The organism is uncultured Rhodospira sp., from assembly GCF_937138205.1.
Classification (GTDB): Bacteria; Pseudomonadota; Alphaproteobacteria; order Rhodospirillales; family Rhodospirillaceae; genus Rhodospira.
Map to the genome: position 1 here is coordinate 1 of NZ_CAKZOT010000059.1, position 57671 is coordinate 57671.

47 protein-coding genes (1 of these 47 running past the window's edge) are annotated in these 57671 nt (G+C 68.4%); 29 read left to right on the forward strand and 18 right to left on the reverse strand.

Features of this window, described 5'->3' with window-relative positions:
- Positions 1–72: 72 nt before the first annotated feature.
- A complete protein-coding gene (locus Q0309_RS08290) occupies positions 73–1923 on the forward strand; it encodes an ATP-binding cassette domain-containing protein (protein WP_299439439.1) in 1851 nt (616 codons plus the stop codon).
- A gap of 121 nt (positions 1924–2044) precedes the next feature.
- Here the strand turns inward: Q0309_RS08290 and Q0309_RS08295 are convergent, their stop codons facing one another.
- Complete coding sequence (locus Q0309_RS08295; protein WP_299439441.1) at positions 2045–3757, reverse strand: dynamin family protein; 1713 nt, start codon at positions 3755–3757, stop codon at positions 2045–2047.
- 337 nt (positions 3758–4094) lie between these two features.
- Here Q0309_RS08295 and Q0309_RS08300 point away from each other — a divergent pair, with 337 nt between their 5' ends.
- Both Q0309_RS08300 and Q0309_RS08305 read left to right on the forward strand, forming a co-directional pair.
- A complete protein-coding gene (locus Q0309_RS08300; RefSeq protein ID WP_299439443.1) occupies positions 4095–5471 on the forward strand; it encodes a sensor domain-containing diguanylate cyclase in 1377 nt (458 codons plus the stop codon).
- A gap of 77 nt (positions 5472–5548) precedes the next feature.
- The gene (locus Q0309_RS08305; protein WP_299439445.1) at positions 5549–6229 is read left to right on the forward strand and encodes an N-acetyltransferase; all 681 of its coding nucleotides are present in this window, start codon (positions 5549–5551) and stop codon (positions 6227–6229) included.
- Positions 6230–6249: 20 nt separating this feature from the next.
- On the opposite strand, the gene Q0309_RS08310 is transcribed toward Q0309_RS08305, so the two are convergent.
- On the reverse strand, positions 6250–6459 hold the full coding sequence (locus Q0309_RS08310; protein ID WP_299439448.1) for a DUF465 domain-containing protein: 210 nt from the start codon (positions 6457–6459) through the stop codon (positions 6250–6252).
- Positions 6460–6782: 323 nt separating this feature from the next.
- Between Q0309_RS08310 and Q0309_RS08315 the strand changes: the two genes are divergently transcribed.
- From Q0309_RS08315 to Q0309_RS08350, 8 genes are all read left to right on the forward strand, one after another.
- Complete coding sequence (locus Q0309_RS08315) at positions 6783–7877, forward strand: ATP-dependent 6-phosphofructokinase (protein ID WP_299439450.1); 1095 nt, start codon at positions 6783–6785, stop codon at positions 7875–7877.
- 28 nt (positions 7878–7905) lie between these two features.
- Complete coding sequence (crcB, locus tag Q0309_RS08320; protein WP_366940579.1) at positions 7906–8289, forward strand: fluoride efflux transporter CrcB; 384 nt, start codon at positions 7906–7908, stop codon at positions 8287–8289.
- Between the two features lies 1 nt (position 8290).
- Entirely contained in the window at positions 8291–9295 is a 1005-nt protein-coding gene (locus Q0309_RS08325; RefSeq protein WP_299439454.1) for an RluA family pseudouridine synthase, read from the forward strand.
- Positions 9292–9723 carry a DUF2059 domain-containing protein gene (locus tag Q0309_RS08330; protein ID WP_299439456.1) on the forward strand — a complete coding sequence of 144 codons (432 nt, stop codon included), beginning with the start codon at positions 9292–9294 and terminating at the stop codon, positions 9721–9723. The genes Q0309_RS08325 and Q0309_RS08330 overlap by 4 nt, the downstream gene beginning before the upstream one ends.
- Entirely contained in the window at positions 9720–10424 is a 705-nt protein-coding gene (locus Q0309_RS08335; protein WP_366940580.1) for an HAD-IA family hydrolase, read from the forward strand. The genes Q0309_RS08330 and Q0309_RS08335 overlap by 4 nt, the downstream gene beginning before the upstream one ends.
- A 129-nt stretch (positions 10425–10553) precedes the next feature.
- Complete coding sequence (locus tag Q0309_RS08340; RefSeq protein WP_299439457.1) at positions 10554–13088, forward strand: AsmA family protein; 2535 nt, start codon at positions 10554–10556, stop codon at positions 13086–13088.
- Between the two features lie 289 nt (positions 13089–13377).
- On the forward strand, positions 13378–14121 hold the full coding sequence (locus tag Q0309_RS08345) for an ATP12 family chaperone protein (RefSeq protein ID WP_299439459.1): 744 nt from the start codon (positions 13378–13380) through the stop codon (positions 14119–14121).
- A 176-nt stretch (positions 14122–14297) separates the two neighbouring features.
- Positions 14298–14468 carry a hypothetical protein gene (locus Q0309_RS08350; RefSeq protein WP_299439461.1) on the forward strand — a complete coding sequence of 57 codons (171 nt, stop codon included), beginning with the start codon at positions 14298–14300 and terminating at the stop codon, positions 14466–14468.
- Between the two features lie 311 nt (positions 14469–14779).
- On the opposite strand, the gene Q0309_RS08355 is transcribed toward Q0309_RS08350, so the two are convergent.
- From Q0309_RS08355 to proS, 3 genes are all read right to left on the reverse strand, one after another.
- Positions 14780–15475 (reverse strand): ABC transporter ATP-binding protein, encoded by a 696-nt coding sequence (locus tag Q0309_RS08355; protein WP_299439463.1) that lies wholly within the window; start codon positions 15473–15475, stop codon positions 14780–14782.
- Positions 15468–16715 (reverse strand): lipoprotein-releasing ABC transporter permease subunit, encoded by a 1248-nt coding sequence (locus Q0309_RS08360; RefSeq protein ID WP_299439465.1) that lies wholly within the window; start codon positions 16713–16715, stop codon positions 15468–15470. Before Q0309_RS08360 ends, Q0309_RS08355 begins: the two co-directional genes overlap by 8 nt.
- A 182-nt stretch (positions 16716–16897) precedes the next feature.
- The gene (gene proS / locus Q0309_RS08365) at positions 16898–18202 is read right to left on the reverse strand and encodes a proline--tRNA ligase (RefSeq protein WP_299439467.1); all 1305 of its coding nucleotides are present in this window, start codon (positions 18200–18202) and stop codon (positions 16898–16900) included.
- Positions 18203–18678: 476 nt separating this feature from the next.
- On the opposite strand from proS, the gene Q0309_RS08370 reads away from it, so the two are divergent.
- The 4 genes from Q0309_RS08370 (at position 18679) to Q0309_RS08385 (ending at position 22296) form a co-directional block, all read left to right on the forward strand.
- Complete coding sequence (locus tag Q0309_RS08370) at positions 18679–19131, forward strand: cache domain-containing protein (RefSeq protein ID WP_299439469.1); 453 nt, start codon at positions 18679–18681, stop codon at positions 19129–19131.
- A gap of 320 nt (positions 19132–19451) precedes the next feature.
- A complete protein-coding gene (locus Q0309_RS08375) occupies positions 19452–19907 on the forward strand; it encodes a cache domain-containing protein (RefSeq protein WP_299439471.1) in 456 nt (151 codons plus the stop codon).
- A gap of 166 nt (positions 19908–20073) precedes the next feature.
- The gene (locus Q0309_RS08380; RefSeq protein ID WP_299439473.1) at positions 20074–20529 is read left to right on the forward strand and encodes a cache domain-containing protein; all 456 of its coding nucleotides are present in this window, start codon (positions 20074–20076) and stop codon (positions 20527–20529) included.
- A gap of 147 nt (positions 20530–20676) precedes the next feature.
- Entirely contained in the window at positions 20677–22296 is a 1620-nt protein-coding gene (locus Q0309_RS08385) for a methyl-accepting chemotaxis protein (RefSeq protein ID WP_299439475.1), read from the forward strand.
- A 49-nt stretch (positions 22297–22345) separates the two neighbouring features.
- Here the strand turns inward: Q0309_RS08385 and Q0309_RS08390 are convergent, their stop codons facing one another.
- Positions 22346–22849 (reverse strand): hypothetical protein, encoded by a 504-nt coding sequence (locus Q0309_RS08390; RefSeq protein ID WP_299439477.1) that lies wholly within the window; start codon positions 22847–22849, stop codon positions 22346–22348.
- Positions 22850–23491: 642 nt separating this feature from the next.
- Entirely contained in the window at positions 23492–24742 is a 1251-nt protein-coding gene (locus Q0309_RS08395) for a HAMP domain-containing sensor histidine kinase (protein WP_299439479.1), read from the reverse strand.
- Between the two features lie 246 nt (positions 24743–24988).
- Between Q0309_RS08395 and Q0309_RS08400 the strand changes: the two genes are divergently transcribed.
- A complete protein-coding gene (locus tag Q0309_RS08400; protein ID WP_299439481.1) occupies positions 24989–25669 on the forward strand; it encodes a transglutaminase-like cysteine peptidase in 681 nt (226 codons plus the stop codon).
- 21 nt (positions 25670–25690) lie between these two features.
- Here the strand turns inward: Q0309_RS08400 and Q0309_RS08405 are convergent, their stop codons facing one another.
- The 3 genes from Q0309_RS08405 to glmM all read right to left on the reverse strand — a co-directional run bounded on the left by Q0309_RS08405 (position 25691) and on the right by glmM (position 29293).
- Entirely contained in the window at positions 25691–27229 is a 1539-nt protein-coding gene (locus Q0309_RS08405; protein ID WP_299439483.1) for a bifunctional aminoglycoside phosphotransferase/ATP-binding protein, read from the reverse strand.
- A gap of 96 nt (positions 27230–27325) precedes the next feature.
- Complete coding sequence (locus Q0309_RS08410) at positions 27326–27739, reverse strand: hypothetical protein (RefSeq protein ID WP_299439485.1); 414 nt, start codon at positions 27737–27739, stop codon at positions 27326–27328.
- Between the two features lie 180 nt (positions 27740–27919).
- On the reverse strand, positions 27920–29293 hold the full coding sequence (gene glmM / locus Q0309_RS08415) for a phosphoglucosamine mutase (RefSeq protein WP_299439488.1): 1374 nt from the start codon (positions 29291–29293) through the stop codon (positions 27920–27922).
- 193 nt (positions 29294–29486) lie between these two features.
- On the opposite strand from glmM, the gene carB reads away from it, so the two are divergent.
- Both carB and greA read left to right on the forward strand, forming a co-directional pair.
- Positions 29487–32732, forward strand: coding sequence for a carbamoyl-phosphate synthase large subunit (gene carB, locus Q0309_RS08420; protein ID WP_299439490.1), 3246 nt, complete (start codon positions 29487–29489; stop codon positions 32730–32732).
- A gap of 133 nt (positions 32733–32865) precedes the next feature.
- A complete protein-coding gene (gene greA, locus Q0309_RS08425) occupies positions 32866–33339 on the forward strand; it encodes a transcription elongation factor GreA (RefSeq protein ID WP_299439492.1) in 474 nt (157 codons plus the stop codon).
- 234 nt (positions 33340–33573) lie between these two features.
- On the opposite strand, the gene Q0309_RS08430 is transcribed toward greA, so the two are convergent.
- Entirely contained in the window at positions 33574–33993 is a 420-nt protein-coding gene (locus Q0309_RS08430; protein ID WP_299439493.1) for a hypothetical protein, read from the reverse strand.
- A 410-nt stretch (positions 33994–34403) separates the two neighbouring features.
- Between Q0309_RS08430 and Q0309_RS08435 the strand changes: the two genes are divergently transcribed.
- The gene (locus Q0309_RS08435; RefSeq protein ID WP_299439495.1) at positions 34404–35606 is read left to right on the forward strand and encodes a pyridoxal phosphate-dependent aminotransferase; all 1203 of its coding nucleotides are present in this window, start codon (positions 34404–34406) and stop codon (positions 35604–35606) included.
- A 162-nt stretch (positions 35607–35768) separates the two neighbouring features.
- On the opposite strand, the gene Q0309_RS08440 is transcribed toward Q0309_RS08435, so the two are convergent.
- The 4 genes from Q0309_RS08440 to Q0309_RS08455 form a co-directional block, all read right to left on the reverse strand.
- Complete coding sequence (locus tag Q0309_RS08440; protein WP_299439497.1) at positions 35769–36008, reverse strand: AbrB/MazE/SpoVT family DNA-binding domain-containing protein; 240 nt, start codon at positions 36006–36008, stop codon at positions 35769–35771.
- A gap of 73 nt (positions 36009–36081) precedes the next feature.
- On the reverse strand, positions 36082–36738 hold the full coding sequence (locus tag Q0309_RS08445) for an HNH endonuclease family protein (protein ID WP_299439499.1): 657 nt from the start codon (positions 36736–36738) through the stop codon (positions 36082–36084).
- 47 nt (positions 36739–36785) lie between these two features.
- On the reverse strand, positions 36786–37901 hold the full coding sequence (locus Q0309_RS08450; RefSeq protein ID WP_299439501.1) for a BMP family ABC transporter substrate-binding protein: 1116 nt from the start codon (positions 37899–37901) through the stop codon (positions 36786–36788).
- Between the two features lie 88 nt (positions 37902–37989).
- On the reverse strand, positions 37990–38241 hold the full coding sequence (locus tag Q0309_RS08455; RefSeq protein WP_299439503.1) for an AbrB/MazE/SpoVT family DNA-binding domain-containing protein: 252 nt from the start codon (positions 38239–38241) through the stop codon (positions 37990–37992).
- 101 nt (positions 38242–38342) lie between these two features.
- Here Q0309_RS08455 and Q0309_RS08460 point away from each other — a divergent pair, with 101 nt between their 5' ends.
- The 3 genes from Q0309_RS08460 (at position 38343) to Q0309_RS08470 (ending at position 43596) form a co-directional block, all read left to right on the forward strand.
- Positions 38343–39629: a DNA repair exonuclease gene (locus Q0309_RS08460; protein ID WP_299439505.1), complete on the forward strand. Its 1287-nt coding sequence runs from the start codon at positions 38343–38345 to the stop codon at positions 39627–39629.
- On the forward strand, positions 39626–43126 hold the full coding sequence (locus Q0309_RS08465; RefSeq protein WP_299439507.1) for an AAA family ATPase: 3501 nt from the start codon (positions 39626–39628) through the stop codon (positions 43124–43126). The genes Q0309_RS08460 and Q0309_RS08465 overlap by 4 nt, the downstream gene beginning before the upstream one ends.
- A gap of 62 nt (positions 43127–43188) precedes the next feature.
- Complete coding sequence (locus tag Q0309_RS08470; RefSeq protein WP_299439509.1) at positions 43189–43596, forward strand: hypothetical protein; 408 nt, start codon at positions 43189–43191, stop codon at positions 43594–43596.
- Positions 43597–43618: 22 nt separating this feature from the next.
- Here Q0309_RS08470 and Q0309_RS08475 read toward each other — a convergent pair whose 3' ends face one another.
- Both Q0309_RS08475 and Q0309_RS08480 read right to left on the reverse strand, forming a co-directional pair.
- Positions 43619–44761 (reverse strand): GlxA family transcriptional regulator, encoded by a 1143-nt coding sequence (locus Q0309_RS08475; protein ID WP_299439511.1) that lies wholly within the window; start codon positions 44759–44761, stop codon positions 43619–43621.
- A 133-nt stretch (positions 44762–44894) separates the two neighbouring features.
- Positions 44895–45896 (reverse strand): GlxA family transcriptional regulator, encoded by a 1002-nt coding sequence (locus tag Q0309_RS08480; RefSeq protein WP_299439513.1) that lies wholly within the window; start codon positions 45894–45896, stop codon positions 44895–44897.
- Between the two features lie 261 nt (positions 45897–46157).
- Between Q0309_RS08480 and Q0309_RS08485 the strand changes: the two genes are divergently transcribed.
- From Q0309_RS08485 to Q0309_RS08515, 7 genes are all read left to right on the forward strand, one after another.
- On the forward strand, positions 46158–47411 hold the full coding sequence (locus tag Q0309_RS08485; protein ID WP_299439515.1) for a sarcosine oxidase subunit beta family protein: 1254 nt from the start codon (positions 46158–46160) through the stop codon (positions 47409–47411).
- Positions 47412–47436: 25 nt separating this feature from the next.
- Positions 47437–47718: a sarcosine oxidase subunit delta gene (locus Q0309_RS08490; RefSeq protein WP_299439517.1), complete on the forward strand. Its 282-nt coding sequence runs from the start codon at positions 47437–47439 to the stop codon at positions 47716–47718.
- Positions 47715–50771, forward strand: a complete 3057-nt coding sequence (locus Q0309_RS08495) for a sarcosine oxidase subunit alpha family protein (protein ID WP_299439519.1) — start codon at positions 47715–47717, stop codon at positions 50769–50771. Before Q0309_RS08490 ends, Q0309_RS08495 begins: the two co-directional genes overlap by 4 nt.
- A complete protein-coding gene (locus tag Q0309_RS08500) occupies positions 50755–51387 on the forward strand; it encodes a sarcosine oxidase subunit gamma (protein WP_299439521.1) in 633 nt (210 codons plus the stop codon). Before Q0309_RS08495 ends, Q0309_RS08500 begins: the two co-directional genes overlap by 17 nt.
- A gap of 38 nt (positions 51388–51425) precedes the next feature.
- Positions 51426–53873, forward strand: coding sequence for an FAD-dependent oxidoreductase (locus Q0309_RS08505; RefSeq protein ID WP_299439523.1), 2448 nt, complete (start codon positions 51426–51428; stop codon positions 53871–53873).
- A gap of 273 nt (positions 53874–54146) precedes the next feature.
- Positions 54147–55523 carry a glycine cleavage T C-terminal barrel domain-containing protein gene (locus Q0309_RS08510; protein ID WP_299439525.1) on the forward strand — a complete coding sequence of 459 codons (1377 nt, stop codon included), beginning with the start codon at positions 54147–54149 and terminating at the stop codon, positions 55521–55523.
- 96 nt (positions 55524–55619) lie between these two features.
- Positions 55620–56519, forward strand: a complete 900-nt coding sequence (locus tag Q0309_RS08515; protein ID WP_299439527.1) for a methylenetetrahydrofolate reductase — start codon at positions 55620–55622, stop codon at positions 56517–56519.
- A gap of 82 nt (positions 56520–56601) precedes the next feature.
- Here the strand turns inward: Q0309_RS08515 and fliI are convergent, their stop codons facing one another.
- On the reverse strand, positions 56602–57671 hold the 3' portion of the coding sequence (gene fliI / locus Q0309_RS08520; protein ID WP_299439529.1) for a flagellar protein export ATPase FliI. It continues 283 nt past the right edge of the window; only the last 1070 of its 1353 coding nucleotides appear in the window; its start codon lies beyond the right edge, outside the window — the gene reads right to left on this strand; the stop codon is at positions 56602–56604.

Here is a 57671-nt window from a genome sequence, read left to right on the forward strand (position 1 = left end):
CGTGCCGGGTTGACGGATCACGACGGGCTTGGCCTGTTGCCTCTCCACGCGTGTCTCGGGAGATCGCCGTCCATGGCGCCGCCGCCGCTTCTGACCCTGCAAGACATCACCCTCGGCTTCGGGGGACCGCCCCTGTTCGATGGCTTGTCCCTGACCATCGGCCGGGACGAACGCCTGTGTCTGGTGGGCCGCAACGGCTCCGGCAAGTCGACCCTGCTGAAGGTGATCGCCGGGCTGGTGGAACCGGACGCCGGCACGCGGGCGCTGCAACCCGATGTGGCGGTGGCCTATTTGCCGCAGGAACCGGACCTGAGCGGGTTCGCCTCGGCGCTGGACTGTGTGACGGCGGCGTTGCCGCCGGCCCACGCAGGCGAGGCGCACCGGGCGGAAATCCTGCTGGACGCGTTGCGTCTGCCCTATGACCGGGCGCCGGCGACCCTGTCGGGCGGCGAGACGCGGCGGCTGGCGCTGGCGCGGGCGCTGGTCGGGGAGCCGGACATCCTGCTGCTGGACGAGCCGACCAACCACCTCGACCTGCCGACCATCGCCTGGCTGGAGGACGCCGTGGCGGCGTTCCGGGGGGCGGTGGTGACCATCAGCCACGACCGCGCCTTCCTGCGGCGCCTGACCCACGCCACGCTGTGGCTCGACCGGGGCCGGCTGCGCCGACTGGAGGAGGGCTTCGCCGCCTTCGACGCCTGGGCCGACACCATCGTCGCCCAGGAAGAGGCCGAGTGGGCCAAGCAGGACAAGCTGATCGCCCAGGAGACCGTGTGGTCGCGCCAGGGCATTTCGGCGCGGCGCAAGCGCAACCAGGGCCGTCTGCGCCGCCTGTATGCGCTGCGCGAGGAGCGTGCGCAGCGACTCCAGCGCGCCGGCGGCGTCAAGCTGGAGGCGGAGGCGGGCGAGACCTCGGGCAAGCTGGTGATCGAGGCCGAGGGCATCGCCAAGGGGTTCGAGGGCCGGGCGGTGGTCAAGCCGTTCTCGATCCGCATTCTGCGCGGCGACCGCGTGGGCATCGTCGGCCCCAACGGTGCCGGCAAGACCACACTGCTCCGGCTGCTGACCGGCGCGCTGGAGCCGGATACGGGGCATGTGCGGTTGGGCACGAACCTCACGCCGACGACTCTCGACCAGCATCGGTCCCTGCTCGACGGCGACAAGACCGTGTGGGACCTGCTGGCCGACACCGGCGCCGACCGCATCAACGTGCGCGGGGAGTCCCGCCACGTGGTGAGCTATCTGCGCGACTTCCTGTTCGACGACCGGCAGGCGCGCAGTCCGTTGAACAGCCTGTCCGGCGGCGAGCGCAACCGGCTGGTGCTGGCCAAGGCGCTGGCCAAGCCGACCAACCTGCTGATCCTGGACGAGCCGACCAACGACCTGGACATGGAGACGCTCGACCTGCTGGAGGAGATGCTGGCCGACTTCGACGGCACCCTCCTGCTGGTCAGCCACGACCGCGATTTCCTGGATCGCGTGGTGACGTCGACGATCGTGCTGCCGGGGGACGGTCGGGCGGTGGAGTACGCCGGCGGCTTCTCCGACGCGCTGGCCCAGGCGGGCGGCGCGATGGCGGCGTTGTTTCCGGGGATGCTGGGGGCGGCGCCGGCGGCGGGCGGGAACACGGGGCCGCCAAAGCCCAAGGCGACGCCGACGCCCTCCGAGAAGCCGAAACCGCGCTCGGCCAAACTCTCCTACAAGCAGCAACGCGCCCTGGAGCAGTTGCCGGGCCGGATCGACTCCTTGCACGCCGAGGTCGCCCGTCTGGAAAACGACCTGGCCGATTCGGGGCTGTTCAGCCGCGACCCGGACGGGTTCCAGGCCCGCACCGACCGTCTGGAGGCCGCGCGGGCCGAGCTGTCGGCGGCCGAGGATGAGTACCTGGACCTGGAGATCCTGCGGGAAAGCCTGGAAGGGTAGGGCCGCTTTCTGTCTCTCTCTCACCGCCCCGATCGTCCGACTCCTCCCCCATTTATGGGGGAGGTGGGGGAGGGGGTTCAGGCGGAAAACAGCGGCCTTGGATGTGTCTGACTCAGATCGCTCACCGCCCCAGGAAGCGGCGGCGGCGCGACGGCGCGGCGTCGTTAGCCGACGCCGACTCGCCGTCGGCGAGGGCGGGCGCCGGTGTCTCGGCCGGGCGCGCGGCGAACGCCGAGGTGCCGGGCGGCACGTCGGTGTCCGGCGTGGCGGGCCGGGAGGCCGTCAGGACCTCGCCCGGTGTGATGCGCTGGCCCGATGGGTTGGTGTAGGCATCGTTCAAGCGCTGCACCAGTTCCATGCCGGTCTCACGCAGGCGGTCCAGGCGGCGCATGGTGCCGCCGCCGCTGCCGACCGGATGGCGCCGGTAGACCCGTGTCCAGAGCCCGGTGTTGCGGCGGAAGGCGTCGCGCACGCGGAGGTTCATGGTGCCGGCGGTTTCCGGCACCGTCGGCGTGATGCGCGCGGCCATGCTCGCCCGGGCCATCTGGTGCCCGACCTGGAACACCGCCCAAAGGCCGACGGCGGCGGCGATGATCCGGGCTGCGACCGCGCCGGCATCCTGACCCGTCCCGTTCAGCGTCGCGCCGAGCCATGCCAGCGCGCCCTCGAACCAACCCGGAGCGTTCGGGGCGGTTTCGGCGGCGGCGTCCGCCGGCGTGCCGGTCACCCAACTCAGCGCCCCGGCCGGCCCGCCCTGGACCAGGAGAACGATGCCGGCACCGAACGCCGCCAGGACCAACGCGCCCCAGGCGATATCCACGGCCAGAACCCGCTTGCGCCAGCGCGACAGGTGGCGGGCCAGTTCGGGCAGGACCTCGCCGTCCAGTTCGTTGATGACCGTTTCCAGCATCGCCACCACCCGGTACGAGCGGCCGACGCCGACCTCGGCAATGCGGCCGTGGATTTCGCGCAGGTCGTGGTCCCGCTTGGCTTCGTAGCGGGCCTTGAGAGCCGGATTGTCGATCTCCACGGCGGCGTCGGGGTTGTAGATGGCGTAGAAGCGTCCGGTGACCAGGCCGGCCTGGGCGATGGCGCGCTGCCAGGCGCCGACCACATCGGCGGCGTTGTCTTCCCGCGCTGTCGTGTCGATCTGGTTGAGGATATAGAGAAACTTGGTCGGATCGGCGCGCCGCACCGTCTTCGACACTAGGTGCTGCAGCGTGTCCTGCATGGCCCCCGGCTCCGGGTGGCGGGCGTCGAAGAAGATCAGCACCAAGTCCGACAAGTCGATGATGTGGTCGGTGATGCGCAGGGTGGAGCGGCGCTGGTCGTCGGAGTCGAACCCGGGGCTGTCGATCATGATCACGCCCCACGAGCGCGGACTGGAGACCGTTTTCAGTTGCAGGTAGGCGTCGATCCGCTTGCCCTCGCCGGGGGCCACCTTCTCGATCTCGTCGCTCATGCGGAAGAACGGAAAGCGCGGGTCAGCGTTTAGTGCCGTGCCCGGCAGGGTGCGCGGCTGCGCCGACTTGCCGTGGCAGATGACGGTGAACTTGTCGTCGACGGCTTGGTTCCCGGTGTTCTGAAGAGGCACGCCGAGATAGCTGTTGATGAACGAGGATTTCCCGGCGGAGAAGGTGCCGAGCACGCTGATCATCGGCCACCAGGCGATGCGCGTGGCCAGGGAGTCCGATCGGTCCAGCAATCCCATCCGGTACAACATGTGGTCGACACGCCGGAACAGGGGCAGCAGCTCGACGAGGTCCGGCTGTTCCTTGCGCAAGTGCGCGTCCAGGGTCTTGAGGCGTTGGCGCAGGGATGTCCGAGGTCTCATGGGCGTCATTCGCGCTGTTTGGTCGCCGGGTGGCGGAGTGTGGAGGGGGGAGTGTAGGGTCCGGCCGCGCGCCTGTCCAACACCGTGGCCGCCAATGGCCGCATGGCCGCAAAGGTTTCAGGTATCCGAAGACTTGCGTCTCTCGCGGCACTTGCGCATTCTGGTCCCGGTCCTCACCCCGCGACTGGCGGGCCGTGGGACGAATTCTGGGGGGCAGGCGGAAGGGGCATCCATGGGATCGGCGCCTTTTGTAGGGCAACGTGGTCAGGGGGGAGAGTCGGCCGGCCGCTGGACGGTCGAGGCCGAGCCGAATGAGACCGTGGAGACGCCGGACACGATGAGTCGCGAGGATACCGCGACCACCGAACCGTGGACGGTTCTCGTGGTTGGCCGTGACGCCGACGTTCATGTGGCCTTGGACCGCATTTTCGAGGGCGCCACCTACGCCGGCCGGCCCATCCGGATTCTGCACGGCCACTCGGTTCTCGAAGCCGAATCCGTGCTGCGCGCCGAATCCGACATTTCCGTGATCCTGCTGGACACGGAGATGGAGACCGAGGACACCGGCCTGCGGCTGGTCCGCACCATCCGCGAGGCCTTGTGCATCCTGGATACCCGGATCGTTCTGCGCACCGGAGCCCCCGGCGACGCGCCCGACGCGGACATCGTCCTGCGCTACGATATCAATGACTACCGTGCGCGCACGGAGTTGACGGAGGCCCGCCTGTTCAGCGCCGTCGTGGCCGCCTTGCGGTCCTACGATCGCTTGCGGACGATCGCCAATCAGCGTGACGAACTCGGCCGCATGAACCTGACGCTGGAACAGCGGATCGCCGAGCGGACGCAAGAGTTGCTGGACAGCGAGACACGCTTGCGGTCCATCCTGGACACCTCGGTGATGCCGATCTTCATCACCGCCGTTGCCACGGGGCAGGTGCTCTACGCGAACAGGAGCGCCAACCATCTCCTGGGCCTGGTCGAAACGCGGCGCGACCACGGGATCTGGCATCGGCCGGCGGATCGCCGCCGGATCCTTGATGGCGTGGCCCGCCACACGCAGGTGCATGACATCGAGGCCCAGATGATCGCCGTCGACGGTCATCGCTTCTGGGCGCTGATCGCGGCCATCGGTACGACGTTCGATGGCGAGCCGTGCGTGCTGACGTCGTTCAGCGACATCTCCAGCCGCAAGGCCATGGAGGAGGAACTCAAGCAACTGGCGGCGACGGACGCGCTTACCGGCATCGGCAACCGGCGCCAGCTCATGGAGTTGGGCGACCGGGAGATGCGCCGGGCGCGTCGGTACAGCAATTCCCTGTCGATCATGCTGCTCGACATCGACCACTTCAAGCGGATCAACGACGAGCACGGCCATGCGATCGGCGACGTCACGCTGAAAGCGATGGTTCAGTGTTGTCTTCAGCAGTTGCGCGAGATTGACATCATATGCCGGCTGGGCGGCGAGGAGTTCGTCGTGCTCATGCCCGAGACGCCGGTCGAGGCGGCCGCGACGGCCGCCGAGCGGTTGCGCCTGGCCGTCGCGGACGTGAAAGTCCCCGCGGCCAACGACCAGACGGTGGCGTTCACCGTCAGCATCGGCTTGACGGCACCCCGTGCGGATGACAAGACCCTCGGCGACGTGTTGATGCGCGCCGACGAGGCGCTGTACGCGGCGAAGCATTCGGGTCGCAACCGGGTCGTGACGGTGACGTGACGGGGGGGATACCGGGCGCTCCTGTTCGCCTTTTCACCAATCGGCGCGGTCGGCGCGCCGAAGCAAGACGAGTGCGCATGTCGGCCCTGATGGCCTCTCCAAGTGAGTCGATGACGGTTGACGAGGCGATGCGGCGTCCGATCGGTCCCGGCCGCCTGCGCGAGACGGTCACCGATATGGCGGCGCGGACGCCGCCGGACGATCCGCCCGCGCCGCTTCCCACAGGCGTCAGCGTGGCGCGGCACGCCGGGACCCTGACGTGGGCGACCTTCGCGCCATTGTTTCACGCCGTTGGGGCTCCATGGCTGTGGCGGGATCGGTTGACCCGCTCGCCGGCCGAGCAGGAGGCGCATCTGGCCGATCCCGGTGTCGTCGTCCATGTGCTGCACGACGGGGTGGGGGCGGCCCTCGGGTTCTGCGAGATGGACTGCCGCGACGCGGCGGCCGGCTTCCGCGTGCTGTACTTCGGCCTGGTGCCGGACGCCATCGGCGGTGGCCTGGGGCGGGCGTTGTTCGCGCGCGCCCTGGCCGACGCCTGGCACATGGGACCGGTGTGCATCCGACTCGATACCTGCACGCACGATCATCCCCGGGCGGTCGACTTCTACCGGCGCTTCGGGTTTTCCGTCACCGGGCGGCGTGTGGTGGAAGCCGACGACCCGCGCCTGACCGGCCTGCTGCCGCGCGACGCGGCGGCGCACGTCCCGCTGGCGCCCCTGGTCGAACGGCCGCCGGCCCTGCGCACCGATGCGGGGTAGGGCACTGGATTTCGCACCGGTCAGGCGATGATGTCCGGGGTCAACCGCGCCTGCAGCCGCGAGATCTCGTCCTTCAGGGAGAGCTTGCGCTTTTTCAGACGCTGGAGCTGCACCATGTCGTACGGCGCGGCTTCCATCAGCCGGGAGATGACCTCGTCGAGGTCCCGGTGTTCCACAATCAGCCCTTGCAGCTTTTGGCGGAGGGCATTGGTTTCTTCATCGTCGATCATGTGTGGCCGAACGTGGACATGCTGCGTAAAAGAGGAACATAGGCGTAAATGAACATACACGTCTTGCGTCGCGGCGCGAGACGGGGCATGTCCTGCCGTGATCAGAGGGGACGGTGGATCGGCGTGCACCGCGTCCCAACCGTCCGAACCGGCCCACCGTAACAGAATTCCCGTGACCGCGACACGTTTGATGGTCTCCCCTAAAGACAGGGGTGCGCCGCGCGGCAGCACGGACAGGACCCAATCCGAGCGCCGGAACACCCGGGGCCAAGCCCGGCCGGCGCTCCCACCCACGCAAGGGCTTGCGAGAGCGGAGGAAACACATGGGGAAGGTTCGACGTCTTGGTGTGCTGACAAGCGGCGGCGACTGCGCCGGCCTGAATGCCGTGATTCGCGCGGTGACCTATCGGGCGGTGCGCACCTACGGCTGGAAGGTGTTCGGCATCATCGACGGGTCGATGGGGCTGATGGAACGGCCGCTGCGCTACCGGGAACTGGACCTTGACATGTTCTCGGGCACCATGCTGCGCGAGGGCGGCACATTCCTCGGCACCGTCAATCGCGGCGATCCGTTCAACTTTCCCATGCCCGACGGCACGACCAAGGACCGCTCGCTCGATTTCGTGGACGGGTTCAACAAGCTGCAGCTGGACGCCCTGATCGTCATCGGTGGCGACGGGTCCATGAAGATCTTGTCGCAGTTGTGCGCCGTGGGTGGCATCGGCATGGTGGGCGTGCCGAAGACCATCGACAACGATGTCCACGGAACCGACTTCGCGGTCGGCTTCACCACCGCCGTCAATGTGGTGACGGAGGCGCTCGACCGTCTGCAACCGACCGCCGCCAGCCACCACCGGGTGATGATCCTGGAGGTCATGGGCCGCGACGCCGGGCACATCGCCATCAACGCCGCCATCTCCGGCGGTGCCGACGTGGCGTTGATCCCGGAACTGCCGTACCGGCTCGACAGCATTGCCAGCAAGATCGCGGATGTGATCCGCGAGGGGCGGAACCATGCCTTGATGGTGGTGGCCGAGGGCTGCAAGACCGAGGACGGGCAGATGGCGACCAAGGCCCAGTCGCATGGGCAGATGCGATATGGCGGGATCGGCCAGTACCTGTCGGATAACATTGCAAGGATGACGGACCTGGAGACCCGGGTCACCACGCTGGGCCACGTCCAGCGTGGTGGCACGCCGTCGACGCGCGACCGACTGCTGGCGTCGGCGTTCGGCGTGCACGCGGTGGACATGGTGGCCGAGGGTCGGGTGAACCGCATGGCGGCGTGGCACGAACGCGGCGTCGTCGACGTGCCGCTGGAAGAGGTGTGCATCGGCCCGCGCTCGCTGGACCCGGATGGCACCCTGATCAAGGTGGCGCGCGGCCTGGGCATCTACGTCGGGGAGGAGCCCGCGTGAGGCGAGGCCGATCGGCGGGGCGGTGTCCGTGTCTCCGTCGCTGATGGTGGCGGTCGCCGCTGGCGGGGCCGTCGGCGCGGTGGCGCGCTACATGGTCACGTCGGCGGTGCCGCGCCTGCTTGGCCACGGCTTCCCATGGGGGACCCTGGTGGTCAATGTGGTGGGCTCCCTGCTGATGGGCCTGCTGATCGATATTCTCGCCCGGCGCTGGTCGGCGCCGGTCGAGGCGCGGGTGTTCCTGGTCACCGGGTGCCTGGGGGCGTTCACCACGTTCTCCACCTTCTCGCTGGACGTGGTCACGCTGTACGAGCGGGGCGCGCTGCTGCCGGCGGCGCTGTACGTGGTGGGGTCGGTGGTGGCCGGTGTGGCGGCGCTGTTCGCCGGCCTGTGGCTGGGCCGGGCGCTCGTGTAGAATGGATGACCTGATGAGTGGCGTGCAGAACATCGCGGTGGGGCCGGACGAGGCCGATCAGCGCCTGGACCGCTGGTTCCGGCGGCGTTTTCCGGACCTGTCGCACGGCCGGCTGGAGAAGCTGCTGCGCACCGGGCAGGTGCGGGTGGATGGCGGCCGGGCGAAGGCCAACACGCGGCTGTGCACCGGGCAGACCGTCCGCGTGCCGCCGCTCGACCCGGTGGCGTCGGACCGCCCGGCGCCGGCGCGGCCGAAACCGGCCTTGCGGGTCAGCGACAGCGCGCTGAAGGATCTGCGGGCGGCCATCCTGCACCAGGACGATTGGCTGATCGCAATCAATAAGCCGGCCGGATTGGCGACGCAGGGCGGCACCGGCCTGACGCACCATCTCGATGCCATGCTGGACGGCCTGAAGCGCCATCCGGGCGAAGAGCGTCCCCGTCTGGTGCATCGCCTGGACAAGGACACGTCGGGGGTTCTGCTGTTGGCGCGGTCGGCCGCCGCCGCGCGCGCGCTCACCCAGGCGTTCCGCGACCGGGCGACGCGCAAGGTCTACTGGGCGCTGGTGGCCGGTGTGCCAAAACCGCGCGCCGGGACCATCCGCGCCGCGCTGGCCAAGGAGGGCGGCGCCAAGGGGGAGCGCATGGTGTGGACCGAGGACGACGGCAAGCCGGCGGTCACGGACTATCAGGTTGTGGACGACGCCGGCCCGGTGAGCTGGCTGTGGATGGAACCGCGCACCGGCCGCACCCACCAATTGCGCGCCCACGCCGTGGTGCTGGGCACGCCGATCCTGGGCGATGGGAAGTATGGCGGCCAGGGAGCCTTCGTGGGCGGGATCGAGGTGGCCAGACGGATGCACCTGCACGCCCGCCTGCTGGCGCTGCCGCATCCGGCCGGCGGGCGGCTGGTGATCGAGGCCCCCCTGCCGCCGCACATGGCCGAGGCGTTTCGGTCGTTCGGGTTCCAGGCGAACGACGCGCCGGCGTTGGAGGAGCTTCCGTGAAGAGGTCAGTGTCCGTTGGTGTCGTTCTGGCCGCGCTGTGGGCGCACCCCGCGCTGGCCCTGGACGACACGGCCGTCAATCGACGCCTTGAGGCCGAACGCTATGAGCGCGTCGTGCCGACGGTGGAGGTGCTGGAGACCAGTGTCATCCGCGTTGCTCGAATGCTGCCGGCCGAGCACCGCCAGCCGTTCATCGACTATGCCCTGCTGCACATCGACCGCGAGCGCATCCGCGCGACCGTGCTGTCGGCGCTCACCGAGACCTTCACCGCCAACGAACTGCGGGCCATGGCCAACTTCTTCGGCTCACCCCTCGGCCAGTCGGTGGCGTCCAAGATGGGCACCTACACCGATCGGGTTATGCCGGGGGTGATGATGACCGTGCGCGCGGCGGCGACCCGCTACGCCCGCGACCAGGGGGCCGAATGATGGCTTCACCCAATGCGGCTCCACTTCGCCTCGTCGTGTTCGATGTGGACGGAACCCTGGTCGACAGCCAGCACAACATCATCGCCGCCATGCGCATGGCCTGCGAGGCGGTGGGCGTGACGGTCCCGCCGGACCACGCGACGCGGGCCGTCATCGGCTTGTCGTTGGGCGAGGCGGTGGCGTTGGTGACGCCGGAGGCCTCTGAGGCCGACCGGGACCGCGTGGTCGCCGCGTACAAGGCGGCGTTCTTTGCCTTGCGCTCCCGCGCGGACCACGACGAACCCCTGTTTCCAGGTGTACACGCGGTGCTCGATGCGCTGGAGGCGGACGGGTGCGTGCTGGGGCTGGCCACCGGCAAGTCACACCGGGGCGTGGCGGCGGTGATCGAGCGCCATGGCCTGGAGGGGCGCTTCGTGACCGTGCGGACGGCCGACGATGGCCCCGGCAAGCCGCACCCGGCCATGCTGCGCGGGGCCATGGACGACGTCGGCGCCCAGCCCGCCGACACGGTCATGGTGGGCGATACGGCGTTCGACATGGAAATGGCGCTCGCCGCCGGAACCGATGCCCTGGGGGTCGCCTGGGGCTACCACGACAGTAAGGCGTTGACGGCGGCGGGAGCGCGGCTGGTGCTGCCGGCGTTCGAGGCGCTGCCGGGCAGCCTGCGGTGGATTGGGACCGGACACGGTGCTTTGGCGTAGGCCCCGCTTCCGCCCAAGGAAGGCCACATTTTCGTCCTGTCCTGGGTGAACCGGGGCGTGGTTCTCACGCGCTGCCTGCGCTGGTCTGCCGGACCAGATCTCCCCACTCGGGCATGAGGGGTCGGTGCCATGAAACTTTCCACCATCCTTTGGGTGATCGTCGGTCTCCTGGTCCTTGTGGTGGCCGGGGCGGGTGTCTTCCTGGCGACGCTTGACGTCAACCAGTATCGCCCCCGGATCGCGGCGTTGCTCGCCGACAACACCGGACGGGCCGTGTCGCTCGATGGCGAAATGGATCTGGCGCTGGGCCTGACACCGGCCCTGACGGTCGAGGACGTCAGTATCGGCAACACCGGCTGGGCGACGGATCCGGACATGGTCTCGGTCGGCCGCCTGGAGGCGCAGGTCGCGCTGCTGCCGCTGTTCTCGGGGCAGGTCCAGGTGGTGCGGCTGGTGCTGGTGGATCCGGTCGTCTCATTGGAGACCGATGCCGAGGGCGCCGGCAACTGGGTGTTCGGTGACGGCGCGGCGCCGGCGGATCCGCCCGCCGAGCCCGCGCCGGCCGGGGATGACGACGGCGGCGCCGGGGCGATGCAGCTCGAGATCCAGGAGGTGCGGCTGGAAAACGGGTCCCTGATCTACCGGGATGGGGTCACGGGCCAGACGATTCGCGTCGCGCTGGAACGGGTCTCCCTGACCGGATCGGGGTTCGACGATCCCCTTAACCTTGATATCGCGGGAGCCTACAACGATGCGGATTTCACTCTGTCGGGGTCGGTCGGGCCTCTGACGGCCCTGACGGCGCCCGGAGCCGCGCCCTGGCCGCTCGATCTGACCGCCAACGCCGGCGGCGCCACGGTGACCGTCGCCGGCAGCATCGACGATCCGGCGGCGGCCAAGGGCATCAATCTGACCATTTCCGCCAACGGCGGGCAGATCAGTGACCTGGGCGCGCTCGCCAAGGCCGTGGGGCAGAACGTGCAGGTTCCGGCGCTGGGGCCGTTCGCCGTCACCGCGACGGTGTCGGGCTCGCCCGAGATGCTTGTGGTGTCGGGTCTGGAGGCCGAAGTCGGCGCCCCCGAACAGCTCCATGCCACGGTCACGGGCAACATCGCCAACGCCATGGCGGCGTCGGGGCTGGACCTTGACGTTGCGCTGAACGCGCCCGATCCCGCGCGACTGAAGGACTTCGGCGTGGACGTGCCGGTCCCGATCGTGGCCAGTGCCTCGGTCAGCGACATTGACGGGGGGTATGCGCTCGACGCCATCGAGGCGTCGCTGGGGCGCAGCCGCCTGATGGGTGACATCGACGCCGTGCTGAGCGGACCGCGACCGGCGGTCAAAGGCACGCTGAATGCGCCCCTGCTGGACCTGGATGAGTTGGCCGGTGGCCAGGGGGGCTCGGCCGGCGGAGACGCGACAGGGACGCCGGACGCCGCGTCGGGAGGCGGCGGCACCGTGATCCCCGATACGCCGCTGCCGCTTGATGCGCTGAGGATGGCCGACGCCGCCCTGACGATCACGGCCGACCAGGTGATCCTGCCGGGCGGCGCCGACATGGCGGATGTGACCCTTGGCGTGAACCTGGCGGACGGGGCGTTGACGGTCGATCCGCTCCAGGCCGCCCTGGCCGGCGGAACGATCGGCGGTGCGGTTTCCGTCACGCCGGTGGGCGAGGGGGCCGCGTCGGTCGATGTCGCCCTGACGGGCGATCAGGTCGCCCTGGGCGAGGTGGCCAAGACGTTCGGTGGCTCCGATGCCCTGCAGGGCGGGCCGACCACCCTGCGCGTGGATCTGAGCGGGCGGGGCGCGACGCCGCACGCCATCGCCGGTTCGCTGAACGGGTCGATCCTGGTGCACACGGTCGATGGGCGCATCAACAACAACGCCGTCAACTGGGCCGGCGGTGACGTGTTCACGCAGCTTGGTGATCTGGTGAACCCCTTCAACGAGCGCGAGCCGACGACGCCGATCCAGTGCCTCGTGTTCTCGATGACGGCGCGGGACGGCGTTCTGTCCAACGACCACGGCCTCGCCCTGGAGACGGACAAGATGGTGGTCGGCGGCGGCGGCGCGTTCGACCTGGGCGCCGAGCGCCTGAACCTGAAGATCGCGCCGCGCCCGCGTCCGGGCATTGGCCTGGAAACCGGGTTCGGCAAGATTGTCGAGTTGTTCGCGGTGACCGGACCGTTCGCCAACCCGTCGCTGGAACTGGACGCGGAGAAGGCCGTCGCCACCGGCCTGCGGACGGCGGCCAGCGCCGCCGGGGCCGTGGCCACGGGCGGGCTATCCTTGCTGGGCGAGAACCTGGCCGGCAATCTGCTGGGCGCCGGCGAGGACGGCGAGATGGAGCCGTGTCTGGTGGCGCTGGGCGAGAAGGACCCGGGCGAGATCAGCGACCAGCCGGCTGAGGCCGCGACCGATGGCTCTGGTGGGGGCGCGATTCAGCAGCAACTTGAAGGCGTGACCGAGGGCCTGTCCGACGGAGCCGGGGACGCGGTCAACGACGCCATCGGCAACATTCTTGGCGGTGGTGGCGGCGGCGGCGGTTCGGGCGGGTCCACCGATGCGGCACCCGAAGGGGCGCAGGAGCAGCCGTCCCAGCCGCAGGGCAATGTGGGCGATGCGATCCGCGAGGGGCTCGGCGGCCTGCTCGGCAACTGACGTCGGCGAGCGTTCTGGAGTGGGGACCTATCGTCTTCACACGTCTCTGCCAGCGTTCGCGGGAGCTGACAGAGCGGCGCAAGACCCCTCCCCAACCCTCCCCGTAAACGGGGAGGGCGTCCGGCCGGTGACCGCTTCTCGGACTCCTCCCCCATTTATGGGGGAGGCCGGGAGGGGGTTCAGGCGGAAAACAGCGGCTTTGGATTCGTGTGGATCAGAGAGGGGTGGGGTCTGGTCAAGACGGCGGCGTGTTCGGTATGCCTTGGCGTCCCGCGTTCAAGGAGCCGACATGCCTCAGCCGTCCGACCCCAGCCATCCGATCCCCGGCACGCCGCCGCGCCGGTTCTATTCGGCCGCCACGCCCGCGCCCCTGGAGGGGGGCGGACACGGCGTGTTCCTCGACGGTCGCCCGGTGCGCACACCGTCACGGGGGCCGCTCACCCTGCCGACGGCGGCGCTGGCCGAGGCCGTGGCCGCCGAGTGGGCGGCGCAAGGGGAAAGCGTCGATCCTCATTCCATGCCGTTGACCCAGTTGGCCAACACGGCGCTGGAACGCGTGGTGCTGGGCCGCGCGCCATTGCTGGCCGAGGTCGTGCGGTACGTGGACGCGGACATGCTGTGCTATCGGGCGGAGGGCCCGCCCGATCTGGTGGCGCTGCAACGCCAGTCCTGGCAGCCGCTGCTGGACTGGGCGAACGAGACCCTGGGTGCCTCCATGGCCGTGACCCACGGCGTCATGCCGGTGCGCCAGCCGGACGCGACGGTGGCGGCCCTGCGCGGGGCGCTGGAGGTGCTGGACGACTGGGCCTTTACCGCCGCCCAATGCGCGGCCGGGGCGACCCATTCCGTGGTGCTGGCGCTGGCCTTGGTGAGCGCGCGCGTCGACGCTGAAACCTGCTTCGCGCTGTCCCGCCTGGATGAAACCTGGCAGATGGAGCGCTGGGGCGAGGATCGCGAGGCCCTGAAGGCCCGCGAGGCCGTGCGCCGCGACCTTGTGGCGGCGGAAACGCTGGTGCGGTTGACGCGGGGGTGAGGGGCGCCGGGATGAGCCCACGCGGTGGCGGTTCAGGCTTCCCGTGGAGGCGGGCCTACGATACGGTGTGGTGACGGTTGGCGTCGCGTGAACCGTCGGCTCTGGACTGATCTTGGCGCGCCGATCTATCTGTCCCATGTCTTCAGGACCCGAGAAACACGAACAGAGACGATTGTATGAGCGCGAAGACGGCATTCGGGACCCTCAGAGTCATTGCGTCCTTCGCCCTGCTTGGCGCGGTTCTGGCCGGGGTCGCGCTGGCGTGGGTCGATGCGGATTTACGCGCGTACGGTGCCGCGATTGGCGGCTCGCTTGCCGCCCTGGGGAAGGCAACAAAGATCATTTGATCGCCGACGATGGTGGGGGCCGTTGTTATCGTATATCGACGGAAACTGGATCGATATCGGGTCATTGTTGACAGGCCTGGGCTACGCGACGCTGCGATTCCAGAGAAACCGAAAGAATAGGCGCTTTCTCTCTAAAACGACAGGTGTCGACGTCGCGAACGGGGCGAGTTTGTTTCCATTGTTTATACTAGGGCTTTCTTTCCTGTCGAGCCCGTTGCTAGATGAGCTCTTGTCTGCGAACAGGCTGATTCTATCCGTTGCCGGGCTCGCCGCCTTGTTCGCCATTCTGGAAGACTGGGACTCCGGACCGGTTACCTGATCACCCCGTCCACCTTCCCGGCCCGCAGCGTCACCACCCGGTCCATGCGGCGGGCGAGATCGGGGTTGTGGGTGGCGATCAGGGCGGCCAGGCCCTCCTCGCGCACCAGCCGCAGGAACTCGGCGAACACGCCGTCGGCGGTGTTGGGGTCGAGGTTGCCGGTCGGCTCGTCGGCCAGAAGGACCTTGGGCGCGTTGGCCAGGGCGCGGGCGATGGCCACGCGTTGCTGTTCGCCGCCCGAGAGCTGGCCCGGCCGGTGGTGGCCGCGTGCCGCCAGCCCCATGCGCTCCAGCAGGTCCCGCGCCCGCGCCCGCGCCGAGCCCTTGCGGACGCCGGCCACCATCTGCGGCACGATCACGTTCTCCTCGGCCGAGAACTCGGGCAGCAGGTGGTGGTACTGGTAGACGAAGCCCAGGAACCGCCGCCGCATCAGGGTGCGTCCCTTGTCGCCCAGGCCCGAGGCCGCCTGTCCGGCCAGCAGCACCTCGCCATCGTCCGGGTGCTCCAGGAGACCGGCGATCTGCAGCAGGGTGGACTTGCCGGACCCGGACGGACCCACCAGGGCGACGATCTCGCCGGCGTTGATCGTCAGGTCGGCGCCGTCCAGAACCGTCAGCGGCGGCGCGTCGGCCTGCCTGAACGCCCGGCGGATGGCTTGCAGGGAAAGGGCCGAGGCGGTGCTATTCATAGCGCAGCGCCTCCACCGGATCGGTGCGGGCGGCCCGCCAGGATGGGTACAGCGTCGCCGCCAGGCTGAGCCCCAGCGACATCAACGCCACGGAGGTCACCTCGGCCGGGTCCATCTCGGCCGGCATCTGCGCCAGGAAATAGATCTCCGGTGAGAACAATTCGGTGCCGGTCAGGGATTGCAGGAACTGCCGGATGCTCTCGATGTTCTCGCAGAACAGGACACCCAGCAGCACCCCGGCCGTGGTGCCGACCAAGCCGACGCTGGCCCCGGCCAGGAAGAACACCCGCATGATGGCGCCCCTGGTCGCGCCCATGGTGCGCAGGATGGCGATGTCGCGGCCCTTGTCCTTCACCAGCATGATCAGGCCGGAGATGATGTTGAACGCCGCCACCAGGATGATCAGCGTCAGGATCAGGAACATGACGTTGCGCTCGACCTGCAGCGCGTTGAAGAAGGTGGCGTTGGTGCGCCGCCAGTCGCGCAGCCGGATGCCCTGGGGCAGGGGCGTGGTGGCCAGTGTCTCCGTCACCTGGCCCACCCGGTCGGGGTCGGTGACCGTCACGTCCAGATAGCTCACCTGCTCGGGCATCTGGAAATAGACCTGGGCGGCCTCCAGCGGCACGAAGACGAACCCGAGGTCGAATTCGTACATGCCGACCTCGTAAATGGCGGCAATGCGGTAGGTCTTGATGCGCGGCACGGAGCCGAACGCGGTCACCTTGCCCTTGGGCGAGATCAGCGTCAGCCCGTCGCCCAGGCCGAGGCCCAGCCGCTCGGCCAGGCGCGCGCCGACCATGATGGTGTCGCGGCCCGTCAGGTCGTTCAGCGATCCGGACACCAGGCTGTCACCCAGCATGGGGCGCTCGGCCAGGCGCTCGGCCGGCACGCCGCGCACCATGGCGCCCCGGCTCTCGCCGCCGGCGGTGACCATCACCTGCCCCTCGACGGTGGGCAGGACCGAGACGACGTTGTCGAGGCCCCGAACCTGATCGGCGACGGGCTCGTAGTCGCTCATGGCGTCGGTGGCGCCGTAGACCGACAGGTGCCCGTTGAAGCCGAGGATGCGGCCCATCAGGTCCTGCCGGAAGCCGTTCATCACCGCCATGACGATGATCAGGGTGGCCACGCCGAGCGCGATGCCGGCCAGCGAGAAGCCAGCGATGACCGACACGAAGCCCTCCTTGCGGCGGGCGCGCAGGTAGCGCAGGGCCATCATGCGTTCGAAGGCGTTGAACATGGGCGGCGGGTCTCCCGAAGGCTCAGCATCATCCCGAGGCCCGGCCGGGCCGAGGGATCTCCCTCGGCGGCACACCGCATCGGGAGATCCTTCGCGCCCATCCGGGCGCTCAGGATGAAGACTTTGGGCGGATGCGGCCGGAGCCACACCCACCCTAGACGGACATCAGAAGATGGCGGAAATCAGCCGGACAGCCGCGCCAGGGCGCTTTCGGCCGAAATCTCCTCGCGTTCGCCCGTCGCCCGGTTCTTCATCTCGACCACGCCCTTGGCGAGACCCTTCGGCCCCACGATCACCTGCCACGGCAGGCCGATCAGGTCCATGTCGGCGAACTTGGCCCCGGCCCGCTCGTCGCGGTCGTCGTACAGCACCCGGTCCGGCCCGAGCGCGTCGTACAGGCTGGCGCAGGCGGCGTCCGTGCCTTCGTCGCCGACCTTCAGGTTGATCAGACCGACGTGGAACGGCGCCACGGCCTCGGGCCAGATGATGCCGGCGTCGTCGTGGCTGGCCTCGATGATGGCGCCCACCAGCCGCGAGACGCCGACGCCGTAGCTGCCCATGGCCACGGTGACGGGGTCACCGTCCGGGCCGGTGACGGTGGCCCCCATGGGCGCCGAGTACTTGGTGCCGAAGTGGAAGATGTGGCCCACTTCGATGCCGCGCGCGGTGACCAGATCGTCGCCCAGGCTGGCGGCCTTGGTGACGTCGTGCATCTCGTCGGCGGCGGCGTACAGGCCGGTCCACTCGTCCACGAGGGGCTGAAGGTCGGCGTCGTAGTCGACGCCCTCCGGGGTCGGTTTCTCCAGCAGGGCGCGGTGGCAGTGCACCTCGCTCTCGCCGGTGTCGGCCAGCACGATGAACTCGTGGCTCAGGTCGCCGCCGATGGGGCCGGTTTCGGCGCGCAACGGGATCGCCTTCAAGCCCATGCGGGCGAATGTGCGCAGGTAGGCGACGAACATCTGATTGTAGGAATGCCGGGCGGTCGCCGTATCCAGATCAAAGGAATAGGCGTCCTTCATCAGGAACTCGCGCCCGCGCATGACGCCAAAGCGGGGCCGCACCTCGTCGCGGAACTTCCACTGGATGTGGTACAGGATCTTGGGCAAGTCCTTGTAGCTGCGAATGCTGGTGCGGAAAACGTCGGTGATGACTTCCTCGGCCGTGGGGCCGTACAGCATGTCGCGCTCGTGACGGTCGGTGATGCGCAGCATCTCCTTGCCGTAGTCGTCGTAGCGCCCACTTTCCCGCCACAGCTCGGCCGACTGGATGGTCGGCATCAGCATTTCCTGGGCGCCGGCGCGGTTCTGCTCCTCGCGCACGATCTGTTCGATCTTCTTGAGCACGGCGAAGCCCAGCGGCAGCCACGTGTAGATACCGGCGGCGTGCTGGCGGACCATGGCGGCGCGCAGCATCAGGCGGTGGGAGACGATCTGCGCCTCGGCGGGCGTTTCCTTGAGCGTGGGCAGGAAGTAGCGCGACAGCCGCATGGGGGAATCCTCGGGCCGGATGGGGTTAAATCGAGCGGCACTTTAGGCCAACGGTCCCGACCGAGGCAACGGCGGTGGCGGGCAATCGGGTGAAGGAACGCGTCACCTTCTTTCATTCGGGTAGGGCGGATTCGACCCGCGAAGCGGGGCAATCCGCCATGTGGCGCCGATGCGGCGGGTTGCGCCTTCGGCGCGAACCCGCCCTACCCAATCCCGCATTTCGACAAAGGTGCCTTCACCCGATTGCCCTGGGCGGCGGTGGCGGGCGCGCGTCGTGTCCCGTGCTCCGGCCAGGTGAAAGGCGTACATTAGAAAAACACGAGGCAAAGATCCTGTTTGGTTGTAGTCATGTCTTTCGAACTTACGTAAAAAGGAATATGGCGAATGGCTTCGCCCCCTATTCACATTTGATCATTGCAAAGTCGATTGCGCTTTCCGTATAAAAATTGCGTGGTTTCCATCCATAGGAGGGGATTGTGTCCATCAAGGCATTCATTCGCGGCGCGTTGGTTGTCCTGCTATGTCAAACGGTTGCCGTTGGCGGGGCTCTGGCCGCCGATCGCGCGACAAAGGAAGAAGCCAAGGCCATGGCGGAAGACGCCGCCGCTTACTATGAAGAACATGGAGAGGCGGCCTTCGATGTTTTTACAAATGGTGACATGTTCAAGGACAGGGACCTCTATGTGTTCATGATGGACCTTAAGGGCACCATGGTGGCGCACGGACAGAACCCGTCCCTGATCGGCCGTGACACGATCGGGTTGCGCGATCCGTCCGGCAAGGCGTTCATTCAGGAGTTCGTCGCGGTCGAGGATAAGGCGTGGGTCTCGTATCAGTGGCAGAATCCGACGACTGGTGGCGTCGACGACAAGGTCAGCTACATCATCAACGTGGGCGACTATGTCCTGGGTGTCGGGGCTTACGAGTAAGGCCAAGAGACGGCAAGGGGCGCCAACCGGCCGCCCTCTTGCCTGAGTGTCTGTCCGGAAAGCCCTTATGGGTACCACGGACGGTGCTCGTTCTGGGGACCGGCACCCCACATATTGTGGCCTTCGAGACTTTCCGGACGGGCTCTGAGGGTCGTGAAGAAAAACGATAAAAATAACACATTGAATGATCCCATGACTGCGCCGGGCTAGCAGTTTGGTCGATTGTTTGGAAGGAAACCAAGAAACGCATCCGAGGGTTTCTTGTTTCTTTTCGGCCTTGTGTCCGCCGATTTCGATCATGTCAATCAAAGGAGGGGAATATGTCCATCAGAGCGTTGATTCGGGGCATGGTGATCGTGCTGCTTTGTCAGACGGCTGTGGCTGGTGCCGCGCTATCCCAGGAGCGGTCCTCGCGCGAGGAAGCCAAGGCCATGGCGGAAAAGGCTGCGGCGTATTTCCATGAACACGGAGCCGAGGCCGCCTTTGAAGCCTACAACAACAGCGACGAGTTCAAGGATGGCGACCTGTACGTCGTCGTGGAAGACCTTGAGGGCAACATGATGGCCCATGGGACAAGCCCGGCCCTTGTCGGCCGCAACGTTCTCGATTTGCGCGATCCGACAGGAAAGCTGTTCAACCACGAATTCGTTGCGGTCGAGGATCGGGACTGGATAACGTACCAGTGGAAAAACCCGGTTACCAATGCTGTCGAAGACAAGGCGACGTACATCATCAATGTTGGTGACTACGTGATTGGAGTCGGCGTTTACGAATGACCAACGCGAGATGAAGGTGCCGTCGAAGTCCCCTTGCATCCTTGAGTTGGTCTGAGCCCGTTAACAATAACATCCTTCGTCCCCGTACTGTGCCACACCTGCAAGCGGTGGTGCGTTGTACGGGGGATTCGGAGGAAATCGACCAACTTGAACAGTGGAGGGGATCATGTCGGTGAAGTCTTTCATTCGCGGGGCGGTGGTTGTGTTGCTGTGTCAGGTGGTTTCTTTCGGGAGCGCTTTGGCCGAGGAGCGTGCAACAAAAGAGGAAGCCAAGGCCATGGCGGAAGAGGCCGCCGCCTACTTCAGGGAACACGGCGCTGAGGCGGCCTTCGAGGCCTTCAACACCAGCGACGCGTTCAAGGACAGGGACCTCTACGTCTTCGCGCAGGCCCTGGACGGCGTCACGGTCGCGCACGGCGGGAACCAAGCTCTCTTTGGCCGCAACGTGATCAGCCTTCGCGACCCATCGGGCAAGGCGTTCATCCAAGAGTTCGTTGCGGTCGAAGACGAAGCATGGGTTTCGTACCAGTGGCAGAATCCGGCGACGGGTGGCGTCGAAGACAAGGTCAGTTACGTCATCAACGTGGGCGACTACGTCCTGGGTGTCGGAGCTTACGAGTAAAAATGGAAGGTCGGAAGGGGCGTCGCTTACGCCCCTTTCTGCTTTCACCAAAACTGGATAGCAACAGGGACACCGGATATGTCAAGACTTTCTGATATTCCAGTCATTTACAAGTTTTTCATTTCCCCGATTGTAGCAATCGTCCTGTTGTTGGTTTTGGGTGCCATTCTGTTTGGGGCGTACACCTCGGTCCAGGACTCGCGCGCGCGGGCCGACCAGATTTCCGAGTCCGTCGACCACCTGCAGGTTCTGATGCTGGGCATGGCCGGCGGCCACGCCGACATGATGCGCACGGTCAGTTGGCGGCAATCGAATGTGGCGGCCGAACAGGTTGAGGCTGCCATGCAGGCGTCATTGGCCAACATCACCGCCGCCCAGGCCGCTCGGGAATCGCTCGGGTCGTTCGAAGACGCCGAGCTTGAGGCGTTGAGGGCCGAGATGGTCGCTCTGATCGACGCCTATGAAAAAAGCGCGGCCGGTACAATGGACGCCGCCATCACGGACCCGTTCATCGGCAGCATGATGATGACGGACACCTACTACGTTTATACGGACTTCGTGGCCGCGTGGCAGGCGTTGATGGACGCGGTGCGCGCCGCGGCGGTGGACACGAACCAGGCGGCAGAGCAGGCTTTGGCCACGTCCGTCACCGTGTTCCAGATCGCGGCGGCTTTGACGGTCGTCCTGTTGATCGCCGTGACGCTGATGATCGGCCGGGAGGTCGCCCGCTCGACCAACGCCCTGACCGAACGGATGAAGCGCCTGGCAGAGGGAGACAAGGCGGCGCCCATCGACGGGACCGGCCGTAAGGATGAGATTGGGGCGATGGCCCGCGCGCTTGTTGTGTTCCGCGACGGGATGCTCAAGGCCGATGAGTTGGCGGCGCAGAAAGAACGCGAAAACGAAGCGCGCGAACAGCGCGCCACGCGCTTGCAAACCCTGACCGAAGAGTTTGACAGCAGGGCCACGAAGATGCTGGACGAGGTGGCCGGGCAGGCCGCGCATCTGAAGCAGACCGCCAATGCGCTGCTGGAAACGGCGGAGCGCGCGCAACAGCAGGCCCTCGCCTCGGCGTCGGCCTCTGAACAGTCGTCGGCCAGCGTCGAGGCCGTGGCCACCAGCGCCGAGGCTTTGGCACAGGCCATCCACGATATCGGCCGACAGGTCGAGTCGTCGACGGAACTCGCCGGGGCGATGGTGAAGAGCACCGAAGCGTCCTCGCGCGAGGTGTCGGCCCTGGCCGACGCGGCCCAGAAGATCGGCGAGGTGGTGCAGTTGATCACGGGCATCGCCGAACAGACCAACCTGCTGGCCCTGAACGCCACCATCGAGGCGGCGCGCGCCGGCGATGCTGGGCGCGGCTTCGCGATCGTGGCCTCGGAGGTCAAGAACCTCGCCGATCAGACCGCCCGCGCCACCGAGGACATCAGTGCCCAGGTCTCCGGGATCCAGGGCGCGACCGGCAAGACCGTGTCGGCGATCGAAACCATCCGAGACGGGATTCAGCGGGTCAGCACGATCACCGCGGAGATTTCCCAGGCTGTCCAGCAACAGGACTCGGCGACGCGGGAGATCTCGCAGAACGTTCAGTATGCGTCCACCAGCACGAATGAAATGAGCGCCCTTGTCTCCACCATGAAGGATGCCGCGACCTTGACCGGTGAGTCGTCCACCGACCTGCTATCGGCGGCGGAATCGCTGGCCGACGACGCCGATCAGTTGAAGACGTTTGTGCATGATTTCATCAGGGACGTCCGCGTCGCGTGACGGCGCGGGCGGGCCGCGCGGCTCGGTCCAAGGCCTGTTGCCGTGGGGCTCAGGGCGACGGCTTCGGTCCCGGCAGACGCGGCCCGTCATAGCCGGGCGGATAGATCACCGCGCCCGGACCCACGCGTCCGGACAGGCCCAGCCGGCAGGCGCGCAGCAACGCGTCCTCCTGGCTGGTGGTCACGGGCCTGCCGTTGATGGTGAAGGTGCCCCGGTTGATGTCGTAGCCGACGGTGCCCAGCACCATGCCCGGGCTTTCGATCCCCTTTGGGGGCGCGATGCCGGTGCGCTCGAACGGGTCCAGGACCACGTGAAAGGTGACCGTGTCCGGCACCAGCGACTCGAACGCTGAATAATCATGCAGGTCGGCCGGGGCCACGGGGCGCCCGCGCACGTCGACGCCCGGGCGATAGGTCACGTCCGGGTCGGGGATGTGGCGCACCAGCCGGCGGCAGGTCTCGGCATCGATGGTCACCGCCGGCGCGGACCCCTCATCCGCTCCGTGCGCCGGCAGGGCGGGCGTGAGTGCCAGGGTCAGGGAAGCCAGAACCACAAGACCCCGTGCACGGGAGGACCGCCTCCAGACCTTTCGTTCCATCGCCATCCGACCTCCCGCCGCTTTCCAAGGTCTGGCACAGTGTGCCTGGGATCTCCTGACAACCCGTGAACACCCGTTCTGCAAGGGTACTGGCCGAATGGGGGGCGAACCGGGTGGATAGCGCTCACAATTCAGGCAGGGCCTGGCGTTTCGGAGTCCTTTCGCCCAGTATTTGGGCACGATTTGTTCAACATTTGGCGTGACTCAAAGCCCTGATTTCAGTAGAGTTCCCCTCGTTGCAAATGGGTTAAAAAAGCCACGCTGCATACACGCCCAGGTTTAGGGAGACCGCCCAACAGAAGGTCGGGCCAGGGCAAGCAAAACAAAGAACAAGAACAACGACGAACCATAAACTGGTTGAAGCCCGCGGATCGAAACGGATCCCGTTTCGGTTCCAGAGCCAAGCGCCACGCGGGCGGCGACACGAAACCGGGACCCATGCTTGGGTCACCGTAACAAGAAGGGGCAGCCTGGATGAGGCTTGCCCCTTTGTCATTGGTGCTTGTGACTTTTTGCTTGTTTTGTCATTGCGCGGTTGTCGCACGGTCCTGGCGCGGACGCATGATACCGGCCGACCTGCTCGCATCGCGGTTCGCGTCAGGGGCCCGGCGCGCGCGACAGTGTCACCGTGAACGTGCTGCCCTCGTTGACGCGGCTGAACACGCTGATGCGGCCCCCCATCATCATCACCAGCCGTTTCGTGATTCGCAGGCCGAGGCCACTGCCCTCAATGCCGTCGCTGTTGGCCGCGACTCGGTGGAAGGGGCGAAACAGCTTTGGAATCTCGGGCTCCGGAATCCCCTTGCCGGTGTCCTCGCAGACGATGCTGACCGTCTTGTCGTCCGGTGTCGCGGCGAGATGCACGCGACCCTCGGGCCGGTTGTACTTGACCGCGTTGGAGACGAGGTTGATGAGCACCTGCCGCAGCTGCAGCGGATCACCCCAGACACACACGGAGTCCGGCGGCTTGTCCAGCGTCAGCGTCAAGCCCTGCTTGGCGGCCAGCGGCGCCATCAGGCGCTTGGTCACCGACAGGGCCGGCGCCACCGGCACCGCCTGCATCGTGGGGCCGTCGGACGCGCGCTCGCGGGTCTGCGTTGCCAGGGTCTCGCGCACCAGCAGGCCGAGATAGTCGGCGGATTCAAGGAGAGTGTTCATATAGCTGCGTTGCCGGTCGGACAGGGCCGCCTCGGCTCCGGTCGCCTTCAGCAGTTCGCCGAACCCGGCCACGGCGTTCACCGGTGTCCGCAGTTCGTGCGCCATGGCGGCAAGGTACTCGTCCTTCATGGCCGCCATGCGCACGGCCTGCTGGCGTGCGTTGTCCGCCTCCAGGTCCCGCAGGCGGCTTTCCATCAGATCCATGGCCGTGCCGGCGAGATCGGTCAGCACGGCGCGCAGCCCGGCATCCAGGGGTGGACGCGGGGCGGTGTCGATGGCGCACACCGTGCCGAGGCGCTGGCCGTTCCGGTCCACCAGCGGCTTGCCGATGTAGTACCGGATGAACGGGGGGCCGAGAACCAGGGGATTGCGGGCAAAGCGCGCGTCCTTGAGCGTATCGCGGACCTCCAGGATCTCGTCGCTGAGGATGGTGTGGGCGCAAAAGGCCACGTCCCGCGAGGTCTCGGTGATGTCGATGCCGCACTTGGCGGTGAAGACCTGGCGATCGGCGTCCACCAGGGTCACCAGCGCGATGGGGACTCGCAGGACGTGGGTGGCCACCCGGGCGATGCGGTCGAACCGGGGATCGGGGTCGCTGTCCAGCAGTCCCTGGCGGTGCACCGCCCGCAGGCGTTCGTCTTCGTTCGGGGGCAGGGGCGCGCGTCCCGTGTCCACGCAATCAAGTGTCATCGAGCGAGGGTCCTCTGAGTTCGGCCGGAGGCCACCCCGCCAAACCGGGGTGCCAGTCACGGACGCTTAAGGGTTTTGTGTCGTCATGGTTTGGTGCATTGGCCTGTCGCAGCAGGCCAGTGGGTGCCAAGGTCGGTCGCCCTGCGGGCTCGGGGCGCGGCTTGTGGGCGCTCCTCCGGATCTGTACGCTGGCGCGGGGCGTTTGGGTCAGAGTCGGCGTGACGGCGATCAAGGATTGTATCGGCCATGTCAGCTTGCCTTGGTGTTTCCGGCGCCCGCCGCCGTTGTGTTCGGTCCCTGGTCGGGCTGCTCGCCGCCGTGCTCTGGGCGACCGCCGCGTCCGATCCCGCCGTGGCGGGGCTGTTCGGCAGCCGCGAGGTGGAGCGACCCGGCGCCCAGACGACCTTCGGCAAGTGGAATGACGTCCTGCAGCGCTACGAAAAGGAACAGCGCGCCGTGCCCCCTCCGTGTCGCACACGCGAGTACGACGCCTGCCTGTATCCGGAGTGGACGGCATTCATCGAGACTGTACGCAAGCTTGATCGGCTGGGGCAGTTGAAGGCGGTGGCGCGGTATTTCGACCGGCTTCAATACATTGAAGATCAGCAGAACTGGGGCTTGTCCGATTATTGGGCCACGCCCGGTCAGTTCATGAGCCGTAATGGTGATTGTGAGGACTTCGCCATCTCAAAATACGAGACGCTTGTATTGCTGGGATGGTCGCCCGGCGACCTGCGGATCGTCTATGTTCAGGACATGAACCTTCAGGTCGGGCACATGATACTCGCCGCCACTCTGGACGGGACGACCTACATTCTCGACAACCAGGCGCGCAACCAGTTGATCCGGCACGACCGCATCCGCCACTACCGACCCGTCTACTCCATTTCGGAAGACCGCTGGTGGCGCCACGTTCCGGGCGGGTGACGGCCGTGCACGGGCCGACCGTCACAGACCAAGGGCGCGCCGGCCCTGGGCGAGGGTGTCCCGACGCGGACCGGAACTGTCGATCCGTGTCCAGGTCATCGGGCCGAGGTCGTACCCGCGCTGCCGGTCCAGCACGTCCACCGTCGCGTCCGAGGCATTGTGCTGGCGCGAGGCGATGCGGCGCGCGGCGACCTCCGGGTCGGCCTCCAGCCACAGCGCGTCAAAGGGCACCCCGGCCGCTCTGGCGACGTCCTCGATCGCGGCCCGTTCCTCCGGCTGTGCGAACACGGCGTCGGCAATGACGGCATGTCCGTGGGCGAGCGCGGCGGCGCACTCCTGCCCCAAAGCGTGGTAGGTCTTGCGGCTCATCTCGGGCGTGTATCCCTCGCCGCCCAGCCGCTCGTAGGGGGCGCATCCCATCAGCCGCTTGCGCAGCACGTCGCTGCGGCTGACCAGCGCGCCGGGGCAGGCGCCCACCAGCGGCGCGATTTCGCGGGCCATGCGGGACTTGCCGCTGCCCGACAGGCCGCCGACGGCGATCAGCCGCGGGGCCGGCGGCGCCAGGTAGCCGATCGCCCGGTCCATGTAGGACAGGGCGCGCCGGCGCAGTTCCTGCCCGTGCGCCGGGTCGTCGCTGTCCAGGGCCATGGTGGCGCTGATATGGGCGCGGATGCTGGCGCGCATGGCCAGGAACACGGGCAACAGGGCCAGGCCCTCGATGTCGGGCTCGTGCTCCATCACGTGGTTCATGACGATCGACGCCAGCCGGCGGAACCCGCGCTGATCCAGGTCCATCAGCAGGAACGCCAGATCGTACAAGGTGTCGATCACGGCGAACGTATCGCTGAACTCGATGGCGTCGAACAGCGTCGGCGTGTCGTTCCACAGGCAGATGTTGCGCAGGTGAAGATCGCCGTGGCAGCGCCGCACCCGGCCCTCGCGGCCGCGCCGGTCGAGCACGGGCGCCGCCGCGTTGAGGGCGGCGACGATGCGGGCCGTGAGGGTCTCGACGACGGGCTCCGACAGGATGTCGGGGACCGAGGTCATCATGCTGGCGCGGTTGCCCCGGGCGATGGCGATCATGCGGGCGGCGTTGTCGTCGCGGGGCACCACCTCCGCGCCGGCGTGGTAATCGACGATCACCCGCGCCAGCGCCGTGGCCCGCTCGCGGGTCAATTCCCCCCGGCCAAGCAGGCGACTGAACAGGTTCTGTTCGTCGAACCGCCGCATGGCGACCAGCCAGTCGATGGGCGGACCGTCGCCGTTCAGGGCGAGGCTGCCGTCGCTCTCGCGTGTGACCGCCATGACGCCCAGGTACAAATCGGGCGCGCCGCGCCGGTTCAGGGCGACCTCGGCCTCGCAGGCCTCGCGCCGCGCCTCGGCGGATGTGAAATCGACGAAGGGAAGATGCACCGCGCGTTTCAGCTTCAGAACCCGATCCCCGGCCATGAAGACGGCGGAGATGTGGGTATGCACCTGATCAACCCGGTCGTGCCCCGGCCCGAAGGACTCGGGACGGGCCAGGAAGGCGAAGACATCACGCTGTTGGTCGGGGATCATGGGGTCCGGCCCGGTGCTGGGGACCCCAGGATAGCACCGCTGTCCCTGGCCGGTCCAATGCCAGCGCGCGCCGACCTCGGAGGGCGCGCCGTCCGGCTACCGCGCCCGCGAGGGCCACGGCCCGCGCACGCCCGGCAGGCCAAGACCGTTCAGCCACCCGGCGAGGCCGTCGCTCCGCGCATCCGGCCGCGCGGCCTTGGCCCGGGCGGGCTCGGTCCGTGTCAGGAGCGCCCGGTCCGGTGCGCTGTCCAGGGCGTCCCGCGAACGGGGTGAGTCGGCGCCGGCCCCATGGGGCGGGGGCGGTGCTGCGACCACGGGGCGGTAGAAGGCCGGATCATTGAGCGTCGTTTCGGAAATGGTGCGCACATCGGTTCGGGTCTGCTCGTCCGTCAGCACGAAATGCCGCGGCACGCCCGGCGTCACGATGACCCGGGTGACGACCCAGATGGCCGACTTGGCCGACTCCGTCTTGGTGAAACGGTCTCCCGGCTTGATGGCTGTGTCGGTCAAGAGGCACCCCATAACAGCTGATCTCAACACAGGGCCAACGCGTGCCTTGAAGATCAACGCGGAGCCCCAGTGTCCGGTTCACTTGTAGCCTTTGATTATCGTTCTAACCTTATGAAGGTAATGTTAACATTGCGGCCGAATGGACGACAAGGGACCGAATTGCCCGAAAGTCTCTGGTGTTCAGGCCGCCGCCGCCGCCTCGATGGCCTCGACGATGTCGTCGACGACCCCCTGCACCAAGGATTCTGTTCTGCCCTCGGCCATCACGCGGATCAAGGGCTCGGTTCCCGACTTGCGGATCAGGATGCGTCCGGTCCCGTTGAAGCGTGCCTCGCCGGCCGAGATGGCGGTCCGCACCGACGCCCGTTCAAGAATCGCATTGGGGTCCCGGCCGCCGTCGATTCTCACGTTGCGCAACACCTGAGGCAAGGGGTCGAACACATGCAGGACCTCGCTGGCCGGCCGGCCGCTCTGGATCAGGGCCGCCAGCACCTGCAGCGCGGCCGCCAAGCCGTCGCCTGTGGTTCCGCCGGTGCTGCTCAGGTCCGCCATGACGATGTGCCCGGATTGCTCGCCGCCCAGGTTGAACCCGTCCGCCCGCATCCGTTCCACCACATAACGGTCGCCGACCGGCGTGCGGTCCAGGCCCAGCCCGATCCCGTTGAGGTAGTGTTCCAGCCCCAGGTTGGACATGACCGTGGCCACGACGCCGCCGCCGGTCAGGCGGCCCTGGTGAAGCCAGGTGTTGGCGATCAGCCCGAGAAGCTGGTCGCCGTCCACCAGCATTCCGTTCTCATTGGCCAGGACCACCCGGTCGGCATCGCCGTCCAGGGCGATGCCCAGGTCGGCCCCATGCGCCACCACGGCGCCGCACATGGCGTCCGTGGCGAGCGAACCGCGTTCGCGGTTGATGTTGAAGCCGTCCGGTTCGACTCCAAGGGGGATGATCTCGGCCCCCAGCTCCCACAGCACCTGCGGGGCGACCTTGTAGGCGGCGCCGTGGGCGCAGTCGATCACGATGCGCAGGCCGTCGAGCCGAAGGCCGCGCGGAAAGGTGCCCTTGACGGCCTCGATGTAGCGCCCGCCCGCGTCGTCCAGGCGCCGCGCCCGGCCCAGATCGGCCGGGCCGACGCGGTGCTCGTCCAGGCCGTTGTCGAGCAGCGATTCGATCTCCGCCTCCGCTGCGTCTGACAGCTTGAAGCCATCCGGGCCGAACAGCTTGATGCCGTTGTCCTGGTAGGGATTGTGCGAGGCCGAGATGACGACGCCGAGGTCGGCCCGCAAGGATCGGGTCAGCATGGCCACCGCCGGCGTCGGCAATGGACCCAGCAGGACGACATCCATCCCCACGGCGATGAACCCAGCCGCCAGGGCCGGCTCCAGAAGATAGCCCGACAGGCGCGTGTCCTTGCCGATGACGACGGTGTGGCGGTGGTCGCCACGCGTGAAATGGGCGCCCGTCGCCATACCCAGTTGCAGCGCCATGTCCGCCGTCATGGGGGGCGCGTTCGCGGTGCCGCGCACGCCATCCGTGCCGAAGAGCCTGCGTGTCATGGGGGCTGCACTCCTGGTTGCTCGGCAACCCCGTTGCGCAGGGCGCCTCAGGAAGGCGGTCATAGCGACGCGCGATCACACCATCAAGAGGAATGTCCAAACCCGGGCCGCTGTGCTAAGACGCGCTCGCGCTGGTCGCCGGCCGTCCGGCGGCGCCGCAATTCGTCCCGCTCCGCTCGATCAGAAGCTTATCATGCCCAAACGTACCGATCTTCAAAGCATCCTGGTGATTGGCGCCGGCCCTATCGTCATCGGCCAGGCCGTCGAGTTCGACTATTCCGGCGCGCAGGCCTGCAAGGCTCTCCGTTCCGAGGGATACCGGGTCATCCTGGTAAACTCCAATCCGGCCACCATCATGACCGATCCGGAGGCCGCCGACGCCACCTATATCGAACCCATTACCGCCGACATCGTCGAACGCATCATCGCCAAGGAACGGCCCGACGCGCTGTTGCCGACCATGGGCGGGCAGACCGGGCTGAACACGGCCATCGCGCTGGCGGACAATGGCGTGCTGGAGCGCTACGGCGTGGAGATGATCGGCGCCCGCCGCGAGGTAATCGCCAAGGCCGAGGACCGGCTGCAGTTCCGCGAGGCGATGGACGCCATCGGCCTCGACAGCCCGCGCAGCCAGTTGGTGCACGACATCCACGAAGCGGCCCGCGCCGTCGACGAGATCGGCCTGCCGGTGATCATCCGGCCGTCCTTCACCCTGGGCGGGCACGGTGGCGGTATTGCCTACAACCGCGAGGAATACGACCGCATCGTCGCCGCCGGCCTGGCGGCCTCTCCGGTGAAGTCGGTCCTGGTCGAGGAGTCGGTGCTCGGCTGGAAGGAATTCGAGATGGAGGTCGTGCGCGACCGCGCTGACAACTGCATCATCGTCTGTTCCATCGAGAACGTGGACCCGATGGGGGTTCACACCGGGGACTCGATCACCGTCGCGCCGGCGCTGACGCTGACCGACAAGGAATACCAGATCATGCGCGACGCCTCGATCGCCTGCCTGCGGGAGATCGGGGTCGAGACCGGCGGCTCCAACGTCCAGTTCGCGGTCGACCCGCGCACCGGCCGCCTGGTGGTGATCGAGATGAACCCGCGCGTCTCGCGCTCGTCGGCGCTGGCGTCCAAGGCCACCGGGTTCCCCATCGCCAAGGTGGCCGCCAAGCTGGCGGTCGGCTACACGCTGGACGAACTGAGCAACGATATCACCGGCGTCACCCCGGCGTCGTTCGAGCCGACCATCGACTACGTCGTCACCAAGCTGCCGCGCTTCACCTTCGAGAAGTTCCCCGATACCGACCCGCTGCTGACATCGTCGATGAAGTCGGTGGGCGAGGCGATGGCCATCGGCCGCACCTTCGCCGAGAGCCTGCAGAAGGGTCTGCGGTCGCTGGATATCGGACTGAGCGGGCTGGATGAGGTGGTAATCCCCGGCGCTGAGGGCTCGGAGGGCCAGGACGCCATCCGAGCCGCCCTGGCCGAAGCGCGACCCGACCGAATCCTGACCATCGCCCAGGCCTTCCGCCATGGCCTGTCCGTCAAGGAGGTCCAGGCCGCGTGCAGTTACGACCCGTGGTTCCTGGACCGCATCAAGGAAATCGTCGACGCCGAGGACGCCTTGCGGCGCGATGGCCTGCCGGGCAGCGCCACGGCCATGATGCGCGTCAAGAAGATGGGCTTTTCAGACGAGCGGCTGAGCGCGTTGACGGGCAAGACACTGACCGAGGTCAGGTTCCGCCGCCAGGTTCTGAACGTGCATCCGGTCTACAAGCGCATTGACACCTGCGCGGCCGAGTTCCCCTCGCAAACGCCCTATATGTATTCGTGCTACGAGGGCAATGGCATCGAGCCGGCGGAATGCGAGGCGGATCCGACCGACAAGACCAAGGTGATTATCCTGGGGGGTGGTCCGAACCGCATCGGCCAGGGCATCGAGTTCGACTATTGCTGCGTCCATGCCGCCTACGCCCTGTCGGAGGCCGGCTTTGAGACCATCATGATCAACTGCAACCCGGAGACGGTCTCGACCGACTACGACACCTCGGATCGGCTGTACTTCGAGCCCTTGACCGCCGAGGATGTGATCGAGGCGGTGCGTCGGGAGCAGACGCGGGGCACGGTGCTCGGCGTCATCGTCCAGTTCGGCGGCCAGACGCCGCTGAAGCTGGCGCGGGCGTTGGAGGCGGCGCAGATCCCCATCCTGGGCACGTCGCCGGACTCCATCGACCTGGCCGAGGACCGCAAGCGGTTCCAGGCCATGCTGAACGACCTGGACCTGAAACAGCCGCGTAACGGCACCGCCACCTCGCTGGAGGAAGCCCGCGAGATCGCCGCGCGCATCGGCTATCCCGTGGTGATCCGGCCGTCCTATGTGCTGGGCGGCCGCGCCATGCAGATCTGCTGGTCCGAGGACGGGCTGGAAGGCTATATGCGCAATGCCGTGCTGGTCAGCGGCGACAGCCCGGTGCTGATCGACGCCTACCTCGACGGCGCCATCGAGGTGGACGTGGACGCGGTGTGCGACGGCGAGGACGTCTACATCGCCGGCATCATGCAGCACATCGAAGAGGCCGGCGTTCATTCCGGCGATTCGGCGTGCGCGCTGCCGCCGTTCTCGATCTCCGACGGGCTGATGGAGGCGATGAAGGTCCAGACCCGCGCCCTGGCCCGGCGCCTGGGCGTGGTCGGCCTGATGAACATCCAGTTCGCGCTGAAGGACGACACGGTCTATCTGCTGGAGGTCAACCCGCGCGCCAGCCGCACCGTGCCGTTCGTCGCCAAGGCGACGGGCGTTCCGGTGGCCAAGGTTGCCGCCCGCGTCATGGCGGGCGAGAAACTGGCGGCGTTCGGGCTGTCGGACCGTCCCCTCGACCATGTGGCGGTCAAGGAGGCGGTGTTCCCCTTCGCCCGCTTCCCCGGCGTCGACATCGTGCTGGGGCCGGAGATGAAATCCACCGGCGAGGTGATGGGCCTGGACAAGGACCTGGATCGCGCCTTCGCCAAGGCTCAGCTGGGGGCCGGATCGGCGCCGCCGACGGAGGGGACCGTGTTCCTCTCGGTGCGCCACGAGGACAAGATGGCCATCGTCGAGGAAGCCCGCGCCCTGGCCGACATGGGCTTCCGCATCCTCGCCACGCGCGGCACGGCGGACCACCTGGATTCACTGGGGATTCCGGTCGAGGTGATCAACAAGGTGCGCGAGGGCCGGCCGCACTGCGTGGATGCGATGATCTCCGGCCAGATCCACATGGTCATCAACACCACCGCCGGGGCGCAGTCGCTGAAGGACAGCTTTGACATTCGGCGCACGGCGTTGATGCGCACGATTCCCCATTACACGACGCTTCAGGGCGCGCGCGCGGCGGTCAAGGCGATCGCCGCGCTCAAGCGGGAAAAGCTTGATGTAAAGCCTTTGCAATCCTATTTTGGGGGTTGATCATCCCCGCAAGCCATCCTTTTGGTGGTTCGCCCCCCCGGGACGGAACACGAAAGGGTGCTTTTTGTGTTGCATGGACCCGATTCAGCCGCCGTGGCCGGCGTATCGGGCGTAGAGCCGAGGGTTCCCGCTGATGGAGAAAGTCCCGATGACCGCCGACGGGCTGAGGAGCCTGGAGGACGAGTTGAAGTCTCTGAAGAGCAAAGACCGGCCGGCCGTGATTCGCGCCATTTCCGAGGCGCGCGAACACGGCGATCTCTCCGAGAACGCCGAGTATCACGCCGCGCGCGAACGCCAGAGCTTCATCGAGGGCCGCATCAAGGAACTGGAGGACATCATCAGCCGCGCCGACGTCATCGACGTGTCGAAACTGTCGGGCGATACCGTGCGGTTCGGCGCCATCGTGACCCTGGCCGACGAGGACACCGACGAGGAACAGACCTACCAGATCGTCGGTGTGCACGAGGCCGACCTGAAGGCCGGGCGTATCTCCATCAGCTCGCCCATCGCCCGGGCGCTGATCGGCAAGTCCGTCGGCGACACCGTCGAGGTCAAGGCCCCCGGCGGCAGCAAGTTCTACGAGGTCGTCAAGATCGCGTTTGGGTGACGGGGGCACGGGCGGTCTTTGACAAAGGTCGCCGCTGCGCCCTGTCGGATTATGGCTTTGTCCAAAGTGCCATGCGGGCCGGTGATGCACACCGGCCCGTTTGGTTCTGCGGAAGTCTCAATACGCGGTCATCCCGCTGATGGAGAGGCGACCGAGTTTTCTTTCTCGCCCGTACGCGGCCCGAAAAATGGAAAATAGAAAACCGTTGGCCTAGGTTTTCGTCGAGCACAAACGTTAACAGGGCATGTCTACGTCAGGCAGTGGGCAATTGTGCTCGCGTGCGATGTCCCGCAAGGCGCCCAATTTGTTTCCGACGTCAACGAACTCTCCGATGATCAGGTTGCATTTATCCCCAGTAAAGAGCATGGCACAGATTACGTATTGTGCCAGTAACGTCCCCATCATCTCTCCCGGCTCGGAGTTCGAATTCCCCGCACCTTTCAGGGATTCGCAAACCCAGCCAACGGCATAGGGGTACTCCAAACGAAGCTCGAATAACCGGCCGTTGAGCGAATCCGCGTGCGCTGCAACGGAATCGCAACGGGTTTTCGCGTGCGCGGCATTCGGGGTCCCTTCTACTGACAGGATCGACAAGAGACCCGCGAGAACAGATGCCGTCAACGCTGTGCGCACGCTTTTGTAGGTCCACTTCATGCCCCAGCCTCCATGATTGGATCGTGCGAGACGATAAGGCACGTGTTCGCCGCACCCTGTCAACGGGCAAAAGATAATTTTGTGTGTCCAGGTAGTGTTTCGGCGTCTAGCCACGCCATCACGGTCGCCTTCCGGCGTTCCGTGCCTCCACCTGGGAATGAGCGCCTGAGGGTGGGCGAGGCGCTGCTTGATTTCCAAGGCGTCGATCCCACAAAGATGCATTTGGGCCGGCAGTATCGGGCCATACGCGGCATCCAAACGCGTGGACCTTCGCCTTGCGGCTCGTCCCGCAGACGGCTAACGTTCAACCGCTTCGTCCCCGGCCGATCCCGGATCGGCTGCCTAACAGCGCGCCTATCTAGAGTTCTGCTGCGCTGTTTCCCATCCTCTAGACGGGAAAACCCAACGCCATGTCGATCCTTGCTTCGCGTCTGTCCGCCATCAAGCCGTCGCCCACCATCGCCGTGACCACCAAGGCCAACGAGCTCAAGGCCGCCGGCCAGGACGTCATCGGCCTGGGCGCCGGCGAGCCCGACTTCGACACGCCGGACAACATCAAGGCCGCCGCCAAGGCCGCCATGGACCGGGGCGAGACCAAGTACACGCCGGTTGCCGGCATCATGCCGCTGCGCAAGGCCATTGCTGATAAGTTCCAGAAGGACAACGGCCTGACCTACACGCCGGAGCAGATCACCGTGGGCTGCGGCGGCAAGCAGGTGCTCTACAACGCCATCATGGCCACCATCGAGCCGGGCGACGAGATCATCATCCCGGCGCCCTACTGGGTCAGCTATCCGGACATCACACTGCTGGCCGGCGGCACGCCGGTCATCGTCGCCTGCCCGGAGGAAACCGGCTTCAAGCTGCGCGCCGAGGACCTGGAGGCGGCGATCACGCCCAAGACCAAGTGGGTGATCCTGAACTCGCCCAACAACCCGACCGGCGCCGCCTATACGTCCGACGAACTGAAGGCTCTGACCGACGTGTTGATGCGCCATCCCCACGTCTGGGTGATGAGCGACGACATGTACGAGCACATGGTCTACGACGATTTCGTCTTCGCCACCCCGGCCCAGGTCGAGCCCGGTCTGTACGACCGCACGCTGACGTGCAACGGCGTCTCCAAGGCCTACAGCATGACCGGCTGGCGCGTCGGCTACGCGGGTGGTCCGGTCGAGCTGATCAAGGCCATCAACAAGATCCAGTCGCAGAGCAGCACGCACACCAGTTCCATCAGCCAGGCGGCGGCGCTGGAAGCCCTGACCGGCCCGCAGGGCTGCATCCCGGAGCGCAACGCGGTGTTCAAGCAGCGCCGCGACCTGGTGGTCGGCCTGCTGAACGAGTGCCCGGGGATTTCCTGCCGCACGCCGGAGGGCGCGTTCTACGTCTATCCGTCCTGCGCGGGCGTGATCGGCAAGACGGCGCCGGACGGCCGCAAGATCGAAAGCGACGGCGATTTCGTGACCGCCCTGCTGGAACTGCAGAACGTGGCGTGCGTGCAGGGCGAGGCGTTCGGCCTGTCGCCGTACTTCCGGATTTCCTATGCCACGTCCAACGAAAACCTGGAAAAGGCCTGCGCGCGCATCAAGGCGCTGTGCGAGAGTTTGAGCTAAGGAATCAAACGGTCGTCATTGCGAGGAGCGTAGCGACGAAGCAATCCAGGGCGGGTACTTGCGTTCTACGCACTAGATTGCTTCGCCCTCGTCTTGCGACGAGGGTTCGCAATGACGGATCACACATTGTCCGGTCGTGAATTTTCTTTGGTCGTCCGTGTTCTAACTTTGCGGACAAGCATTCACCTCGTCCCGGTCGAATCGGAAGTCCGGCGGCAGGCGGCCCCGGAAGGCGCGCAGGCGTTCCAGCCAGTCCTCGCGGCTCGGCTTGCGCGCCACCGCGAACCGGCGGGGGTCGTCGATGGTGATTTCGATGTCGTCGCCTTCCTTCAGGGCCAGGGCCTCGACCACGGTGGCGGGAAGACGGACGGCGAGGCTGTTGCCCCACTTCGCGACCTGCATGGTCACCTCTCTGGATATACGTGAGGGTATTGTATATCCACCCAAGGTGTCACGCAATGGCGCCAAACTCGTCCTACCCCACCGCCCGACACACCCACAGGACTCCGTCCGTCCACCAGCGCTCCAGCAGGTCGCGGTCCAGGCCCCAGCGCGTTTTGACCGCCATCCAGGCGCGGGTATAGGCGCACCAGCGCGTGGGGTCCCCGGGCATCCAGGCCAGCGGGTCGCCGTCGGCCTTGGAGCGGTTGGCACTGGCGCCCACGGGCAACAGGGTCAGCGGCGAGGACAGATCGTTGGCGAACGCCCGCCGCCGGTCCGCCGACCACCTATCAGCGCCGGAGCGATGCGCCTCGGCCAGCGGCACCAGGTGGTCGACGTCCAGCGCCGACGGGTCGGTGATCACGCGCCCGGAGTAGGGATCGATCCAGCGGCCGCCCACCACCCGACAGCCGTCCGCCGTCAGTCGCACCCGCGCCGTGCTGTCGCGGATCAGCACCTCGTGGCGCGTGTCCTGGCAATCGCCGTCGGCGTCGACCCAGTGATCGTACAAGCCCCGACTGTAGGGCTGCTCCACCGGATAGAACACATCCGCCTGGCGCAGCCCCCATACGCCCGACAACGCCACGGCCACCAGCCCGACCCCGCGCGCCCGCCTCAGCCACCGGCGCCCGCGCGCGCGGGGCAGGCGGGCCGGGCGGGGGGCCGGGCGCGCTCGGGTCCTGCGTGCCACGATCCGTTAGATCCCCGCGCCGACCGGCCGGTGAGAGGGACGAACGGTCACTTCGGCACCCGGCCCTGCACGCCCTCGACAAACCAGTCCATGGACAACAGCGCCTCGTCCGTCGGCGCCTCGCCCTCGGGGATCACCACCTCGCCGGCCTGGTTTCTCAGCGGCCCGCTCAGCGGGTGGAACGTCCCGGCCTCGATGGCCGCGCGGGACGTCTCGGCGGCGGCGACGACGCGTTCCGGAAGCGCGTCGTTGTAGTCGGTGATGCGCACCATGCCGCTGGCCAGGCCGCCCCAGGTGTCCGTGCTCTCCCAGGTGCCGTCGAGCACCGCCCGGGTGCGCTGGATGTAGTAGTCGCGCCAGTCGTCCTCGATGGCGGTCAGATGCGCCTCGGGGCCGAACTGGCGCATGTCGGTGGCTTGGCCGAAGGCGTGGATGCCTTTCTCCGCCGCCACCTGGATCGGCGCCGGGCTGTCGGTGTGCTGCGACAGAATGTCGGCGCCCTGGGCCACCAGGGTCTCCGCGACCTCGCGTTCCTTGGCCGGGTCGTACCAGGCGTTGACCCAGATCACCTTGACCGTGGCCTCGGGATTGACCGAGCGCAGGCCCTGGGTGAAGGCGTTGATGCCGCGCACCACCTCGGGGATGGGCACCGCGCCGATGTAGCCGATCACGTTGCTCTTGGTCATCAGGCCGGCGATGACGCCGATCACGTACCGGCCCTCGTAGAACCGCGCGGCGTAGGTCGAGACGTTGTCGGCGCGCTTGTAGCCGGTGCAGTGCTCGAACTTCACGTCCGGAAAGCGCCGGGCGACCTTCAGCGTGGGATTCATGAACCCGAACGAGGTGGTGAAGATCAGGCCGTGACCGCCGGCCGCGAGTTGGGTCAGCACACGTTCGGCGTCGGCGCCCTCGGGCACGCTCTCGACGAAGGTGGTCTCGACGGCGTCGCCGAACTCTTCCTCGACGGCCAGACGGCCCTGATCGTGCTGATAGGACCAGCCGTAGTCGCCGACCGGGCCGACGTAGATGAACCCGACCTTCAGCGGGTCGTCGGCGGCGCGGGCGGGCACGCCGAGGGCGCTCGCGGCGGCCAGACCGGCGCCGGAGGCCAGCAGGGTGCGGCGGGACAGGCGGATGGCGGGGAGACGGGGTGTGTTCCGCATGGGGCGTTTCCTTGGTGGTGGCGGACAGCACTGCGGAGCACGTTATAGCGCCAGCGGGGCGGCTGTGCCAGAGAGGGGATGGCGCTCCTCACCACGTCCACGCCTCGTCGTCCCAGGAATGCGCCATGGTGTCCGGCATCAGCCGTTCATCGTCGCCAGCCGCAGCCATCCGCTTGAACGCGTCTTCCCACCCGGCGCGAGGATGCCGTGCGGGTTCAAGGATGACCCGTCCGTTTTCCACGCTCATCTCCAACGTCTCGCCGAACCCGCATTCCTTGATGACGGCGCTGGGCAGACGCACTCCCTTTGAGTTGCCGATCGCGATCAGGTTCACTTTCATGGCCGGCCTCCTGGCGGAGTCCTTCTGTAATCACGGTTGAAGGTAACGTCAAAGCGTGTCCTCGCCCTTGACCTTCGCCGCCGATCGGATACCACGGCGCCATGCCCTTCCGTTTCGTGCACACTGCCGACATCCACCTGGACTCGCCGCTGCGGACGCTGGCGCTGCGCGACCCGGCGTTGGCGGAGCTGATCGGCACGGCCACCCGCGCCGCGTTCGAGCGCACGGTCACGTTGTGCCTGGACGAACGGGTCGATGCGCTGCTGATCGCCGGCGACCTGTACGACGGGGCGCAGACCTCGATGAAGACGGCGGTCTTTCTGGCCGGGCAGTTGGCGCGCCTGGACGAGGCCGGCATCGCCACCTTCATCGTGCGCGGCAACCACGACGCCGAGTCGCGGATCACCAAGGAACTGGGGTTGCCCGACAGCGCGCGGGTGTTCGGCGGCCGGGGCGAGGTTCATGTCCTGCCGGGCGCCGCCGACGGCCGCGACGTGGCCGTGCACGGCATCAGCTTCCGCGATCCCCGGGCGCCCGACAGCCTGCTGCCGAAGATCAAGCCCGCCGTGCCGGATGCCCTCAACATCGGCTTGCTGCACACCAGCGTCGGCGGCGCGGCCGGCCACGACGACTACGCCCCCTGTTCCGTCGCCGATCTGGTGGCGACCGGCTTCGACTACTGGGCGCTGGGCCATATCCACGCCCGGGCCGTCCACCATGAAAGTCAACCGGCCATCGTCATGCCGGGCCAGCCGCAGGGGCGGGACATCAACGAGGCCGGGCCGAAGTCCGTCACCTTGGTGAGCCTCGCCGGCGACGGCACCGTGACACTGGCCGAGCACGTCACCGCCGTCGCCCAGTTCGAACGTGTGGCGGTGGACGCCGCGGGTCTGGAGGACTGGCGCGATCTGGTGGCGGCCATGGGCGACGCGCTGGCTGCCGCGCGCGAGACCGCGCCGTGCGAGCATCTGGTCGCCCGGGTTCAGGTGGAGGGGGACTCGCCGTTGGCCTGGCGGCTACGGGTGGACGCCGACCTGCTGCTGGCGGAGGCCAAGGCCCGCGCCGAACGTCTCGGCAACACCTGGGTCGAGACGGTCGAGACCGACGTGCGTCCGCCGTCCGCCCCCGGCGACACGACCGGGGCCACGGCCGCCGATCCCGTGGCCGAACTGCGGGCGTTGATCCTGGATGAGGTCACGCCGTCCCCGGCGTTCCGCCAACAGATGCGCGAGATCGGCGAGACGGTGCGCGGCCACCTGCCGAAGGACGCCGCCGCCCATCTGGGCCAGACCGAGGCCGCGTTCGACACCGAACTGGCGCGGCTGCTCGACGAGGGGATCGAAGAGGTGCTGGCGCGGCTGCACCGTGGTTTGGGGGAAGCCCCATGAGGCTGCGCCGGCTCGACCTGACCCGCTACGGCCGGTTCACCGGCCATGTGCTCGATTTCGGCCCGCGCGGCGAGGGGCCGGACCTGCACGTGGTCTACGGTCCCAACGAGGCCGGCAAGTCGACGGCCCTGTCGGCGTTCCTCGACCTGCTGTATGGGATCGAGATGCGCAGCCCCTACAACTTCCTGCATCCCTACGAGACCATGCAGATCGGCGCGGCGCTGGACTGGGACGGCGCCGTCTCGGACTGGGTGCGCGTCAAGGCCAACCGCAACAGCCTGCGCGACGGGCACGGCCAGCCGGTGGGTGACCACGCGCTGGCCGCCATGCTGGGGGGCATCGACCGCACGGCCTACCGCGGCATGTTCTCGCTCGACGACGACACGCTGGAACAGGGCGGCGAGGATATTCTCAAGAGCGAAGGCGACCTCGGCCAGCTTCTGTTCGCGGCCAGTGCCGGGTTGTCCGATCTGGCGCGCACGCTCGACGACCTGAAGGCCGAGGCGGAGCGGTTCCACAAGGACCGGGCCCGCGCCACCGAACTGGCCGACCTGAAGCGCGACCTGGACGCCCTGGACAAGGAGCGCCGGGAGATCGACGTGCAGGCGTCCGACTATGCCCGCCGCAAGGCGGCCCGCGATCAGGCGGCGCAGGCGTACGAGGCGGCGGTCGCCGCCGTGGGGGCCGCCACGGCCCGCATGGAGGAGATCGACCGCCTCCGCCAGGCCCTGGACCACCAGGCCACGCGGACCCGGTTGGGCCGGGAGTTGGAAGCCTTCGCCGACCTGCCCGAACCGCCGCCGGCGTGGTCTGAGGACATCGGCCCGCTGCGGGATGAGGACACCCGCTTGACCACGGAACGGGAGGGCCTCGACCGCCAGATCGACCGCCTGGATCAGGAGATCAAGGGCATGGCGGTGGACGAGGCGGTGCTGGCGCTGGGCGAGCGTATCGACCGCCTGCGGGAGACCGAGGGGCGCTATACCACCGCCGCCGAGGATCTGCCCCGGCGGCGGCTGGAGCGCACCGCGCGTGACGCCGAGATCGCCGCCGTGCTGGCCCAACTGGACCGGCCGGGCGAGGCGGACGCCCGGGCGCTGGTGTTGCCGGCGTCGACGGTGGGCACCCTGCGGGGCCTGATTGCCCAACGCTCGGGGGTCGCCGAGAAGCGCGAGGCGGCGCAAACCGAGCACGACAAGGCCACCGCGCGCCTGGGCGCGGCGCAGGCCGATCTGGCCCATGCCCTGGGCGGGCCGGCCGGGCACCAGCCGGACCCCGACCCGACGCCGTGGCGGGTTCTGGAGGCCGCCGTCCACGACATCCGCCGCGACACGTCGGAAACGGCGGTCCTTCTGGAAACCCGGGCGCGGGACGGTCTGGCGGAGGCGCTCGACGATGCCCTGGTCGCGCTGGCGCCCTGGTCGGGCGACGCCGAGACTCTGGCGTCCCTCGCTGTCCCCGACGCGGCGCGGCTGGAGGCCTGGAAACAGGCGCTGGCCGAGGCCGACAAGGCGCTCGACGCCCAAGCCGGCGAGATCGCCCGCCTCGATGGCGAGTGCGCGCGTCTGGCGGCGGAGATGGACGCCGTGCGCCGGACGACCGGCGTGGTGGACGACGAAACGGCGGCGGCCCGGCGCGCGGCGCGTGACGCGGCCTGGGCGATGCACCGGGCGGACCTGACCCCCGAGACGGCCGACGCCTTCGAAACCGCGATGCGGGCGGATGACGCGGCCACCGGCGGCCGGCTGGCCCAGACCACCGAGGTCGCGCGCCTGCGGCAGGCGGCGATCGATCTGGCCTCGACGCGGGAAACCCTGGTGCACGCCCGCGCACAACGGGACGCGATCCAGGCCCGCCGTGACGCCGTGTGCCAGGACCTCGCGGCGGTGCTGGCCGCCCTTGGCCTGCCGGCGGATTGGCCGCCCTCGTCCTTGGCCGACTGGCTGGCCCGACGCGAGGCGGCATTGCGTGCGCGCGCCGACCTGCGCGCAAAGGACCGGCAGATCCGCGACCTGCGCGACGACGCCCATCGCGCCCGCGACCGACTGGCGGCGGCCCTGACGGCGGTGGGCGCGCCGGCGCCGCCCGACGCTTCCCTCTCGTCCCTGCTCGACACGGCCGACGGCGCCCTGAAGCGGCACGCCGACCAGTCCACCCGCCTGGAGAACCGCCGCAAGGCCCTGACGGAGGCGGAGCAAGAGGTGGCCGACCGTACCCGCGCGCTCAACGCCGCTGTCGCCGCCGACGCCGCGTGGCGGTCGGACTGGGATGCCGCGCTGGCCGGGTGCTGGTTGGGCGCGGACGGCGCGCGGCCGGCTCCCGAGGCGGTGGGGGCGATGCTCGATGGGCTGGACACCCTGAAAGGTGTGCTGGACCGGCGCGACGACACGGACCACCGCATCGCGCAGATGGACCGCGACCAGCGCGCCTATGTCCAGGCGCTGTCCGAGGTGCTGGCGGAGCTGGGGGAAACGCTCGACCCCGCCCACCCGCTGCAGGCCGCCGACGCCCTGGCCGCGCGACTGACAGAGGCACGGTCGGCGGCCGAGAAACGCGCCGACCGGCGGCAGCGCCTGGACCAGGCGCGCACGGACCGGGCCGCGCTCGACGCGCCGCTGGATGCCGTGGCCCGCCGCAAGGCCGAGATGACGGCCCTGTTCGGGGTCGAAACCCTGGCCGAAGTGGACGCCGCCCTGAAGCGCGCGGCGCACCGCGACAGTCTGCGCGCCGACATTGCGGCGGCCGAGCGGGCGGTGATCACGGCGTTGCGGGTCTCCGCGCCGCCGGAGGCGGACGCGATGCTCGCCGCCGCCGATCCGGAGGCCCTGGATCGCGAGCGGTCCGATCTGGACGCCCGGCGAGAGGACCTTGAGACCACGCGCATGGCGGCGCGCGATGCCCTGACCCGCGCCACGGATGCGCTCGCGGCGGTGGGGGGCGATGACGACGTCGCCCGCCTGGAGGCGCGCCGCCGCACCCTGCTGCTGGAGATCGAGGACAAGGCTCGGCGCCATCTGAGCCTTCGTCTGGGCATCGCGGCGGCGACCCGGGCGCTGGCGCTGTATCAGGAACGCCACCGGTCCTCCATGCTCGCCCGCGCGGCCGACGCGTTCGCCACCATCAGCCGGGGCGCCTATGCCAACCTGACCGTGGTGTCCGATCCGGGCGGGGAAAAGCTGGTGGCGTTGGACGCGGCCGGCGGGTCCAAGCGGGTGGCGGCGTTGTCCAAGGGCACGCGCTTCCAGCTCTATCTGGCGCTGCGGGTGGCGGGGTATCACGAGTTCGCCGCGCGGACCGCGCCCGTGCCGTTCGTCGCCGACGACATCATGGAAACCTTTGACGACTTCCGCGCCGAGGAGGCGTTCCGCCTGTTCGCCGGCATGGCCGAGGTGGGGCAGGTGATCTACCTGACGCACCACCGGCACCTGTGCGACATCGCGCGCGAGGTCTGCCCGGCCGTGCGGGTTCAGAGCCTGGAGACGCCCGAACCGGGTTGACGGTTCGGCGGGAGCGGGGCTGTACTGACTTTCACTCGCAAACAGCCGGTCGGGAGTCGACCATGGACGTCCTCCCCCTGCCGCGCGGTCGCCGGCGTCGTGTCATGATGGTGGCCGCCGCCCTTGCCGTCCCCCTGGACGCGGCCGAAGCGCAAACCGACGCCAATGCGGCCTTCGCCTGGCTTGACCGGTTCTATGCCGGCGGGCCGTTCTGTTCGACGGCCGTGGTGAAGCGGGTCGAACGCGCGCCACCATCCGTCATCGTCCACCTGGACATCGATCCGCGCTGGGCCGCCGATCTGGCGCGCATGGAGGCCGGTTTGCGCGACGGCTGGTTCGCGCTGCATTGTCCTTATGTGCTGGAGCCGGTGTGGTCCCTGCTGCCGCCAGAGGGGGACGTGATCATTCACGGGGCGGGGCCGGACCTGGGCGTGGTCCGGCATTCGTGCCGCCGGTCGTTGGGCCGGTGAATCCCGTGTTGGACCACTGCCCTCACATGGCCCGATCCGAGGGGTCGGCATCGGGCGGCGCGGGCCTGGGCGGCGGCGGGACGGCCGTCGCGTCCATCCGTTCGCCGACCGGGTCCAGCGTTTCGAGCACCGCCAACTCGTCGCCGATCGGGGGGTCGACTGGGTCCGATGGTGGGGTGGTGCCGGTGGCAACGTCGGGTCCCGGGATCCGCTGCCGTTTCGGCGCGTGACCGAAGTAGGTGCGGTAGCACTTGGTGAAATGCGACGCCGAGGTGAAGCCGCTGGCCACCGCCACCTGCAGCACGGTCATGGACGTCTGCGCCAGCAGGGCGCGCGCCCGCCACAGGCGCAGGTTCAGGTAATAGCGGGACGGCGAGGTGGACAGGTGCTTGCGGAACAGCCGTTCGAGCTGGCGTTCCGAGACACCGATGTCGCGGGCCAGGTCCTCGACCGGGATCGGGGCTTCCAGGTGCGCCTCCATGCGGGCGATGGCCGCCAGAACCTTGGGATCGCTGACCCCGGTTCGTTCGCGCAACGCCAGCCGCTGGGGATCGTCGGGCCGGCGCACGCCGGTATGAATCATCGATTCGGCGGCCTGAACGGCCAGGGCGTCACCATGCTCATCGCGAATCAGGGCGATCACCATGTCCAGCGCCGCCGTGCCGCCGGCACAGGTGAACCGGTCGCGGTCGATCTCGAACAGCGTGGCGGTGATGTTCAGCGCGGGGTATTCCTCGGCGAAGCTCTCCATGTTCTCCCAGTGGATGGTGCAGCGGTATCCGTCCAGCAGCCCGGCCCGCGCCAGGACCAGGGCGCCGGTGCACAGGCCGCCCACCGGAATCCCCTGGCGGGCAAGGCCGCGCAGCCAGCGGTTCACCTCGGGACTGCGAAACCCCTCGATGCCCAACCCGGAGCAGACGGCGACGGCATCGGGCCGGCGGGGCAGGGCGCCCATGCGCCCGTCCGGCAGGACGTGAATGCCGTTGCTGGCGATCGCCGGGCCGCCGTCGAGGGTGACAAGTTCCCACGTGTACAGGGAGCGCCCGGCCCACCGGTTGGCCGCGCGCAGGGGCTCCACGGTGGACGTAAACGCCAGCATGGAAAAGTTCGGCAACAGGAGGACCTGAAACAGGCGCGGACGCGTGTCGGTGCTTGGTTTGAACATGCCCGCCTCCCAAAAACGCGGACCTTCACCCTGCTATAAATGCGCGAACCGCCAGCGGTCGTAAACGGGAAACATGACCAGGGCCGAAATGATAATAGGTGAAGATAATTAGGTGAAGTCGGAGCCGGCCGGTTCAAGGGGTCGCGCCGCTCTGCGCCGCCGCGCGCAGGGCCTGCGGCGTGGCGCCGAACGCGGCCTTGACGTGGCGCGAGAAGTGCGAGGCATCGGCGAAGCCGCACTCCTGGGCGATGTCGGTGACGCTGCGGTGGGTGTGGGTCACCAGCCAGTGCCCGTGGCGCAGGCGCAAGGACCGGGCGTAGGCGGATGGCGTGGTCGCCAGGTCCTCGCGGAACAGCCGTTCGAGCTGGCGCCGCGACAGGCCGACCCGGCGCGCCAACTCTTCGGCGCGCGGCGGCGTGGCGAGCGTGTGGTCGAGGATGCGCAAGGCCCGCCGCAGCCGGGGGTCCAGGACCGGGTGTTCCCCGGGTGGAACGTCCATTGGCTGCGGCGTGTCGGCTGGCCGGGCGCCGTCGCTGACCAGGATGTGCAACGCCTTGCGCGCCGTCGCCGTGCCCAGGTGCCGGTCCACCAGCCAGGCGGCGACGTCCACCGCGCCGGTTCCTCCCGCGCAGGTGATGCGCGGTCCGTCCACCACGAACAAGCGGTCGGCCACCGGGGTCACCTCGGGGAAGGCGGTGATCAGGTCGTGGTAGTGGTACCAGGACACGCAGCATTCCCGATCGCGCATCAGGCCGGCATGGATCAGCGTGAACACGGCCGTACACAGCCCGACCAGTGGAACGCCGGCGGCCGCCGCCTCGCGCAGCCAACCGATCACCCCCGGATCGTGCACCGGCCCCTGGTGGATCAGGCCGCCGACGACGACGATGTAGTCGAACCCCTGGGGCGCCTGCAAACCGGTATCCGGCACGATCCGTGTGCCGCAACTGGCGCGCACCGGCCGGCCGTCGGCGGTCATGATGGTCCAGCGCGAGGCGATCTGGCGGCTGCGGTCGCCTTCGTCGGCGGCAAGACGCAGCACATCGACGAACCCGGCGAACGGCAACAGCGTGAAATCCCTGAGCAGCAGGAACCCGACCTTCAGGCGGGCGGTGCTGGGCGATGCTCCGGTCATGGTGCGGCGCGGCCCCCGGCTTGTGCGGTTGCGTCATGGACATGGGGCGTGACGGGTCCCGGAACCGCCCTGTCGCGGACCCTCCAGTGCGTTGTTTTACAAGCGTCCCCGGGCGCCCGCGCGGAGTCAATGCCGGACCGTTTCCGATGTCGCAAATCTACCAGGACCGCGTCACCTCCGTTCTAGTCATGTCGCATGGGTTCACGTTTTGCTGAGCCATGCTCCGGGGTGTCCGGAGGCGGGTGCCGCAGGGAGGTCGACGTGGCGCGGTATTCGGTCTGGTCGCTGGCGCGCAACGCGCTGTCGTATCACAGGGACTGGCCGCGCCAGTGGCGCAGCCCCGAGCTTGGGTCGGCCTATGACGTGGTCATCGTCGGCGGCGGCGGGCACGGTCTGGCGACGGCCTATTATCTCGCCAAGGAGCACGGCGTCACCAACGTTGCGGTGCTGGAAAAGGGCTGGCTGGGCGGCGGCAACACCGGGCGCAACACGACCATCGTCCGGTCCAATTACCTGTGGGACGAAAGCGCCGCCATCTACGAACTGGCGCTGAAGCTCTGGGAAGGGCTGTCCCGCGACCTGAACTACAACGTCATGCTCAGCCAGCGCGGCGTGCTGAACCTCGCCCACAGCCTGGGCGACGTGCGCGCCGGCCGCCGCCGCGCCGAGGCCAACCGCCTGAACGGCGTCGACTCGGAATGGCTGGACACGGCCGGGGTCGCCCGGGTCTGCCCCATCCTGAACACGTCGACGTCGCTGCGCTATCCCGTCATGGGCTCGACGTGGCAGCCCAGGGGCGGCACCGCGCGCCACGACGCGGTGGCCTGGGGCTATGCGCGCGCCGCCGACGCGCGCGGCGTGGATATCATCCAGAATTGCGAGGTGACCGGCATTCGCCGCGACTCCGGGGGCGCGGTCGCCGGCGTCGAGACCACGCGCGGGTTGATCGGCACGAAGAAGGTGGCGCTCGCCGCCGCCGGCCATACCTCGGTGCTGGCGGCCATGGCCGATGTGCGTCTGCCGATCCAGTCGCACCCGCTACAGGCGCTGGTGTCGGAGCCGATCAAGCCGGTGCTGGACCAGGTGGTCATGTCCGGCGCCATCCACGTCTACGTCAGCCAGTCCGACAAGGGCGAACTGGTCATCGGTGCTGGCATCGACAGCTACAATTCCTACGCCCAGCGCGGCAGCTTCCATGTGCTGGAACACCAGATGGCCTCGATCGTCGAACTGTTCCCCATCTTCGCCCGCCTGCGGATGATGCGCACCTGGGCCGGCATCGTCGATACCTGCCCGGATGCCTCGCCGATCGTCAGCAAGACCCCGGTGCCCGGCCTGTACATCAACGGCGGCTGGGGCACCGGCGGGTTCAAGTCGACGCCGGGCTCCGGGGTCGTGTTCGCCCACACCATCGCCAAGGACGCGCCGCATCCGATCAACGCGCCGTTCTCGCTCGACCGCTTCACCACGGGGGCGCTGATCGACGAGCACGGCGCTGCCGCCGTGGCGCATTGAGATCCAGGTCAGGAGGGTCTGCCCCATGCTGCTGATCGAATGCCCCTGGTGCGGGCCGCGCGAGGAACCGGAGTTCCATTACGGCGGGCAGGCGCACGTGGCGCGGCCGGCCGATCCGGCGGCATTGAGCGACGCCGAATGGGCCGAATACGTCTTCATGCGCGACAACACCAAGGGACCGTTCGCCGAGCGGTGGTGCCATTCCGCCGGCTGCCGGCGCTGGTTCAACGTGCTGCGCGACACGGTGAGTCACCGCGTGCTGGCGGTCTACCGCATGGGCGAGGCGCCGCCGGAGGGGCCGCGATGAGTGACGACCGCACGCAGGACTGCCGTCTGCCGGAGGGCGGGCTGATCGACCGGTCCCGGCGCATTCGCTTTCGCTTCAACGGCGCGTGGATGGACGGCCATCCCGGCGACACCCTGGCCAGCGCCCTGTTGGCGAACGGCGTGCACCTGGTCGGGCGGTCGATGAAATACCACCGCCCGCGCGGCATCATGGCGGCGGGGGCCGAGGACCCGGGCGGGCTGGTCCAGCGGGGCTTGCACGACGAGCCGGCGCGCACCGATCCCGACTGGCGCGCCACCCAGACCGCGCTGGTGGACGGACTGGAGGCGTATACGGTGGGCGCCTGGCCGTCGCTCGACCGCGACGCGGGCGCGGTGTTGGGGCTGGCCTCCCGCGTCATGGGGGCGGGGTTCTACTACAAGATCATGCACGGCTCGCGATGGATGTGGGAGCACGTGCACGAACCCCTGATCCGCAAGGCCGCCGGGTTCGGGGTCTGCCCCGATCAGCCCGACCCCGACGTCTACGACCATCGCCACGTGCATTGCGAGGTGCTGGTGGTGGGGGGCGGCCCGGCCGGACTGGCGGCGGCGGGGGCGGCGGCGCGCTCCGGCGCGCGGGTGATCCTGGCCGAACAGGACGAGCGCCTGGGCGGCAGCCTGCTCGGCCGGCGGCGCGCCATCGACGGGCAGGGCGGGGTGGACTGGGCGGCAGCCATGGAGGCGCGTCTGCGGGCCTCCCCGGACGTGCGCCTGCTGCCGCGCACCACCGTGTTCGGCTATCACGACAATAACTATCTCGTGGCGCTGGAGCGGGTCACCGATCACCTGGGCCTGGGGCCGGCGCCCCCGGGACGGCCGCGCCAGCGCCTGTGGCACATCCGGGCCAAGCGGGTGGTGCTGGCCACCGGCGCCCACGAACGACCGCTGGTGTTCGGCGACAACGACCGGCCGGGGATCATGCTGGCCGGAGCGGCGCAAACGTACCTGCACCGCTGGGCGGTGCTGCCGGGGCGGGATGTGGTGCTGTTCACCACCAACGACCGCGCCTATGAGGCGGCGTTGGACCTGCACGCGGCCGGCGCCCGCATTCATGCGATCGTTGACTCGCGCGAGGCGCCCGGCGCCGCGCTGCCCGCCGCCGCGCGGGCCGCCGGGATTCGGGTGATGACCGGATACGTGGTCGGCGGGACGAGCGGCGTGCGCCACGTCACCGGCGCCAGCGTCATGAAACTGGGCGCCGACGGGCGCGCTTCGCCGCACGCGTTGGACACGCTGCCGTGCGACCTGCTGCTGGTGTCGGGCGGGCTGTCGCCCGTCGTGCATCTGTTCAGCCAGTCCGGCGGCAAACTGCGCTACGACGACGGACGCGCGGCGTTCGTTCCCGACCGGTCGGTGCAGGCGTTGGCCAATGCCGGCGCGTGCAACGGCACCTTCGATCTGGCCGGTTGTCTTGCGGAAGGCGCGGCGGCGGGGGCCGAGGCGACGCGGCTGGCTGGGTCCGATCCCGGGGCGCCCCGCACCGCGTTTTCTGTCGACGAGCCGGCCGCCGCCGCCATCAAACCGCTGTGGCGGGTGCGTCCCGCACTCGTCCAGGATCACGCCTGGGGTCAGCCCTTCGTCGATTTCCAGAACGACACCACCGCCCACGACATCCGCCAGGCGGTGCGCGAAGGCTTCGAGAGCGTCGAGCACGTCAAGCGCTATACCCTGACCGGCTTCGGCACCGACCAGGGCAAGACCGCCAACATCAACGCCATCGGCATCCAGGCCGAGGCGCTGGGCCGGCCCATCCCCGAGGTGGGAACCACGACCTTCCGCCCGCCCTATACGCCCGTGACCTTCGCCGCCATGGCCGGACGCGACCGGGGCGAGCGCCTGGACCCGGCGCGCCTGACCGCCATCCACGACCGGCACGTCGCCCTGGGCGCGGCCTTCGAGGACGTCGGGCAATGGAAGCGCCCCTGGTACTACCCACGGCCCGGCGAGACGATGCACCAGGCCGTGGCACGGGAATGCCGCGCCGCGCGCGAGGCCGTGGGCGTGCTGGACGCCTCCACCCTTGGCAAGATCGACATCCAGGGACCGGACGCCGCCGAATTCCTGAACCGGGTCTACACCAACGCCTGGAGCAAGCTTGAAGTGGGCCGGGTGCGCTATGGCGTCATGTGCCGCGAGGACGGCATGGTGTTCGACGACGGCACCACGGCGCGGATCGACGACACCCGTTACCTGATGACCACCACCACCGGCAACGCGGCGGCGGTGCTGGATCACCTGGAGGAGTACCTGCAGACCGAATGGCCGGATCTGCGGGTGCGCCTGACCTCGGTAACCGAGCAGTGGGCGACGGTGAGCATCGCCGGGCCGAAGGCCGGGAGTCTCATGGCCCGGCTGGCGTCGGGTCAGGACCTGTCCCCGGCCGCCTTCGCCTTCATGAGCTGGCGCCCGGCCACCGTCGCCGGCCTGAACGCCCGCGTGTTCCGCATCAGCTTCACCGGCGAACTGCAATACGAGATCAACGTGCCCTGGCACCAGGGCGGGGCGCTGTGGGACGCGGTGATGCGTGCCGGCACCGGGCTGGGGGTCACCCCCTACGGGACCGAGACCATGCACGTCCTGCGCGCTGAGAAGGGGTTCATCATTGTGGGCCAGGAGACGGACGGCACGCAGACCCCCATCGACCTGGGCATGGACTGGATCGTCTCGAAGAAGAAGCCGGATTTCATCGGCAAGCGCTCGTTCACCCGGTCCGACACGGCGCGCGCCGACCGCCGGCACCTCGTCGGCCTGTTGCCGAAAGACAAACGGCAGGTGTTCCCGGAAGGCAGCCAGATCGTCGAGACGGGCGCCACGCGTGGCACGAAGCCCGTGCCCATGCTGGGGTACGTGTCCTCGGCCTACTGGAGTCCGGCGCTGGACAGCGGGTTCGCGCTGGCGCTGGTGGCCGGCGGGCGAGGGCGGTTCGGCGATACGGTCGCGGTCGCGTTGCCGTCCGGCGAGCAGCCGGCGGTGATCTGTGATCCCGTGATGCTCGACAAGGAGGGGGCGCGCCGCGATGGACACGCCGCTTGAGATGGGGCCGGGCGGCCCCGGTGGACGCTGGGAAAACCCGGTGTTCGCGCTGGAGTTGGACATGGCGGCGGCGAGCGGGCCGCTGGTGGCCCTGTCCGCCGCGCCGCCGCGCGCCGCGATCAATCTGCGCGCCACCGAAGGCCTGCTGCCGGAGATCGAGCGGACCTACGGCGTACGCCCGCCGACCGTGCCGAACACCTGGACGGCCAGCGCCGACGGGGCGCGCCTCGCGCTCTGGCTGGGGCCGGACGAATGGCTGCTGGCCGCGCCGGACGGCGCCGCGTCGGGTGTGGAGGCCGCCATCCGCGACGCCCGCGCCAACGACGGCTGGCTGGGGGTGTGCGACGTCTCGCACAACTATACAACGCTGGTGTTGCGCGGCCCGCGCGCGCGCCTGGTGCTGTCCAAGGGCTGCGCGCTGGACCTGCATCCACGCGGCCCGCTGCAATCGGGAACCTGCGCGCAGACCACGATGGCGCGGACGCGGGTGCTGCTGCGGATCACCGAGGAGGCCGACACCATCGAACTGTGGGTGCGCAATTCCTTCGCCCGGTACATGGCGGCGTGGCTGCTGGACGCCATGGCCGGCATCGCGCACGAACCGAGGGATTTCTGAGGAGACACGGCCAGGGGCGCCGCACCAGGGAGGCAACCATGAAAAGTCAAGCGCGCGTTGTGGTCATCGGTGGCGGTGTCGTCGGCGTCTCCACCCTCTATCACCTGGCCGCCAAGGGCTGGTCCGATGTCGTCCTCGTGGAGCGCAAGGAACTCACGTCGGGCTCGACGTGGCACGCCGCCGGACTGCTGCCCCTGTTCAACATGAGCTACTCGGTCGGCCAGATTCACAAATACTCGGTGGCCTTCTACCAGCGCCTGCAGGAGGAGACGGGCCAGGACGTCGGTTTCCGCCGGGTCTCCAACATCCGCCTTGCCCAGACCCGCGACCGCATGGACGAGTATCACCAGTACGCCGGCGTGGCCGAGACCATCGGCGTCGAGGTCAGGTTCATCACCCCCGAGCACGTCAAGGAGATCTGGCCCCTGTGCAACACCGAGGGCCTGATCGGCGCCATCCAGCACCCGGCGGACGGCTACATCCAGCCCGCCGATCTGACGCAGGCGCTGGCCAAGGGCGCGCGGGCGCGTGGCGCCGAGATCAACCGCAATGTGACCGTCACCGGCATCACCCAGAAATCGAACGGCGAATGGGTGGTGCAGACCGACAAGGGCGACATCACCTGCGAGCATGTCGTTTCCTGCACCGGCAACTTCGCCCGCGCCACCGGCCGCATGGTGGGGCTCGACGTCCCCGTCATTCCGGTCGAGCACCAGTTCATCGTCACCGAGCCGCACCCGGAGATCGTCGCCCGCCGCAAGAGCGGCTTGCCGGAGATGGGTGTGCTGCGCGACTCGGATAACGCCTGGTACATGCGGGAGGAAAACGGCGGCCTGCTGCTCGGTCCCTATGAGAAGGGGGCGCCGTGCTGCTACGCCGACGATCCGCATCCGAACACGGAATGGGAGCTGTTCCAGGGCGACCTGGAGCGCCTGGAACCGCACATCGAGGGTGCCATTTTCCGCGTGCCGGCCTTCGGCGAGGTGGGCGTCAAGGAGGTCTATAACGGTGCCATCGCCTACACGCCGGACGGCAATCCGATCATCGGCCCGGCCTGGGGTCTGCGCAACTTCTGGCTCAGCGAGGGCCACAGCTTCGGCATCACGGCGGCCGGCGGCGCCGGCTGGCAACTGGCCGAATGGATCGTCGAGGGCGAGCCGACCATCGACATGCTGGGCGTCGATCCGCGCCGCTTCGGCGACTACGCCACCAAGGGCTACCTGCGGGCCAAGAACGAGGAAGCCTACGCCAACGTCTTCACCATTCACTACCCGGACGAGGAACGCCCGGCCGGGCGGCCGCTGCGCACCGCGCCGTGCTACGAGCGGATGCGCGATCTGGGCGCCGTGTTCGGCCAGAAGTTCGGCTGGGAGCGGCCCAACTGGTTCGCCCCCCCGGGCACGCCCCAGTACGACCACTGGTCGTTCCGCCGCTCGCAGTGGTTCGCGGCGGTCGGGGTCGAGGCCCGCACCGTGACCGAGACCGTCGGCCTGCTGGACATGACGGCGTTCGCCAAGGCGCGTATCTCGGGGCCGGGGGCCGAGGCGTTCCTGGACCGGCTGGTGGCCAACAGGCTGCCCAAGAAGATCGGCCGGGTCGGATTGTGCCATGCCCTGACGCCGCGCGGCGGCGTGCATTCGGAATTCACCATCCAGCGCGAGGGTGAAAACCAGTTCTATCTGGTCTCGGCCGGCGCGTGGCAGCGGCTGGACCATGACTGGCTGCGCAAGCACATGCCGGACGACGGCTCGGTGCAAATGCAGGACCTGACCGGCGCCATGGGCGTGCTGGTGCTGGCCGGGCCGAACGCCCGCACGCTGCTCGAACGGGTCAGCGAGGCGGACTTCTCGAACAAGGCCTTCCCCTGGCTGTCGGGCCAGGAGGTGGTGATTGGCATGGCCCCGGTGAAAGCGTTGCGCGTCAACTTCGTCGGCGAGCTGGGCTGGGAACTGCACCACCCCATCGAATACCAGACCCATATCTTCGACGTGTTGATGGCCGCTGGGGCGGATCTGGGGATCAAGCCGTTCGGCATCCGCGCCATGGACAGCCTGCGCCTCGAAAAGTCCTACCGCATGGTGGGCACGGAAATGTCGATCGAGTACGCGGCCTATGAAAGCGCGCTGGACCGGTTCATCCACCCCGACAAGGGCGACTTCATCGGCCGCGACGGCCTGTTGCGCTGGCGCGACGCCGGGTTCCGCAACCGGTTCGTGACGCTCCAGGTGCACGACGTGACCGACGCCGACGCCCTGGGCAACAACCCCATCTATGACGGCGAGACCCTGGTCGGGCGGGCGACCGGCGGCAACTACGGCTTCCGCGTCGGCATGTCATTGGCGTTGGCCATGGTGCGGCCCGAGGTGGCGGGAGAGGGGACCGACCTGTCCATGGACATCCTGGGCACCCGGCATCGCGTGACCGTGATCCCGGAAAGCCCCTACGATCCCGACAACCTGCGTCTGCGAGGGGTGGCGCCGGCCTGAGGGCACGGGCCGACTCCGGGGGGCCGTCACCGCCTCCGAAAAGGCCGACGTGGTCGGTCGGACACGCGCTTAGGGCGGGGGATCGTTCCTCGGGTGTGGGCGTCTAGTCCCTGAAGGCAAACCATTTTTATGTTGCGGTTGCGAAGAGAGCGGAATTTTCAATCCGCATGGCGGAACCGGGATACTCAATGTCGGTTTTGAGCGATTGCAACCGCTCCGGGGCTGGCAGGGTTTGTGTGTCAAGCCCACGCCCACCGCAGCGGAGCCCGCGTCATGGATACACCGCTTTCCCCCGAGACCGCCGTCGCCCTCGACGCCGCGCTGTCCACCGCCGGCCTGGACCGGACCACCCGCCAGTGCCCGACGGTCGACCAGTCCGACCGGGTCGTGCCCATCAACCTGCGCCAGAGCGGCCCGACGCCGGTGCAGATGCTGATCTCCACCCGCGTGCGCAAGTCGCCGTACTGGCACCTCGCCCACAAGGCAGGCTGCTGGCGGGCCACCGTCTACAACCGGATGTACCACCCGCGCGGCTATGTCCGGCCGGAGGACGGCGGGGCGATGGTCGAGTACGACGCCCTGGTCAACCACGTGACCATGTGGAACGTGGCGGTCGAGCGGCAGATCCAGGTCAAGGGGCCGGACGCCGAGGCGTTCGTGAACTACGTCGTCACCCGCGACGTCACCCGCATCAGGCCGATGAACGGCAAGTATGTGATCCTCTGCAACGAGGACGGCGGCATTTTGAATGATCCGGTGCTGCTGCGCGTGGCCGAGGACGAGTTCTGGTTCTCGCTGTCCGACAGCGACCTGGAGATGTGGCTGCGCGGTGTGAACCTCGGTCTGAAAATGGATGTGACGATCCGCGAGATCGACGTCGCCCCGGTGCAGATCCAGGGACCCAAGTCCCTGGCGCTGATGGAGGACCTGGTCGGCCCGGCGATCCGCGACGTGCCGTACTACGGGCTGCTGGCGGCCCGGGTGGGCGGCCGTGACGTGATCATCTCGCGGTCCGGGTTCTCGGGCGAGGCGGGCTATGAGATCTACCTGCGCGACGCCACCCTGTACGCCGACGACATGTGGAATGCCGTGCTGGAGGCGGGCGAGAAGCACAACCTGATGGTCATCGCCCCCGCGCACCACCGGCGCATCGCCGCCGGTATTCTCTCGTGGGGCCAGGACCTGGACCAGGAGACGCTGCCGTTCCAGTGCAACCTGGGCTATCAGGTGCCGCGCAAGAAGACCGCCGATTACATCGGCAAGGCCCGCCTGGAACAGGTACGCGCGGAACTGGAGGCCGGCGGCGAGCCGTACAGGATGCAACTTGTCGGCATGGCCCTGGGCGGCAAGCCGATCACCGACTACGCACCGGACTTCTGGCTCATCTCGGGCGAGGACGGGGGCGCGCCGATCGGCTATGTCACCTCGCCGTGGTCCTCGCCGGAACTGGGCACCAACATCGCCATGGGCTATGTGCCCTATGGGATGCGCCACGAAGGCACGCGCCTGACGGTGTGGCTGCCGGACCAGTACGCCGAGCAGCCGGGCGAGCCGGTCAACGCGCAGATCGTGCCGATGCCGTTCCGCGCCTCGGCCAACCCCAGCGCGCGCGAACTGGCCCGGGCACAGGGCCGCGACGCGGCGTATTGATCCCGTCGGTCCGGACCCGGTCGGAATGGCCCGTCGGGTCCGGACGTTTCCCGTCTTGACGGCTTGGAACCGCCCGCGCGGCGGAAGGGGACGTTCATGCCCTACGATAGCCATCACCACCGCGCGCCGGCCGGCTTTTCCATCGAGATCACGCCCGCCGCCGCCCGCAAGGTGCCCACGTTCACCGGCCTGCTGCCGGCGGGCACGGCCGTCTATGTGACAAATCTGCCGGGGACCGACGCGGCCGAGGCCACGGCCCTGTGCCGCCGTTTGCGCGACGAGGGGATGCGTCCCGTGCCGCATCTGGCGGCGCGCGGCCTGACGAGTCGCGCCGACCTGGCCGCTTGGCTGGACCGGGCGGTGGGCGAGGGCGGGGCGCGCGAGATCCTGCTGATCGCCGGCTCGGGCGAGCGTGCGGCCGGGCCGTTCCGGGACACGCTGGCGGTTCTGGACACTGGCCTGCTGGAGATGGCGGGCCTGCGCGGGTTCGGGGTCGCCGGCCATCCCGAGGGGCATCCGAACGCCAAGCCGGTGGTGCTGCTCGACGCCTTGCGGCGCAAGCAGGCGTTCGCCGCCGCCCATGGACTCGATGCCTGGATCGTCACCCAGTTCACGTTCAGCGCCGCGCCCGTGCGGCGCTGGGCGGCGCATATGGCCGACGCTGGCGTCACGCTGCCGATCCGCGTCGGGCTGCCGGGGCCGGCCAAGCCCGCCACCCTGATCAATTACGCGCGTCAGTGCGGGGTCGGCGCGTCACTGCGCGTCCTGACGCGGCGGCCGGACGTGATGGCCGGGCTGGTGCGGGCCTGGACCCCCGACGGGATCGTCGCCGACTTGACGCGTCAGGGTCAGTGGGCCGGACGCGGAGGCTTTGCCGGCCTGCACCTGTTCCCGTTCGGCGGCTTCGCCAAGACCGCCGCCTGGGCTGTGACGGCCATGGACACGCCGGGGGCTATCGGGTCAAACGCGGGCGGCGAGGTCGTGGGCTTGACGTGATCCGCGCCGGCTCGCCGGCCGCGTTCGAGGGCACCGCGCCGGACCACTCTCCGGCGCGGTGTTCTGTTGAGGTCGAGCGCCGTCAGCCCGAGGCCGTGTCGGTGCCCGGCGGCGTCTCCAGGATCTTTTTCAGCATGGCGTAGCCGGTCTCCAGGTCCGTTGCCTCGGTCTTTTCCTGGGCCAGGAACGCCTCGATCATCGGGTAGTAGTGGATGGCCGCGTCCACTTCCGGGTTCGAGCCGATGCGATAGGCGCCCAGGCGGATCAACTCGGCCATGTCCTCGTAGGTGGTGATGATCCTGCGCGCCGTGTTGACGAGTTGGGTCTGCTCTTCGGTGTTGCAGGCCGGCATCGTCCGCGACACCGACCGCAGCACGTTGATCGCCGGATAGCGGTTGCGCTCGGCGATGGCCCGGTCGAGCACGACGTGACCGTCAAGGATGCCGCGCACGGCGTCGGAGATCGGCTCGTTGTGGTCGTCACCCTCCACCAGCACGGTGAACAGGCCGGTGATGGAGCCGGTGCCCGGCACGCCCGGCCCTGCGCGTTCCAACAGGCGCGGCAGTTCGGCGAACACGGTGGGGGTGTAGCCCTTGCTGGCCGGCGGTTCTCCGGCGGACAGGCTGATCTCGCGCTGCGCCATGGCGAAGCGGGTGACCGAGTCCATCAGGCACAGCACCTGCTTGCCCTGGTCGCGGAAGTACTCGGCGGCCGTCAGCGTGGCGTAGGCCGCCTGGCGGCGCATCAGCGGGCTTTCGTCGGAGGTCGCCAGCACCACCACGCTGCGCTTCAGGCCGGCTTCGCCCAGGTCGTCCTCGATGAACTCGCGCGCCTCGCGGCCGCGTTCGCCCACCAGGCCGATCACCACGATCTCGGCCTTGGAGTGGCGGATCAGCATGGACAGGATGGTGGACTTGCCGACGCCGGAGCCGGCGAAGATGCCCAGACGTTGCCCCTGACAGCACGTCAGGAACGTGTTCAGCGCCCGCACGCCCAGGTCCAGCTTGCCGCCCACGCGCTGGCGCTGATGGGCCGGCGGCGGCTGCGCGCGCACGGGGTAGGACCGTTCGCCCAGCAGCATCGGCCCCTTGTCGTCCACCGGTTCCCCGAAGGCATTGATGACCCGGCCCAACCACGCGTCCGACGGGCGCA

Bases quoted from the DNA above. Each gene is read 5' to 3' on its own strand.
- Q0309_RS08465 (WP_299439507.1), top strand. From the start codon at position 39,626: ATGAGGCTGCGCCGGCTCGACCTGACCCGCTACGGCCGGTTCACCGGC.
- carB (WP_299439490.1), top strand. From the start codon at position 29,487: ATGCCCAAACGTACCGATCTTCAAAGCATCCTGGTGATTGGCGCCGGC.
- Q0309_RS08360 (WP_299439465.1), bottom strand. From the start codon at position 16,715: ATGTTCAACGCCTTCGAACGCATGATGGCCCTGCGCTACCTGCGCGCC.
- Q0309_RS08340 (WP_299439457.1), top strand. From the start codon at position 10,554: ATGAAACTTTCCACCATCCTTTGGGTGATCGTCGGTCTCCTGGTCCTT.
- Q0309_RS08435 (WP_299439495.1), top strand. From the start codon at position 34,404: ATGTCGATCCTTGCTTCGCGTCTGTCCGCCATCAAGCCGTCGCCCACC.
- Q0309_RS08505 (WP_299439523.1), top strand. From the start codon at position 51,426: ATGAAAAGTCAAGCGCGCGTTGTGGTCATCGGTGGCGGTGTCGTCGGC.
- Q0309_RS08475 (WP_299439511.1), bottom strand. From the start codon at position 44,761: ATGTTCAAACCAAGCACCGACACGCGTCCGCGCCTGTTTCAGGTCCTC.
- Q0309_RS08470 (WP_299439509.1), top strand. From the start codon at position 43,189: ATGGACGTCCTCCCCCTGCCGCGCGGTCGCCGGCGTCGTGTCATGATG.
- Q0309_RS08405 (WP_299439483.1), bottom strand. From the start codon at position 27,229: ATGATCCCCGACCAACAGCGTGATGTCTTCGCCTTCCTGGCCCGTCCC.
- Q0309_RS08310 (WP_299439448.1), bottom strand. From the start codon at position 6,459: ATGATCGACGATGAAGAAACCAATGCCCTCCGCCAAAAGCTGCAAGGG.
- glmM (WP_299439488.1), bottom strand. From the start codon at position 29,293: ATGACACGCAGGCTCTTCGGCACGGATGGCGTGCGCGGCACCGCGAAC.
- Q0309_RS08440 (WP_299439497.1), bottom strand. From the start codon at position 36,008: ATGCAGGTCGCGAAGTGGGGCAACAGCCTCGCCGTCCGTCTTCCCGCC.
- Q0309_RS08315 (WP_299439450.1), top strand. From the start codon at position 6,783: ATGGGGAAGGTTCGACGTCTTGGTGTGCTGACAAGCGGCGGCGACTGC.
- Q0309_RS08300 (WP_299439443.1), top strand. From the start codon at position 4,095: ATGAGTCGCGAGGATACCGCGACCACCGAACCGTGGACGGTTCTCGTG.
- Q0309_RS08490 (WP_299439517.1), top strand. From the start codon at position 47,437: ATGCTGCTGATCGAATGCCCCTGGTGCGGGCCGCGCGAGGAACCGGAG.
- Q0309_RS08480 (WP_299439513.1), bottom strand. From the start codon at position 45,896: ATGACCGGAGCATCGCCCAGCACCGCCCGCCTGAAGGTCGGGTTCCTG.
- Q0309_RS08400 (WP_299439481.1), top strand. From the start codon at position 24,989: ATGTCAGCTTGCCTTGGTGTTTCCGGCGCCCGCCGCCGTTGTGTTCGG.
- Q0309_RS08345 (WP_299439459.1), top strand. From the start codon at position 13,378: ATGCCTCAGCCGTCCGACCCCAGCCATCCGATCCCCGGCACGCCGCCG.
- Q0309_RS08450 (WP_299439501.1), bottom strand. From the start codon at position 37,901: ATGCGGAACACACCCCGTCTCCCCGCCATCCGCCTGTCCCGCCGCACC.
- Q0309_RS08305 (WP_299439445.1), top strand. From the start codon at position 5,549: ATGTCGGCCCTGATGGCCTCTCCAAGTGAGTCGATGACGGTTGACGAG.
- proS (WP_299439467.1), bottom strand. From the start codon at position 18,202: ATGCGGCTGTCGCGCTACTTCCTGCCCACGCTCAAGGAAACGCCCGCC.
- Q0309_RS08380 (WP_299439473.1), top strand. From the start codon at position 20,074: ATGTCGGTGAAGTCTTTCATTCGCGGGGCGGTGGTTGTGTTGCTGTGT.
- Q0309_RS08460 (WP_299439505.1), top strand. From the start codon at position 38,343: ATGCCCTTCCGTTTCGTGCACACTGCCGACATCCACCTGGACTCGCCG.
- Q0309_RS08325 (WP_299439454.1), top strand. From the start codon at position 8,291: ATGGATGACCTGATGAGTGGCGTGCAGAACATCGCGGTGGGGCCGGAC.
- Q0309_RS08295 (WP_299439441.1), bottom strand. From the start codon at position 3,757: ATGAGACCTCGGACATCCCTGCGCCAACGCCTCAAGACCCTGGACGCG.
- Q0309_RS08500 (WP_299439521.1), top strand. From the start codon at position 50,755: ATGGACACGCCGCTTGAGATGGGGCCGGGCGGCCCCGGTGGACGCTGG.
- greA (WP_299439492.1), top strand. From the start codon at position 32,866: ATGGAGAAAGTCCCGATGACCGCCGACGGGCTGAGGAGCCTGGAGGAC.
- Q0309_RS08290 (WP_299439439.1), top strand. From the start codon at position 73: ATGGCGCCGCCGCCGCTTCTGACCCTGCAAGACATCACCCTCGGCTTC.
- Q0309_RS08495 (WP_299439519.1), top strand. From the start codon at position 47,715: ATGAGTGACGACCGCACGCAGGACTGCCGTCTGCCGGAGGGCGGGCTG.
- Q0309_RS08455 (WP_299439503.1), bottom strand. From the start codon at position 38,241: ATGAAAGTGAACCTGATCGCGATCGGCAACTCAAAGGGAGTGCGTCTG.
- Q0309_RS08430 (WP_299439493.1), bottom strand. From the start codon at position 33,993: ATGAAGTGGACCTACAAAAGCGTGCGCACAGCGTTGACGGCATCTGTT.
- Q0309_RS08515 (WP_299439527.1), top strand. From the start codon at position 55,620: ATGCCCTACGATAGCCATCACCACCGCGCGCCGGCCGGCTTTTCCATC.
- Q0309_RS08395 (WP_299439479.1), bottom strand. From the start codon at position 24,742: ATGACACTTGATTGCGTGGACACGGGACGCGCGCCCCTGCCCCCGAAC.
- Q0309_RS08335 (WP_366940580.1), top strand. From the start codon at position 9,720: ATGATGGCTTCACCCAATGCGGCTCCACTTCGCCTCGTCGTGTTCGAT.
- Q0309_RS08350 (WP_299439461.1), top strand. From the start codon at position 14,298: ATGAGCGCGAAGACGGCATTCGGGACCCTCAGAGTCATTGCGTCCTTC.
- Q0309_RS08375 (WP_299439471.1), top strand. From the start codon at position 19,452: ATGTCCATCAGAGCGTTGATTCGGGGCATGGTGATCGTGCTGCTTTGT.
- Q0309_RS08510 (WP_299439525.1), top strand. From the start codon at position 54,147: ATGGATACACCGCTTTCCCCCGAGACCGCCGTCGCCCTCGACGCCGCG.
- Q0309_RS08355 (WP_299439463.1), bottom strand. From the start codon at position 15,475: ATGAATAGCACCGCCTCGGCCCTTTCCCTGCAAGCCATCCGCCGGGCG.